Genomic DNA, 55,989 nt, shown 5'->3' with positions numbered 1-55,989 from the left:
CCGTGTCCGATGCCGGTGGCCTGGGCTTCCTCGCCGCCGGGTACAAGACCGCCGACGGCATGTACCAGGAGATCAAGCAGCTTCGCGGGCTCACCGGCAGCCCCTTCGGCGTGAACCTGTTCCTGCCGCAGCCGGAGTACCCCGGGGTGAGCAACGGCTCCACCGGAGAGGCTGTCGTCACGCCGCCTTCCGCCGCGGTCGAGATCTACGCCGACCAGCTCGCCGGTGAGGCCGCCTGGTACAAGACCGAGCTGGGCGACCCCGACAGCGGCCGCGACGACGGCTACGACGCCAAGCTCGCCGTCCTCCTCGACAACCCGGTGCCCGTGGTCTCCTTCCACTTCGGGACCCCCACCCCGGACGTCCTGGACTCGCTGCGCCGCGCGGGCACCCTCACCCTGGTCACCGCGACCACCGCGGAGGAGGCCCTCGCCGTGCAACACGCGGGCGCCGACGCCGTGATCGTGCAGGGCGTCGAGGCCGGCGGCCACCAGGGCACCCACCGCGACAACGCCGAGAACGACGGCTGCGGCATCGGGCTGCTCGCACTGATCGCCCAGGTCCGCGAAACCGTGCGGATCCCGATCGTGGCGGCCGGCGGCATCATGCGCGGCAGCCAGATCGCCGCGGTGCTCGCGGCGGGCGCGAGTGCGGCCCAGCTCGGCACCGCGTTCCTCGCCACGCCCGAGTCCGGCGCCCCCGCACTGCACAAGCAGGCGCTGACCGACCCCCGGTTCGTCCGCACGGAGCTGACGCGCGCCTTCTCCGGGCGCCCGGCGCGCGGTCTGGTCAACCGCTTCATGCGTGAGCACGGCCGGTACGCGCCCGCCGCGTACCCCGAGGTCCACCACCTCACCTCGCCACTGCGCAAGGCGGCCGCCAAGGTGGGCGACGCACAGGGCATGGCGCTGTGGGCGGGGCAGGGTCACCGGATGGCCCGCGAACTGCCCGCCGGGGAACTGGTCGCGGTGCTGGCGGTGGAACTGGAAGCGGCCGAGGCGGCGCTGACGCCGGGAGGTACGGACCGATGACCGCTCCCGTGTTCGTCGTGGACCGACTCGACGTGGTCGGGCCGGAATTGGTGCTCGACGGCCCCGAGGGACGGCACGCCGTCTCGGTGAAGCGGCTGCGACCCGGTGAGGACGTGGTCCTCACCGACGGGCGCGGGCGGTGGGCCGAGGGTGTGGTGAAGGCCGCCGAGGGCAAGGACCGCCTGGTGGTCACGGACCTGGAGTCCGTTCATGAGGAGCCGCCGGAGTCCCCGCGCATCACCGTCGTCCAGGCCCTGCCCAAGGGCGACCGGGGTGAGCTGGCCGTTGAGACCATGACCGAGGTCGGCGTCGACGCGATCGTCCCCTGGGCGGCCTCCCGGTGCATCACCCAGTGGAAGGGCGAGCGGGGGCTGAAGGCGCTCGGTAAGTGGCGGGCCACCGCCCGGGAGGCGGGCAAGCAGTCCCGCCGGATCCGCTTCCCGGAGGTCGCGGACGCAGCAACCACACGGCAGGTTGCCGCACTTCTGGCCGATGCCGACTTCGCGGCGATCCTGCACGAGAGCGGCGAGGAACCCCTGGCGACCGTGGAACTCCCCACCGAGGGCGAGATCGTGCTGGTCGTCGGACCTGAAGGCGGCGTGTCACCGGAGGAGTTGGCGCTGTTCGGGGAGGCGGGCGCGAGGGCCTTCCGACTGGGGCGTACCGTCCTGCGTACATCGACCGCCGGGACCGCGGCGGCCGCGCTGCTGCTCGGCCGCACGGGTCGCTGGTCCTGACCCCTCGGGGGGTACGCCATGGAACTCGCCCAAGTACGGATCCTCGTCTCGGACTTCGCCGCCTGCTACCGGTTCTACGCCGATGTCCTCGGCCTCAAGCCGCAGTCGGGGGCGGTGGACGGACCGTACGAGAAGTTCAGTCCCGTGACCGGATCGGCGGGCATAGCGCTGCAGGACCGGACGATGATGGCCCAGGTCCTGGGCGAGCTGGGCGATGAGGCGACGGGCCACCGCTCGCTCGTGGTACTGCGGGTGGACGACCTGGAGGCGTACTGCGAGGGGATAACCACCCGTGGCGCGACGCTCCTGCACGGCCCGGCCCCCATGACGGACCGGATGCGCGTCGCCCACCTCAAGGACCCCGAGGGCAATCTGGTGGAACTCCAGCAGTGGCTGCTGCTGCGTAGCTAGTACCCCGGCAGGCAACGTTCGCCCTGTCGCGACGCCCGGCACGCACTCTCGCCGCACCGGCCGAAAACCCAAGTACATCCAGTACGAGGGCTTCCGGCCGGCACGCCGAGAGCACGCACCGGACGCCGCTCCTTTACGGGCAAACGTTGCCTGCCGAGGCACTAGTACCACGGCAGGCAACGTTCGCCTGCCACAGCACTGGACGACACGCCGGGGGCGCACGCGGGGCGCCCGGTTGGCCGTATGCGCTCTACCGTCGCGGGGCGGGAGAGTGGGAGGCTGCTTCCATGCGGGCGTTGAGACGGATGCGACGGTGGCCGGACGGACGGCGGCTCGCGGGAGTCACCGGGCTTGTGGTGGTCGCCGTGGGCGGAGCCGTGGCGTGCCAACCCGCTGACCTGAGCTCCTCTTCGGTGGCGTACACGACCAGCCAGACCGCGACCAAGGAGCTGGAGCGGCAGCATGTGAAGGTGCGCTGGCTCAGCTGCAGCGGTAACTACGGCAACAGCACCAGGTCCGCCACGGCCGGCAGGCCGCCCTCGCCGACCGCGACCCCCCTCGTCACCGTCGACTGTCGGGGACAGACGAACGACAGCAAGGACATCACCGTCAAGGGCAGGGTCACCCGCGCCGTCGACGGCAGGTGTGTTCGCGGCGACCTCAGGGCCACCGTCGGCGGCAAGCAGTGGTTCCACGTCAGAGGTCTCGGCAACTGCAAAGCCCCCAGCACGCCGACATACACCCCGCCCACCTGGTACCACCCGGTCACCCCGGGGCAGCCCCGGCCCACCGTCACCGTGACGAGGACCATCTGGTGCCAGGGCGACCCCACGTGCTGGCCGGCCCAGGGCAAGTAGGTAAACCGCTGTCAGGAAACGCGATCGCTGCTTAGGGTGAACTGGTGACTCAGTCCGCATCGCGCGCGTATCTCCGGTTCCCGCACCTGCACGGCGAGTTGGTGGCCTTCACCGCCGAGGACGACGTCTGGGTCGCTCCGCTCGACGGCGGCCGTGCCTGGCGGGTCAGTGCCGACAACATCCCGGTCAACCACCCCCGCATATCCCCGGACGGTACGACCGTCGCCTGGACCTCCACCCGCGACGGCGCCCCCGAGGTGTACGTCGCCCCGATCGACGGTGGCCCCGCCAAGCGCCTGACCCACTGGGGTAGTTCGAAGACCCAGGTGCGCGGCTGGACCCCCGACGGGAACGTGCTCGCCCTCAGCACCGTGAACCAGGCCTCGCTGCGCCGCACCTGGGCACACGCCGTGCCGCTCGACGGCGGCCCCGCGACCACCCTGCCCTACGGGCCCGTGGGCGAAGTCGCGTACGGACCCGCCACGGTGCTGCTGTCCGCGACCATGGGCCGCGAGGCCGCCTGGTGGAAGCGCTACCGGGGTGGCACGGCCGGCAAGTTGTGGATCGACCGCACCGGCGAGGGGGAGTTCGTACGGCTCCACGAGGACATCGACGGCAACATCGAGTACCCGGCGTGGGTAGGGGATCGCCTTGCCTTCCTCTCGGACCACGAGGGCGTCGGCGCCCTGTACTCGTCGTCGGCCGACGGGACGGACCTGCGCCGCCACACCGGCCTGGGCGGAAGCTTCTACGCCCGGCACGCCTCCACCAACGGCACCCGGGTCGTGTACGCGTCCGCCGGTGAACTGTGGCTCCTCGACGACCTGGACGGCGCCGAGCCCCGGAGGCTGGACATCCGGCTCGGCGGACAGCGCGTCGACCTGCAGCCGTATCCCGTCAGCGCCTCCCGCTGGCTCGGGGCCGCCGCACCCGACCACACCGGGCGCGGCAGCGCGATCTCCGTGCGCGGCGCCGTCCACTGGATCGCCCATCGCTCGGGTCCCGCCCGCGCGCTCGCCGCCCAGCACGGGGTACGGACCCGGCTGCCGCGCACCTTCCGCGTGGACGGCGAGGAGTGGGTGGTGTGGGTGACGGACGCGGAGGGCGACGACGCGCTGGAGTTCGCGCCCGCCACCGGACTTACGCCCGGGGCCGGCCCGCGGCGGCTTGCGGCCGGGCAGCTCGGGCGGGTGCGTGCTCTCGCGGTGGCGCCCGACGGCAGCCGAGTCGCGGTCGCCGCGCACGACGGACGGGTGCTGCTCGTCGAGCGGGACAGCGGCGAGGTGCGCGAGGTCGACCGCAGCGAGGCCGGCGAGGCCAGCGGGCTGGTCTTCGCGCCGGACTCGGCGTGGTTGGCCTGGTCGCACCGGGGCCCGGGCGAGCTGCGCCAACTCAAGCTCGCGCGCACGGCCGACCTGTCGGTGACGGAGGCGACACCGCTCCGTTTCCGGGACTACGCGCCCGCGTTCACGATGGACGGCAAGCACCTGGCGTTCCTCTCGGCGCGCTCCTTCGACCCCGTCTACGACGAGCACGTCTTCGACCTGGCGTTCGTGGGCGGCTCGCGCCCGCACCTGATCACGCTCGCCGCGACCACCCCGTCCCCCTTCGGACCGCAGCGGCACGGCCGGCCCTTCGAGGCGCCCGAGAAGGACGAGACGCCCGACAGCGAGGGCGTGCCCACGACGCGGATCGACCTGGAGGGACTCGCCGACCGGATCGTGCCGTTCCCGGTCGAGGCCGCGCGCTACTCCGGGCTGCGGGCAGCCAAGGACGGCGTGCTGTGGCTGCGGCATCCGGTGCGGGGCGTGCTGGGCACCTCGCGTGCCACCCCCGACGATCCCGACCCCAGGTCGGAGCTGCAGCGCTACGACCTCGTCCAGCAGCGCGTCGAGCACCTGGCCGCGGACGCCGACGACTTCGCGGTCAGCGGCGACGGCAAGCGGGTGCTGCTGTGGACCGACGGCCGGCTCAAGGTGGTACCGAGCGACCGGTGTGCCCCGAACGACGACAACAGCGACGCGAACATCACCGTCGATCTCTCGCGCGTACGGCAGACCGTCGACCCGGCGGCCGAGTGGCGGCAGATGTACGACGAGGCCGGCCGCTTCATGCGGGACAACTTCTGGCGGCCCGACCTGGGCGGGGTCGACTGGGAGGGCGTACTGGACCGGTACCGGCCGGTCCTCGAGCGCATCGCCACCCACGACGACCTCGTCGACCTCCTGTGGGAGGTGCAGGGCGAAATGGGCACCTCCCACGCGTACGTCATGCCGGGCGGCTACGGGCCGGGCGCCGACCGGCGCCAGGGCCTGCTCGGGGCCGACATCTCCCGGCACCCGGACGGGAGCTGGCGCATCGACCGGGTGCTGCCCTCGGAGACCTCCGACCCCGACGCGCACGCGCCGCTGGCCGCGCCCGGTGTCGCCGTACGGGCCGGGGACGCGATCGTCGCGGTCGGCGGGCACCCGGTGGATCCGGTGACCGGTCCCGGGCCGCTGCTGGTCGGCACGGCCGGGAAGCCGGTCGAACTGACGATCTCGCCGGTCGGTGGCGGCGATCCGCGCTACGCGGTCGTGATCCCGATCGCCGACGAGGAGCCGCTCAGATACCACGCGTGGGTGGCGGACCGGCGGGCGTACGTGCACGAGAAGTCCGGCGGCAGGCTCGGGTATCTGCACGTGCCGGACATGGTGGGCGCCGGATGGGCGCAGCTCCACCGCGACCTGCGGGTCGAGGTCGCCCGGGAGGGGCTGGTCGTGGACGTCCGGGAGAACCGGGGCGGGCACACCTCCCAGTTGGTCGTGGAGAAGCTGGCGCGGCGGATCGTGGGGTGGGGCCTGCCGCGCGGACAGCGCCCCTACAGCTATCCCGAGGACGCGCCGCGCGGTCCCGTCGTGGCCGTCGCCAACGAGTTCTCCGGGTCGGACGGGGACATCGTGAACGCGGCCGTCAAGGCGCTCGGGATCGGGCCGGTGGTGGGCACGCGGACCTGGGGCGGCGTCGTCGGGATCGACAACAAGTACTGGCTGGTCGACGGAACGCTGGTGACCCAGCCGAAGTACGCGTTCTGGATGGAGGGTTACGGGTGGGGCGTGGAGAACCACGGCGTCGACCCCGATGTGGAGGTCGTCCAGGCGCCGCAGGACCACGCGGCCGGGCGTGACACACAACTGGACGAGGCGGTCCGCATGGCGCTGGCCGCACTGGAGGAGCGTCCGGCGAGGCGGCCCCCTGAGCTGCCGTCGCTGTGACGCCGGGGCGGGGTCGGAGACGGGCTTGCTCCCCGTCCTCCGTCCGGCCGATACGATGCCGTCGTAGTGATCATTCTGTGTGAGGAGGCACCCACATGGCGGGAGAGCCGCAGGACGACTGCCTGTTCTGCAAGGTTGTCGCGGGGCAGATCCCGGCGACGGTCGTCCGGGAGACCGAGACCACCGTCGCCTTCCGGGACATCAACCCCCAGGCACCGACGCACGTGCTGATCATCCCCAGGGCCCACTACCGGGACATCGCCTCCCTCGCCGCCGCCGAACCGGCCATCACCGCCGACCTGCTCCACGAGACAGGTGAGGTCGCCGCGCAGGAGAAGCTGGACAGCTATCGCGTCGTCTTCAACACCGGCAGCGGCGCCGGGCAGACCGTCTGGCACGCGCACGCGCACGTCCTCGGTGGCCGCGGCCTCCAGTGGCCCCCCGGATAACCGGACAAGACGTCGTGTCCGTACGTGAAGTGGTGATCCTCGGCACCGCCAGCCAGGTACCCACCCGACACCGCAACCACAACGGCTACCTGCTGCGCTGGGACGGCGAGGGCATCCTCTTCGACCCCGGCGAGGGCACCCAGCGGCAGATGCTGCGCGTCGGCGTCGCCGCCCACGACCTGCACCGGATCTGCGTCACGCACTTCCACGGGGACCACTGCCTCGGACTGGCCGGAGTCATCCAGCGCATCAACCTCGACCAGGTGCCCCACAAGATCACCGCGCACTATCCGAAGTCGGGGCAGCGGTTCTTCGAGCGGCTGCGGTACGCGACGGCGTACCGCGAGACCGTCCCGCTGACCGAGGCGCCGGTCGACGCCGACGGGCCCCTCGCCGTCACCCCCGCCTACACCCTTCAGGCCCGCAGACTCTCCCACCCCGTCGAGTCCTACGGCTACCGGCTCGTAGAGCCCGACGGCCGCCGGATGCTGCCCGAACGGCTCGCCGCGCACGGCATCAAGGGGCCCGACATCGGGCGGATACAGCGGGAGGGTTCCCTGGGCGGCGTCTCGCTCGACGAGGTCAGCGAGGTGCGGCGCGGGCAGCGGTTCGCCTTCGTCATGGACACACGGCTGTGCGACGGCGTGCACGCGCTCGCCGACGGATGCGACCTGCTCGTCATCGAGTCCACCTTCCTGGACGAGGACGCACAACTCGCCGCCGACCACGGCCACTTGACCGCCGGGCAGGCAGGGCGCGTGGCCGCGGACGCTGGCGTCCGCCATCTCGTCCTCACCCACTTCAGCCAGCGCTACTCCGACCCCGACGCGTTCGAGCGGCAGGCGCGGGACGCCGGGTTCGAAGGGGAGCTGACCGTGGCGCACGATCTCATGCGGGTGGCCGTGCCGAAGCGGCGGTGACGGTCGGCACATGGCTGAAAGCGTGGCCGTAAACAGCCGTACGATATTTCGATGCCTCTCCCCAAAGCCGAACTGCACCTTCACATCGAAGGCACCCTCGAACCCGAGCTGGCCTTCGCCCTCGCTGCGCGGGGCGGCGTCGAGCTGCCCTACGCCGACACCGACCAGCTACGCAGGGCGTACGCCTTCGAGGACCTCCAGTCCTTCTTGGACCTGTACTACGAGCTCATGGCCGTGCTGCGAACCGAGCAGGACTTCGAGGACCTCGCGAACGCCTATCTGGAGCGGGCCGCCGCGCAGGGCGTGCGGCACGCCGAGATCTTCTTCGATCCGCAGGCGCACATCACCCGGGGCGTCCCGATGGAGACGGTGGTCGAGGGCCTGTGGCGCGCGCTCGGCCGCAGCGAGGAGAACCACGGCATCTCCACCCAGCTGATCATGTGCTTCCTGCGCGACGAGTCCGCCGAATCGGCGCTGGAGACGCTCAGCGCGGCGGAGCCGTACCTGGACCGGATCGTCGGCGTCGGTCTCGACTCCGCCGAGGTCGGGCATCCGCCGGTGAAGTTCCGCGAGGTGTACGAGGCCGCCGCCGCCCTCGGACTGCGCCGGGTCGCGCACGCCGGAGAGGAGGGGCCGCCGGAGTACATCACCGAGGCCCTCGACGTGCTCGGCGTCGAGCGGATCGACCACGGGCTGCGCTGCATGGAGGACCCGGCACTGGTCGAGCGGCTGGTCCGCGAGCGCGTGCCGCTGACGCTCTGCCCGCTGTCCAACGTCCGGCTCCGCGCCGTCGACGTCCTGAAGGAGCACCCGCTGCCCGCGATGCTCGACGCGGGGCTGCTGTGCACCGTCAACTCCGACGATCCCGCGTACTTCGGCGGATACGTCGGGGACAACTACCACGCCGTGCGGGACGCGCTCGGCCTGAGCAAGGAGCAGATGCGCGAGTTGGCCCGCAACTCCTTCGTCGCCTCCTTCCTGGAACACGACGAGGAGCGTCGGGCCCGCTACCTCGCCGAGGTGGACGCGTACGAGTTCGGATAGGACGCACCTTCCGGCGGGACGAGTGGTGCAAACTGGCTGGATCCGTATCGTGTCAGGAGCCCACCGTGACCGCGTACTTCGGAGAGGGGCCGCACCACCAGGCCCATGTCGACCCGCTGGCGGCGCTGCGCACGCCCGGGGACCCGTCGTGGGACGTGTACCTCACGGGGTCGGTCTTCCTCGACATCATCTTCACCGGGCTCGACTCCGCCCCGGTGCGCGGGACCGAGTCCTGGGCGCGCGGGATGGGGTCGAGCCCCGGCGGTGTCGCCAACATGGCCACCGCCCTGGCCCGTCTCGGCCTGAAGACCTCGCTGGCGGCGTCCTTCGGTGACGACCACTACGGCGAGTACTGCTGGGACGCCCTGGAGCAGGGTGAGGGCATCGATCTCTCCCCCTCCCGGACCGTGCCCGGCTGGCACTCCCCGGTCACCGTCTCCATGGCGTACGAGGGTGAGCGGACCATGGTCTCGCACGGCCACGAGCCGCCGCCGGAGGAGCCCGCCCCCGACTGCCCGCCCCGCACCCGGGCCGCCGTCGCCTCGCTGACCCCGGGCCGGTCCGCTCCCTGGATCGCCAAGGCCGCCAAGAGGGGCACCCGCGTCTTCGCCGACGTCGGCTGGGACGACACCGGCGCCTGGGACCTGGCGGGCCTCGCCGATCTCGAACACTGCGAGGCGTTCCTGCCGAACGCAGAGGAGGCCATGCGCTACACGGGCACCACCTGCCCGCGCGCCGCCGCGCACGCGCTGACCGAACACGTTCCGCTGGCCGTCGTCACCCTCGGCGCGGAGGGCGCGTACGCCGTGGACCGGCGGACGGGCGAGACCGCCGGCGAGCCCGCGATCGCCGTGGAGGCGCTGGACCCCACGGGCGCCGGGGACGTGTTCGTGGCGGGATTCGTGACCGGCACGCTGGCCGAGTGGCCGCTGGCCGACCGGCTGGCCTTCGCGGGTCTGACGGCCGCGCTCTCCGTGCAGGAGTTCGGCGGGTCGCTGTCGGCGCCCGGATGGTCCGAGATCGCGGCGTGGTGGCGCAGGGTCCAGTCGTACGAGGGCCAGGAGCCCGCGGCGCTCAGCCGGTACGCGTTCCTGGAGGGGCTGGTACCGGAGGCGAGCGTCGAACCGTGGCCGCGGCGCAGGGCGGTGCCGACGATCGGCTTCGGCAGGTCGGTGTGAACGGCGCGGGGCCAAACCCCGCGCCCGCAGCCTAGTGCTGTGACCGGAAAGGTTCACCGGCTCGCGGCAAACCTTTCCGGTCACGGCACTAGAAGCCCAGCCGCCGCAGCTGCTTCGGGTCCCGCTGCCAGTCCTTGGCCACCTTCACATGGAGGTCGAGGAACACCGGGGTCCCGAGCAGCGCCTCGATGTGCTTGCGGGACTTGATGCCGACCTCCTTCAGGCGCTTGCCCTTGGGGCCGATGATGATCCCCTTCTGGCTCGGCCGCTCGATGAACACGTTCGCGTGGATGTCCAGGAGCGGCTTGTCCGCCGGGCGGTCCTCGCGCGGCAGCATCTCCTCCACGACCACCGCGATCGAGTGGGGCAACTCGTCGCGCACGCCCTCCAGCGCGGCCTCCCGGATCAGCTCCGCCACCATGACCTGCTCCGGCTCGTCCGTCAGGTCGCCCTCGGGGTAGAGCGCGGGCCCCTCGGGCAGCAGCGGGATCAGCAGATCCGCGAGCAGCTCCACCTGCTTGTCCCCGACCGCCGACACGGGGACGATCTCCGCCCACTCGATGCCCAGTTCCTTGCCCAGCTGGTCGATCGCGATCAGCTGCTCGGCCAGGGCCTTGGAGTCCACGAGGTCCGTCTTGGTGACGATCGCGACCTTCGGAGTCTTCTTGATCCCCGCCAGCTCCTTCGCGATGAAGCGGTCACCGGGGCCGAGCTTCTGGTCGGCGGGCAGGCAGAAGCCGATCACGTCGACCTCGGCCCAGGTCGTACGGACCACGTCGTTCAGCCGCTCGCCCAGCAGCGTGCGCGGCTTGTGCAGGCCCGGGGTGTCCACCAGGATCAGCTGGGCCTCAGGCCGGTGCACGATGCCCCGTACCGTGTGCCGCGTCGTCTGTGGCCGGTTCGAGGTGATCGCCACCTTCTGCCCGACCAGAGCGTTCGTGAGGGTGGACTTGCCCGCGTTGGGACGGCCCACGAAACAGGCGAAGCCTGCCCGATGGACGGCCTCGGTGGGCTCGGATGACTGGGTACGAACGCTCATGGCGCCTATTGTCCCTGATCGCAGGAGCCCCACCGCACGGCCGGTCGTCCGCCGGACGGAACGATCTTCCCGAAACCGCCCGGCACCACGGAAAGTCAGCCCGCCGCCACCGTCGCGCGAACCGTCCCGTCAGGGCCGGCCACCAGCACCGGCGTCCCGGTCCCGCCGAGGTCCCGTACGGCCGCCAGGTCCTCGGCGGACGCGGACTCCGCCTCCGTCACCACGGCCGCGGCCTCCAGCGACTTCGCGCCCGACGCCACGGCCATGGCCACCGCGGTGCGCAGCGCACTCAGCTTCAGGGAGTCCAGGGACACGGCCCCGGCCACATACGTACGGCCCGTCTCGTCCCGTACGGCCGCACCTTCCGGCACGCCGTTGCGGGCCCGTACGGAACGGGCCAGGGTGACGATCTTGCGGTCCTCGGGGTCGAGCGCATCGCTGTCGGTCATGCCCTGAGCATACGAAGCGCGGCCGGGGTCATCCCGCGACGGGGTACATCGCCCCGCGCCTGCCCTCGGGTGAGGCCAGCCACTCCAGCTTCGCGTCGGTGTTGGCCTCCTTCAGCGGAGTGTGCAGGACGATCGTCAGGTCGGGCCGTGCCGGGACCTTCAGCGCCGTCGACTCGAGGCACAGCTCACCGACCAGTGGGTGGTCCAGTTCCTTACGGATCACACCGGCGTCCTGGATGTCCCGCCGCTCCCACAACTCGGTGAACTCCTGGCTCGACGCCTTCAGTTGATCCACCACCGCCCGGAACCCCTCGTCGTCGGGGCTGGCCGAGCACGCCGCCCGGAACTGTGCGACCACCAGCCCCGCGTTGTCCTCCCAGTTCCTGGCACGGGAGCGGTACATCGAGTCGGTGAAGAAGTCGACGAGGCAATTCTGGGTGTGCCCGGGCCGCATCCCGAGCACCCAGCCCGCGGCCTCGTTGTACGTCACGCAGTTGTAGTACCGGTCCATGATGTGGGCCGGAAACGGCATCCAGGCGTCGATCAGCCGCCGCAGGCCCTCGCAGTCGTGGTCTGCCGCCGGCTCGGGCGCGGGCGGGTTCAGCCCGGCGAGGACGTACAGGTGACGCCGCTCGGCGTTGCTCAGCCGCAGCACGCGCGCCACGGAGTCGAGGACCTGCGGGGAGACGGAGATGTCACGCCCCTGCTCCAGCCACTGGTACCAGGAGGCGCCCACCCCCGCGAGCACGGCGACCTCCTCGCGGCGCAGACCGGGGGTACGGCGGCGTGCCCCGCCGTCGGGCAGCCCGGCCTGAGCCGGGGTGACCCGGGCCCGCCTGCTCATCAGGAACTCGCGCAACTCCCGCAGCCGATGACTCTTTGACGCGTCGTCAGGCACGTACCTGTCCCCCTCGTGCTGTCTGGTGGTACCGCCACCACCATAAGTTGCGACTCCCCACTGGTATTCCGCTCGCCCGAAGCTCTTGCCCATGGCGATCGACACCACCACACCGACCACTGCAGTACGAGAACCGCTCGACGACCCCCGGCTGTCGACGCGCGACAAACTCGTCCTCTTCGTCCTGTGCGCCGCCCAGTTCATGGTCGCGCTCGACTTCTCCGTCCTGAACGTGGCGCTGCCGGTCCTGGGCCAGGACCTGGGCATGAGCCGGTCCGCGCTGCAGTGGGCGGTCACCGCGTTCGCGCTGCCCTCCGGCGGCTTCCTGCTCCTGTTCGGCCGTATCGGCGACCTCTACGGCCGCCGCAGGCTGTTCCTCACCGGCCTGGCCCTGTTCGGCGCGGCCTCGCTGCTCGCGACGTTCTCCTGGGACCCGACGTCGTTCCTGGCGGGTCGGGCGCTCCAGGGCCTGGGGGCGGCCGCCATCGTCCCCACTGGGATGTCACTGCTGACCACCACCTTCCCCGAGGGACCGGCCCGTGACCGCGCCCTCGGTGTCTCCGGCACGCTGCTCTCGCTCGGCTTCACCGTCGGCATGGTCTCGGGCGGCGTCCTCACCGACACCCTCGGCTGGCGCTCCACCATGGGCCTGCTCTCCCTGTTCGCGGTGATCGTGCTGCCGCTCGCCCCCGGTCTGCTCCCCGAGTCCGTCCCCCATGGCCTCAAGGGCACGGGAGGCACCCCCATCCCCGAGCGTCCGCGCCTGGACGTGCCCGGCGCGATCACGGTCACCGGTGGTCTGCTCTCCCTGATCTACGCCCTGTCGACAGCGGCGCACCACGGCTTCGGCCGCACGGACGTCATTGCCACACTGGTGGCGGGCGTGCTGCTGCTGACGGCGTTCGTGACCGTCGAGTCCCGCACCGACGAGCCCCTGGTCTCGTTGCCCATGCTGCGCCGTCGCACGGTCGCGTTCGGCAACCTCGGTGGTCTGGTCACCTTCTCGATGATGTCGACGGTGGTCTTCGTACTGACCCTCTACCTCCAGGAGATCCTGCACCTGTCCGCCTTCGAGACCGGTCTGGTCTTCGGCGTCCAGGGCACCCTGTCCGTGGTGGCGGGCGCGTACGCCTCGAAGGTCATCGGCCGCTTCGGCGCACGCCGCACACTGATCGGCTCGCTGACCGGTCAGGGCGTGCTGGTCACCGCACTGCTGGGCCTGGACGTCCACGGCTGGTCGGTGGGGCTGGCCACGGCCGCCGTCTCCCTGGCCAGCATGTTCCACCTGGGCGCGATCATCTCGTACGGTCTCACCGTCACCTCCGGCGTCCCCGACGAGCAGCAGGGGCTTGCCACGGGGCTGGTCACCTCGACCCAGCAGGTGGGCATCACGGTCGGCATCCCGTTGCTGGGTGTCCTTGCCACCACGTCCACCGACCTGCTGTCCGGCGTCCACACGGTCATGGCCCTCGACGCAGCGATCGTGCTGGCGGCGGCGGTGCTGGTGGCGCTGGGGCTGCGTACCAGGCGGTCCGTCTCAGGCGCGGTCGAGGCGGAGGCGGTCGGCTCGCGGTAGGCCGGCGACGACCAGGTCGTAGGAATCCTCGACGAGCTCCCGGACCAGACGGTCCGGGAGCTCGCCGTCGGCCGTGACCGTGTTCCAGTGCCGCCCGGGGGGTCTGGGGGCCTCCCCCCAGAGAACACAGTCCTGGGGCGTCACTCCAGCCCCTTCCCCTCGCCGTCCGGGGGATCGACCGGAGCCACCGGCTCCACCAGCACCGTCACGATCTTGTTCCGGCGGCCGGCCGCGGCCTCCGCGGTGAGTTGCAGCTCACGGCCGTCCGGGAGTTCCACCATGGACGTCGCACCGGCGATCGGAACCCGGCCCAGGGCTTTCGCGAGGAGGCCGCCGACCGTCTCCACGTCCTCGTCGTCGTACGACTCCAGCCCGTACAGCTCGCCGAGGTCGCCGATGTCGAGGCGGGCCGTGACCCGGTAGCGGTCGTCGCCCAGCTCCTCGACCGGCGGCAGTTCGCGGTCGTACTCGTCGGTGATCTCGCCGACGATCTCCTCGAGGATGTCCTCGATGGTGACGATGCCGGCCGTGCCGCCGTACTCGTCGATGACGACAGCGACGTGAGTGCGCTCCTTCTGCATCTCACGCAGCAGGTCGCCCGCGTTCTTGGTGTCGGGCACGAAGGTCGCGGGTCGCATCGCCGTGGACACCAGCTCCGACTCGGCATCCCGGTTGATGTGCGTCTTACGGGCGAGGTCCTTCAGATACACGATCCCGACGATGTCGTCCTCGCTCTCCCCGGTGACGGGGATGCGCGAGAAACCGGACCTGAGTGCCAGGCTCAGTGCCTGGCGGATGGTCTTGTAGCGCTCGATGACCACCAGGTCCGTCCGCGGGACCATCACCTCCCGCACGAGGGTGTCGCCCAGTTCGAACACCGAGTGCACCATGCGGCGCTCCTCGGCCTCGATGAGGGACTCCTTCTCCGCGAGGTCGACGAGGGCGCGCAGCTCCGCCTCCGAGGCGAAGGGGCCGTACCGGAAGCCCTTGCCGGGGGTGAGGGCGTTGCCGATGAGGATGAGCAAGGACGGGATCGGCCCCATCACACGGGCCAGCGGCACGAGGACGTACGCGGCGGCCGTCGCCGTGGTCAGCGGGTGCTGGCGGCCGATGGTGCGCGGGGAGACGCCGACCGCGACGTACGACACGAGGACCATGACCGCGATCGCGACCAGGAGGGCCTCGGCGGTCTGGTGGAACTCGCGCAGGCAGGCGAACGTGACGAGCGCGGCGGCGGCCATCTCGCAGGCGACACGGACCAGCAGCGCCACGTTGAGGTAGCGGGTCGGGTCCGCGGCGACCTGGGCGAGTTTTCCGCTGCCGCGCCGGCCGACGCGCACGGCCTCCTCGGCTCGGAAGCTGGAGACGCGCGCCAGGCCCGCCTCCGCGCAGGCGGCGAGCCAGGCGACGACGATCAGAGCGACGGCGCCGATGACGAGCTGTGGGCTCATGACACGGTCGGGGCCGGGGAGGGGCCCGTCAGACCCTTCTCCGCGCGCCAGCCGTCCACGATGGCGGCCTGGAGGCCGAACATCTCGGCCTTCTCGTCGGGTTCCTCGTGGTCGTAGCCGAGCAGGTGCAGCACACCGTGCACGGTGAGCAGTTGCAGCTCCTCGTCCATGGAGTGCCGCGTCGGTGCCTCGGCGCCCTGCTTCGTGGCGACCTCCGGGCACAGCACGATGTCACCGAGCAGCCCCTGCGGCGGCTCGTCGTCGTCCTTGGACGGGGGCCGCAGCTCGTCCATGGGAAAGGACATGACATCCGTCGGTCCAGGCAGGTCCATCCACTGGACGTGGAGCTGCGCCATGGCGTCGGCGTCCACGACGATCACCGAGAGCTCGGAGAGCGGGTGGATGCGCATCCGCGCGAGCGCGTAGCGGGCGATGTCGAGGATCGCCTGCTCATCGACCTCGGTGCCGGACTCGTTGTTGACGTCGATCGACATGGTGGTGCTGGTCTACTTCCCCTTGTGCCCGTGCGCGGACTTGCCGCGGGGCTTGTGCGTGCCGTTCTCGGTGCCGTACTTGCTGTCGTACTGCTCGTACGCGTCGACGATACGGCCGACGAGCTTGTGCCGTACGACGTCGTGGGACGACAGCCGGGAGAAGTGGACGTCCTCGACGCCTTCCAGGATCTCCTGGACCTGCCGCAGACCGCTCTTGGTCCCGTTCGGGAGGTCCACCTGGGTCACATCACCCGTGATCACTATCTTCGAGTCGAAGCCGAGGCGGGTGAGGAACATCTTCATCTGCTCGGGGCTCGTGTTCTGGGCCTCGTCGAGAATGATGAAGGCGTCGTTGAGAGTGCGGCCGCGCATGTAGGCGAGCGGGGCGACTTCGATCGTGCCCGCTGCCATGAGCCGCGGGATCGAGTCCGGGTCGAGCATGTCGTGCAGCGCGTCGTAGAGCGGGCGCAGATACGGGTCGATCTTCTCGTACAGCGTGCCGGGCAGGAAGCCGAGGCGCTCACCCGCCTCGACCGCGGGGCGGGTCAGGATGATGCGGTTGACCTGCTTGGACTGCAGGGCCTGCACCGCCTTGGCCATGGCGAGGTAGGTCTTGCCGGTGCCGGCGGGGCCGATGCCGAAGACGATCGTGTGCTTGTCGATCGCGTCCACGTACCGCTTCTGGTTGAGCGTCTTGGGGCGGATCGTGCGGCCGCGCGAGGACAGGATGTTCTGCGTGAGCACCTGGGCCGGGGTCTCCTCGGGGCCCTCCCCGTTCTCGCTCGCCCGGAGCATCGCGATCGAGCGTTCCACTGCGTCCTCCGTCATCGGTTGTCCGGTGCGGAGCACCAGCATCATCTCGTCGAACAGGCGCTGGATCAGGGCGACCTCACCAGCGTCGCCGACCGCGCTGATCTCATTGCCCCGGACATGGATGTCGGCCGCCGGGAAGGCCTTCTCGATCACGCGCAGGAGAGAGTCGCCGGACCCCAGCACGGTGACCATGGGGTGCTGGGCGGGGACCGTGAAGTGGGCTCGGGCCTGTCCCTCCGCGGGGCTGTGCGCTGTGGGTGTCTGAGTCATGGGCCGGCTCTGTAGGCCTGCGATTCCTCCTCCGTAGGGCCGCGCGACTGCGGGCGGCCTGGCGGTTCCAGGGTACGACGCAGGACTGACGGAGCCGTAGGGCTTTTCCTCGGGCACGTGTACGACGTCGGCGGCCATGCCGGCCGCCGCGGTCGCCACCGCGGTCAGGGCCCGGTCGACGGCGCCGGGAGCATCGCCTCGGTCAGAGTGGCCAGGCGGGCCGACAGGATCCTGGCCCACGCCCGGTAGCCCGCCGGTGACGGATGGAAGCGGTCCGCCGCCAGCCACTCGCCGGGGAACTCGGGCGGTCCGCCGGACGGCAGGTGGAAGACGGTGACTCCCCTCGCGGCCACCGTCCTCACCTGTCGGTCCAGGAGCCGGACGTACAGAGCGAGCGGTCCCCGGACGGGGCGCGGGAGCGTGTCGAAGCCGTCCAGCGAGGGAAGGCCGGCGAAGATCACCGGCACGTCCTCGCCGAGACGCAGCCGCACGTCCCTGACCAGCCCCTCCACATCGCGGCGGAACGCCCGGGGCCTGCGCAGCCGCATCGCGTCGTTGGTGCCGGCCACCACCAGCACCACGTCCGGCCGCCAGCGGGTGGTCGGATCCGTGAGCCCGGACAGCAGCCCCCGCCGTATGGTCGCCAGCGTCGCCCCCGCCCGTGCGGCCACCCGCCAGGACACGGCACGCCCGGTCATCGCCGACAGCGCCTGAGCCAGTTGTCCGGTCATCGCCTCCCGGTGGTCGGCGGCCCCCACGCCCGCCGCCACCGAGTCCCCGATCACGGCGAGCCTCAGCTCGGGCGTCTTTCCCTCCGTGCTGCCCGAGTCGGCCCCGGCCGCCGCCGGAAGCCGCACCAGCCGCCTCCGCATCCCCTTGGCGAACATCCCTGGCCCCCGTCGCTCGTCGCATAACGCCGTTATTGCCAATAACAACGTTATGCTGCTGCCTGTGTCAACCGATCGCCCGGAATCCGTCCCAGGGGAGCGACGGGAATCAGCCACCCCACGCGACCCTGCCGTCCCCAACATCCGCCGCCGCCTCCTCGACGAAGCCGCTCGCACGCTCGTCGAGGAAGGGCCCTCCGCGCTCAGCGCCCGGCGGCTCGTCAAGGCCGTCGGCGCCTCGACCATGGCCGTCTACACCCACTTCGGCTCGATGCCAGGGCTGGTACGGGAGGTCATGCGGGAAGGGTTCGACCGGTTCCAGGCGCGGGTCGAGCGGGTTGAGCCCGCCGTCGGTCCGGACGCCGACCCCGTCCTCGAAATCGCCGCGCTCTGCCGCGTGTACCAGGAGTTCGCCCGCGCCGAGCCCGAGGTCTATGCGGTGCTGTTCGGCGGCTCCACCCTCGCCGGGTTCGAACTCACCGACGAGGACCGGCAGATGGGCGCACGTGTGATCCGGTTCCCGCGCGACGCGATCCTCCGGTGCGTCGCCGCCGGGCGGTTCCGCGCCGACGCCGACGCCGGTCTCCTCGTACGGCAGCTCTTCGCGCAGATGCACGGGCTCGCCCAGCTCGCCCGCTCCGGGTACGTCCTGGGCGCGTACGGGCCCGACGACCTGCTCGCCGGAATGCTGCGGGACTTCGCGGTCGCCGCCGGGGACACCCCGGACCGGGCGGCACGATCCGTACGGTCCGGGCTCGCTGACGGTGCCCGCCCCGCCGGATGACATCTCCCGCGGGGCTGCTCGCAGGCACCGGTGGGACGCCGCCCTCAGCGCCCCGACCGCAGCACTAGGCCCCCTCCTTGAGCACTCGCGAGATCAGCTCCCGCTGCTCCTCGGTCAGCCGGGGATCCGCGCAGTACACGGTCCTGCCGTCCACGGTGATCTCATAGCTGAAGCCGTCCGGCACACCGGCCGGCGGTGTGCCCTGGCCCGCGGCCAGCGCCCGCTCGGCCAGGGCGTGCCACCCCTGGGCATCGGCCCGTTGCGAGGTCTCCACCTCGCCCCGTCGCTCGATGCCCGCGAACCCGCCCGTGCGCCTCACCCGAATATGCATGAGACCTGTCTAGTACGAGTCGATCGCCCCGGCTACGAGGTCGGCACCCCGACCTGCTCCCAGGCCTTGAGGACGGCCTCCTGCTCCTCGCCCTCGTGGTAGCGGGCCCTGGCCGCCGCCACCGTCAGCTTCGCGAAGTCCGCGAAGGCGGCCTGCGGCTTCAACTGCCCGCCGGTCAGCACGTCGTACCAGATCTGCCCGGCCCGCTCCCAGGCGTGCCCGCCCAGTGCGATGGCGACCAGGTAGAACGCGTGGTTGGGGATCCCTGAGTTGATGTGCACACCGCCGTTGTCCCGGCTGGTCTTCACATAGCCGGCCATCGTGGCGGGCTGCGGGTCCTTGCCGAGTGCCGCGTCGTCGTACGCCGTGCCCGGCGCCTTCATCGAGCGCAGTGCCGTGCCGGAGACGCGCGGGGCGAGCAGCCCGGCGCCGATCAGCCAGTCGGCCTCGGTGGCGGGCTGGCCGAGCGTGTACTGCTTGATCAGTGAGCCGAAGACATCCGAGACCGACTCGTTGAGGGCTCCCGACTGGCCGAAGTACGCCAGGTTCGCGGTGTACTGGGTGACTCCGTGGGTGAGCTCGTGGCCGATGACGTCGACCGGGAGGGTGAAGTCGAGGAACATCTCCCCGTCCCCGTCACCGAACACCATCTGCTCGCCGTTCCAGAAGGCGTTGTCGTAGTTCTCGCCGAAATGCACGGTCGCGTCCAGCGGCAGCCCGTTGCCGTCGATGGAGTCGCGGCCGTACGCCTTCAGATACAACTCGAAGGTGGCGCCGAGACCCGCGTAGGCCCGGTTGACCGTGGCGTCCTTGCCGGGCTTGTCGCGCTCGCCGCGAACCTTCGTGCCGGGCAGGGTCTGCTGGTGCCCGGCGTCGTAGACGGTGCGGTGCGGCCGGCCGGCGGCCGTGTCCAGGGGCGGGGCCACGGTGGGCGCGCCGATGACCGTGGTGAGCCGGCGGCGGGTGCGCTCCAGGGCGTCGCGCTCCAGGGTGCGGCGTGCCGGAGTGGCGAGCGCAGCGTCCTCGTGCTGGGCGAGCCTGTCGAGGACATGCGGTGGTACGACGGTGCAGAAGACGGGCTCGTGGCCCCTGGTGGTGGTCATACGCTGCACCATTGCACTGTGTAGTCACTCTGTCACTACTTGCAGCCATGATTGTGGAGAGTCGGGCCAGGGGTCCGGCGGTCCGTAGGGATGTGTGGGGCCGAAACATCCGGGATGGCTGTGATGTGCCGCACTGTTTGTCTGAAATGTCACCCCGGTCCCGCATACTGATACGAACCTTCGCATCCGGTGCGGCTCGGCTAACATGCGGAGCATCATGCGTTTCGGGCTGCTCCTCCTTAGCTGCCGCGGCGAGGGCCTGTAGTCGAGGTCGACCCCCTCCCCGCGGAGCTTGGCGTTGCGTCGTCGGCCGTCCTTCCGGACACCCTGAGGAGCCCACGCATCATGGCGAACCGTCAGCAGCCCACCTCCATGCCGATCCACAAGTACCGCCCCTACGAGCAGGTCGAGATCCCCGACCGCACCTGGCCGGACAAGCGGATCACCCAGGCGCCCCGCTGGCTCTCCACGGACCTGCGTGACGGCAACCAGTCCCTGATCGACCCCATGTCGCCGGCGCGCAAGCGGGCGATGTTCGATCTGCTGGTGAAGATGGGCTACAAGGAGATCGAGATCGGCTTCCCGGCCTCCGGCCAGACCGACTTCGAATTCGTGCGCTCGATCATCGAGGAAGAGGGCGCGATCCCGGACGACGTGACGATCTCCGTGCTGACCCAGGCCCGCGAGGACCTGATCGAGCGGACCGTCGGGTCGCTGAAGGGCGCGAAGCGCGCGACCGTCCACCTGTACAACGCCACTGCCCCCGTCTTCCGCCGGGTCGTCTTCCGTGGCTCCACGGAAGAGATCAAGCAGATCGCGGTCGACGGTACGCGGCTGGTGACGAGGTACGCGGAGAAGCTGCTGGGCCCCGAAACCGAGTTCGGCTACCAGTACAGCCCCGAGATCTTCACCGACACCGAGCTGGACTTCGCGCTGGAGGTCTGCGAGGCGGTCATGGACGTATGGCAGCCCGGCCCGGACCGCGAGATCATCCTCAACCTGCCCGCCACGGTGGAGCGTTCGGCCCCGTCCACGCACGCGGACCGCTTCGAGTGGATGCACCGCAACCTCTCCCGCCGCGAGTTCGTCTGCCTGTCGGCCCACCCGCACAACGACCGCGGCACGGCCGTCGCCGCCGCCGAACTGGCCGTGATGGCCGGCGCCGACCGTGTCGAGGGCTGCCTGTTCGGCCAGGGCGAGCGCACCGGCAACGTCGACCTGGTCACCCTGGGAATGAACCTCTTCTCCCAGGGAGTCGACCCGCAGATCGACTTCTCCCACATCGACGAGATCCGCCGCACGTGGGAGTACTGCAACCAGATGGAGGTCCACCCGCGCCACCCCTACATCGGGGACCTCGTCTACACGTCCTTCTCCGGCTCCCACCAGGACGCCATCAAGAAGGGCTTCGACGCCATGGAGGCCGACGCCAGGGCCCAGGGCCGGACGGTCGACGAGATCGAGTGGGCGGTGCCCTACCTGCCGATCGACCCGAAGGACGTCGGACGCTCCTACGAGGCGGTCATCCGCGTCAACTCGCAGTCCGGCAAGGGCGGTGTCGCGTACGTCCTGAAGAACGACCACAAGCTGGACCTGCCGCGCCGGATGCAGATCGAGTTCTCGAAGATCATCCAGGCGAAGACGGACACCGAGGGCGGTGAGGTCACGCCGACGGCGATCTGGGCGGTCTTCCAGGACGAGTACCTGCCGAACCCGGACAACCCCTGGGGCCGCATCCAGGTCAAGGCCGGCCAGAGCACCACGGACAAGGACGGCGTCGACACCCTCACGGTCGAGGCCACGGTCGACGGCGCCGACACGGCCCTGACCGGCTCCGGCAACGGCCCCATCTCGGCGTTCTTCGACGCCCTGCAGTCCATCGGAATCGACGTCCGTCTGCTGGACTACCAGGAGCACACGATGAGCGAGGGCGCATCCGCGCAGGCCGCCTCGTACATCGAATGCGCGATTGACGGGAAGGTGCTGTGGGGCATCGGCATCGACGCGAATACGACACGTGCCTCACTGAAGGCGGTCGTCTCCGCGGTCAACCGCGCCGCCCGCTGACCCTCTGACCGGCACGTTCGTGGCCCCGTCCGCCCCACAGGGCGGGCGGGGCCACGTCGTGGACCAGCCAATTCCGTCCGATGTCACGGAGAGGTCTCGTCCGGGGTACTGACTCGGCGTCGCCAATGTGGCTAACATCACGCAAACAGCGGCGATGTTGCCGCTGCGCTACGGGAGGTGCGACGTGCTGCCAGGACGGGGACGCAACGGCCGTGGAGCCCGCACGGGCCGCGTTTCGCAGGTCCTGGGCATGCGTACCGTGTGGACCACCACCGGGGACGGCGAGTTCTTCTGCCCCGGCTGCGGGGGTGATCGCAACTACCAGCGGCTGACCGGACGCCGCCGTTTCACCTTGGCCGGTGTCCCCCTCCTCGCGCGCGGCGAAACGGGTCCCGTGGTGGAATGCACGGCTTGTGGCCACCACTACGGCACGGACGTCCTCGACCACCCCACCACCACCCGCTTCTCGGCGATGCTCCGCGACGCGGTGCACACGGTGGCCCTCGCGGTCCTCGCCGCGGGCGGTACCTGCTCCCGGACATCACTGGAGACGGCCGCGACCGCGGTCCGCTCCGCGGGCTTCGACGACTGTACGGAGGAGCAGTTGAACGCCCTGGTCGAGGCGCTGGCCGCGGACACGGGCCGCGTCCTGTGCGAACCCGGTGGTGCCGGCCTCGCCATAGAGCTCCACGAGGCCCTGGACCCCCTGGCTCCCCACCTCGCCCCCGCGGGCCGGGAGTCGATCCTGCTCCAGGGCGCCCGCATCGCCGTCGCGGACGGCCCCTACAGCCCGGCGGAACGCGATGTCCTCACGACGGTGGGCGCGGCCCTGACGATCCGTTCGGACGACGTCACACGCCTGCTGGCGGCGGCGCGCACCCCTTCGTGACGGGAGCCCCCGGTCCGCGCCCTCACAGGCCGAGCGTCATGACGAGCCGGTCCTCGTCGGCGCCGAAGTAGTCCTTGCGTACGCCCTCGTCGGAGGAGAAGCCCAACGACCGGTACAGCGTGATCGCGGCGTCGTTCGTCGGCTCCACCGTCAGGCGGGCCTCGCGGACCCCCTCGGCGCGCAGCCTGCGCAGCACCTCCAGCATCAGCCGCCGTCCCAGTCCCCGCCCCCGCTGGTCGCGGGTGACGCCCAGGCTGACGATCCAACTCCGGTAGCCGTCCGACGTGGTGACGAACAGGACGTACCCGTGCAGGCGTTCCCCGTCGTCGAGGACGAGCAGGCGGTCCCCGTGCAGGTCGAACAGTTGACGGAGCACGAAGTAGGGGTACGGCTCCTCCGGGAAGGCCTCCCTGTCGACGCGGACGAGTTCGGGCAGATCCGCCTCGGTGACCCCCCTCATCGTCAGCGGCCGGTCGACGAACGCCTGGTCACGGAACAGCGCCGGGCCGCTCAGGCCGCCGCGCGACGGGAAACGCTCCTCTGGAAACGCAGTCATGCCGCCCCCCTGCGGGTGAAGTCAAGGGCACATTGACGCCCGTACGGGTGATACGGACGGGACGCGTGCTGTCTGCCGTTCGGGTGTGTTCGACAGAGTCCCGTCCATCTTGAACGGGGCGATCTGGGCCGTTCAAGGCCGGAACAGGCCCAAAAATCCATTCGCCACGATGCGCCCCCTGGTGCGCCCCTGCGACGTAATTGTTCCGCCCGGTCGAGGCGAAGGGGGATACGCTGGGTCCCCGGCGTTGGTACCGTGAGTCAATGACCTTCAGATCGCCGGGGGATACCCAGCTGAATGCGGATGTCTCCTGGGGTGCATTCGACCCGATCGCCTACGTCGATCACAATTACCGCGACTTGCAGGCGGAGGACGCGGAGATCCTTCACATCCTCCGCGATCATTTCGGCGATCATTTCCAACGGCGTGGCGCCGGGCCGGTTTCGGGTATCGACGTGGGGGCCGGCGCGAACCTCTATCCCGCACTGGCCATGCTGCCCTGGTGTGACGAGATCACGCTCTTCGAGCGCTCGCCCGCGAACGTGCGCTACCTCGAGAGTCAGGTCGCTTCCTACGACACGAACTGGGACCAGTTCTGGCGCGTCCTGTGCAGGAACGAGGTGTACGCCGCCCTTGACACGGACCCCCGCGCAAAGTTCCGGAAGGCCGTCCGGGTCGAGGCGGGCGACCTCTTCGATCTGGGGCGACATGAGGGGAAGTGGTCCATGGGGACCATGTTCTTCGTCGCGGAGTCAATGACCACCTCCCGCGAGGAGTTCGCCCGGGGGGTCGAGTGCTTCATGCGCGCGCTGGCGCCGGGCGCACCCTTCGCCGCCGCGTTCATGGAACATTCGAAGGGTTATCACGCGGGCGAGCATTTCTTCCCGGCGTGCGACGTGGGAGAATCGGAGGTGTACGAGAGCCTCACGCCTTTCGCCGGCGACTTCACGACCATGCGTCTCAAGGCCTCCGCCGCCGTACGCGAGGGGTATTCGGGAATGATCGTCGCTCGCGGCCGCCGGAATTCGGATCCTGACATTCCGGTCGGTTGAGGGCTTCATATTCCGGGTAGGAAAAGGCTCTTCCTCAAGTGATGGCAGTGCGGCCTGTGTGAGGGGCATGGATGCAGATCAAGCCACGCCAGCATCTGCTGGACATCTGGCAGGCGATCGCCCGCCATTCGTTCGACGGTGGAGAGTGGGTATGGGGTAAATGGGGCGAGGAAAGCAGTGTCGCCGACGCCGAACGCCTGCTGTGCCTTCTGTACCCGGCCACCGAGATCCCGGCGTTCCGGCTGGACGACCCGGACACCACGCAGGACGACGTCCAGAAGGTGTTGAAGAAGGCCGGCGGACGGCTGGAGCTTCCCGCGAACCTCGTCACGGCCGCCGCCCAGTTCATGCGCACGCACACCGGCGACGACAAGAGGCCCACGTTCGCCGGCGGCCACTACTTCGTCTCGGCGGACAAGGACCGCGACCTCACCAGGGAACAGCGTGAACTGGGGGTGGTCGACTCGTACTCGATGTCGATCACCCTCTGTCTGGCCACGCTCGGCTTCCTCAAGGTGTACGAGTCCAAGACCCGCCGAAGCGACATCCTGGAAACGGTGCAGGAACTGCGCACCGCCACCAGCAACCGGCTCACCGCGGCCATGGTGAGCCTGCTGCGCTCGTTCACGGTCGAGGTCTTCGACACCGACTCCTCCCAGGGCCGCACACTCTGTGAACTCCTCGGCCAGGGACGGCTGTCGCAACGGCATGTGCTGCAGAACTTCCAGCGCCGCTTCCGGGCGTTGCGAGCCGCGATCATCGAGAGCCTCACCCTCGGTCTCGACGTCGAAGAGGGCCTCAAGGACGAGAACCAGCTCTTCGAGTGCGGCTGGGCCTGGAGCCTGGTGAAGGACGCGCCCGAGGTGGAGACCGACGAACCGATCGGGCCGCAGCCCGACGGGGTCGCCAACCCGGTGCCGTACCTCTACTTCACCGTCGTCGCCCTCGACGGTATCCAGGACCTGTTCTCCGACCGCACCCTCACCCTGGGCCTGCTCAACCCCGAACAGCAGCGGCTCGCCGAGGCGTTACGACTGCGCTGGGAGATCACCCAGCAGTACTGGTCGGGCATCGCACGCTTCGACCCCGACCGCTGGCCCCTGGAGGACATCCCCTGGCGCACCACGGGCCAGAAGCTGGAATCGGAGTACTTCTCCCTCTCCGTGGCCGCCATCCTCGTCCACGACCTGATGCGGCGCCGCGCCACCGACGACGACCTGACTCGCACCGTCAGCGTCATGGAACGCCTCGCCGAACGCGGCCGGATCACCAGCCGCCTGACACGCAACGACCCCATGGTCCGGCTGCACAACCCCGGCGTCACCCTGCCGTTGCAGGGCAGCGAACGCGTCGGGCCGCCCATGCAGTGGACCATGACGGACTTCTCCGCGCAGCTGCTCAAGCGGACCATCCAACTGGGCACACTCTCCCGCAACCTCACGTCGCACGACCGGCTGCTCAGGCTCGCCGAGGACATCTTCGGCCACCTGTGGCGGCGCCGTATCCGCGACGGGGAGGGCATCGGCCTGTGGGACAACGTCCACGCCGCCTACCCCGACTCGCCCACCCGTGAGGGCCCGGTCTCCTGGAGCATCACGGAGCGCGTCACCGAGGTGATGGTCCAGGTCCACCAGATGTATCGGCAGCCGCCGATCCGCAGCTCCGAACTCATGGTGCTGGCACGGGCGTTGCTCAGTGAGTCCACCCACATCCTCGGCAACGAACAGATGGAGCCCGCACCGGCCTCCGGGGGCAACCGCGGGATGGAACTCCGCAGCATCGAGGTCAAGTTGCGCCGTGCGCGCAGACTTGTGGACGAACAGCCTGGTACCGCCTGTGCGTTGACGCTCGACGTGCTGGGGCAGCTCGACGCCCTCGCTCGTGCCCGCGAAGCCGCGGTCCAGGGGGTGTGAGCCGTGCTCGTCTTCGCGGCCTCCGACAAGGGAGGCACGGGCCGGTCCGTCACCAGCGCCAACCTCGCGTACCACCGGGCGCTTGCCGGGGACGACGTCTGCTATCTGGACTTCGACTTCGGCTCACCCACCGCCGCGGCCGTCTTCGACGTGCCCGACGCGCGCCAGGCCGCCGAGGACCGCGGCCTGCACTCGTATCTGATCGGTGAGGTCGCCGAGCCGGCCCGCATCGACGTCTGGGCGGAAACCGAGCACCGGGTGCTGCGCAGCCGACCGCCGGGGTCCGGCCGTCTGGTGCTGATGCCGGGCGACGTCAGCGGCGGAGAGTTCGCCACCACCGAGGACAACCTGCGCCGCTGTGTGGACCTACTGCTCCGGCTCAACGGCGAGTTCGACCTGATCGTCGTCGATCTCAGCGCCGGCCGCAGCTATGCCGTCGACATGGTCCTGGAGGCCACCTCGCAGCGCGAGATGAGTGGTGTCGAGGCCCGCTGGCTCGTCTACCACCGCTGGACCCGCCAGCATGTGGCGGCCGCGGCGAGCCTGGTCTTCGGCAAGCGCGGCATCGTCGCCGGCGGAGTGGCCCGCGGTCACGACGAGGAGGCGCTGCGCAGCGTCATCCGCTTCGTACGGGCCGCCGTACCCGACCCCGAGTCGCCGCTGTGGTCACAGGTGTCGCCCACCCAGTCGGCCTGGATGCGCGAGTGCGACCGCGACCTCAAACTGCTCGCCTCCAACTACGGCATCGGCTACAGCCTGGTCCTCGGTTCCGTGCCGCTGGAACCTGTCCTGCAGTGGCGTGAGCAGCTCATCACCGACGAGGACGTGCTCGACAGCCAGATCGCCAACCGGGAGACCTGGGAGGCGCTGAGCGAGCTGGCCGGACGGCTCACCGACGACAAGTTCTGGGAGCAGCCGTGACGGAATCCGTGTTCCGGGAGACGACTGCGGAGCCCCGCACTCAGTCCGTGCCGCTGGCCCATCTCTCCCTGGAGCTGGGCCACCTCTACATGGAGGACTTCGAAGCCGGCCCCGAGCGGCTGCGCGAGCACTTCGCCGAGGTACGCATCTGGGTGGAGGCCGCCCGCGCCTCCGCCGCCCGCCGCACCGGCGGCAAACGGCCCCGCATCAGCACCTGCTTCCTCATCGACGACTACTTCACGCGCTTCTCCACCCCCGCCGAACTCGTCCCCGTGGTCCTCAAGGAGGCCGAGCGGGCCGGCCTGGTCATCGACTACCTGGCCCGCGAGTCGGGCTGCGCCGTCGCCGACAAGATCGAGCTGGCCGAGGCCGTGATGCACCGCCTCGTGGAGTCGCCGCCGCCGAACAGCTCCGGCTCCCGCCCGCCCGTCAGCCAGACCGGCTGGCTCGCCAACGGGCAGCGCGCCCCCGGCCAGCGCACCGCCATGGGCGAGGTCACCGGCTGGCAGCCGCCCCAGGAGACCGCCGCCCGCAACCACTCCGTGTTCATGGACGTCGAACTGTGGTCGGAGAAGGACGGACAGCGCCTGTGGTCCTGCCCGTTCCTCGCCGCCGTCTGGCAACTGGCCCGCCTCGGTCTGCTGCGCCACCTCGGCGAACCCGTACTGACCCCGCGTCCCTGGAACGGCGGCGACTTCCCCCACGACTGGGACCAACTGCCGCCACTGCTCCAGCTCAACGCCGCCGCGTCACCCTTCAGCGCGTACCGCACCTGCAGCCTGATGGCCAACCGCTTCCTGCCCGTCGAGGACGCCGTCCGGCTCATCCTCGACCAGATAGACGTCGACGCCGGCGCACTGCGGCAGGTCGCCGAGCGGTCCGCCCGCGAAGGAGCACCGGTGCCGCCCGCGGTCGCACAGCGCGCCACCTACGTGTACTACGAGGAGCCATCGGGCGTCTCCTCCCACGGGGAGAGCTGAGATGCCGGCCTCCGCACCACCGGCGTCTCCGGTCCTGGCCTGCGGCGAGGTGCGCACCTGTCTGCTGCCGTCCTTCCAGGCGCTGGACGGCCGGGCCGCCGCCCAACTGCTCAGGCTGCGCGCCGACGAGAGGGTCCGCGTCTCCGAACGGCCCAACCTGTACGCGCTCTCCCCGGACGTCCTCACCGGCGTGGACTGCCGACTTCCCACCTCGAACGGTGCCAGGGTGCGTGCCGTCGGCACGGTGGCCGCCCGCGCCGCGCTCACCGAGGGCCGCCTCCTGCAGGCCACGGCCTACTTCAGTGCCCCGGCCGGCGGTCCCGACCTGCGCCGGCCCTGGGGCCACTACCTCGTCCGGCCCGGTCTCGTCGAACCCCTCGGAAAGCTCCCCGAACAGGCCACCGCCGAAGGTGTGCTGCGCGGAGGTGGGCGCGGCGAACTGGACCTGGGAATGATCGCCGAGGGCCTGCTCGCCCAGTTGCTGCGCCATCCGCTGCTCGACCACAAGGCACCCTTCAAGTCCCGGCGCACCCACCTGCGCTGGGCCGCGCGGCGCGCCCCGGCCGGCGAGGGCCCGTCCCTGGAACGATTCACCCTCGCCGAGGACGGGCTGCGGACCGTGTCCCTCAGGCTGCCGGAGAACATCCCGGCCGCCACGGCCGCGGGACTGTGCGAGGACCTCGCCCTGCACGACTGGCTGCTGACGACCGTCGTGCACATGCTGGACAACAGCCGACTCGGAGCGACGAACGGCCCTGCCGCCGTCCTCGCGCTGCGCCCGGCCGTCGACCACCTGTTGCATCTGTGGATGCCGCGCGCGCACGTGGACCACACACTGGGCCATCTGTGGGACGTGCTGGAACGGGAGCCGGGGTTCACTCGCCAGTGGCAGACCCTGGTCCAGCGCATCCGTGACCAACTGGCCGTCCAGACCGTGCCGTTGCTGCACGAGGCGCTGAGCACTCGCTAAGGGGGGCGGCACCGATGACACACCCGACGGGGGAGGACGACATGAGCGGAGCATCGTCAGGGGAAGTGCGGGCCGCGCCGAGAAACCGGGACGAGCCGCAGACGGCGAAGCTGCTCAAGAGAACGTTGATCACCATCCTGGTGGCGACCGGCACCTATGTGCTGACCAACGTCCTGGACCAGGACAAGAACCAGGTGTGGCAGTTGACCGTGTCCGTCGTCCTGGGCGGCGCGGCACTGATCATCCAGTACCTCGTGGAGTTCGAGGAACGGCTGGAGGCGATGGAGGAGGGCCAGAAGAAACGCATCCGTGAGATGAAGGACCGTCTGGGCGGCCACCACGCGGAGATGCTCGCGGTGGTCGACGACCGCTTCGCCAAGATCAACGACGCGACGGAGCTGTTCAGTCAGGTGGACCGTTCGGTGCTGCGTTCCGACGGGGTGACCCGGCTGGCCCGCAAGTACACACAGGTCGGCGAGCAGGGCTCGGAGATCGTGAAGACCTTCGCCCAGGAGGAGATCGCCCGCCTCGCCTCGCTGATGGAGAGCCTCAGCAACGGCAGCGCGGACTGTCCGGGCGAGAACCACGAGTGGCTGATCGACCTCACCAGGTGCGCGAAGAGCACGCTCTACGCGACCAGCACCGACGTGGACCGGGACTTCTGGTCCAGCGAGCCCGCGAAGCGCTATCTGGCCGCGCAGGGAGACGCGATCAAGAAGCGCGGGGTGGAGATACGGCGGTTGTTCCTCGTGGAGGGGCCGGACGACGTCACCGAGAGCCTGGAGAGGATCTGCGCGACGCAGCGCCGGTTCGGCATCGACGCGCGGATCGCGGTCCAGTCGCTGCTGGAACCCAGCGCCCAGGTGACCCCGTTGAACGACTTCATCATCTTCGACAGTGAACTGTGCTACGAGACGGAGCCGGATGTGCGGGTCGTGCCCGCCAAGACCACGCTGAAGATGAAGCGGGAGCATGTCGAGGAGCGGGTCAACCGGTTCAACGTGCTCTGGGAGGCCAGCGGGCCCGCCGATCCGGACCCCCAGCCCGAGCCCACCGCCACGTCCGGCTGACCCCGCCGCGCGCCTCACACATCGCGGCGGTCCACGGTGACCACCGCGACGACGGCCGCCACCAACGCCCACGCGCCGAACACGATCCAGCCACCCTTCACCGTCGTCGGGTACAGGGGGACCAGGGTGTACGGCCGATGGCCGTACTCGATGTCGACGAGGCGGGCCCAGGCGTTGAGCGGGAGCGCGTTCCTGACGCAGGCCGTTCAGTGGTAACGCTCGGTGATGAAGGAAGGCAGGAACAGCAGGACGAACACGGAGAGGACCATGGTCGTCGCGCTGTGCCGGGCTTCGATCACGGGGACCACGGTCGCGTGGGCGGGGGATGCGGGACATCGCTCCGTCGCTGACAGTGCCGGGGGCGGGTTGTCGACCGTGGTCGTACATCCTCGGCACGATGACCACCGGCCGGGTCGGACCTACGATCACGGCATGCACGCCACTTCGCCGTTGCCTCTGCTCAAGCGTGTGCCGCCCGGCGCATGGATCGTGCTCGTCTGGTGTACGAGCATGCTGCTCACGCTCCTGGCGCGGGTCAGGCTGCCTGGTGAGTGGGCACCGGACACATGGCCGGCGGTCCAGCTGTACCGCTGGGACGGCCTGCTGTTCCATGCGCTGTCCACCGCCATGGTGCTCTTGGGTGCCCGGCTGCTCGAGCGGCGACCGCTCGCGGCACTGACCTGGCTGATCCTGGCCCCGGTCGTCGAGACCACAACCCTGGGGGCGGGCGGGTTGCCGATGGCGCAGTACCTGACGCCGATCGTGGCGCTGTACTTCATCGCGTCGGCCCGGCCGCGCCGCACCGCCGGCGTGGCCCTGGCCTTGGGAGTGGGCACCCTGGTCGTGTACATCGCCACGAGGCTGCTGTGCGGGTGGGACGCCAATATCTCGGCGGAGCTGGCCGTGGCGCTGGTCACCGTGATCGCCTGGCTGCTCGGCACCTCCGCGCACCAGGTCCGTGAGCACGTGGAACGGATGAGCGCCCAGACGGCGGCGCAGGCGGTGACCGCCGAACGGCTGCGCATAGCCCGTGAGATGCACGACACGGTGGCGCACAGCATCGGCATCATCGCCCTTCAGGCGGGAGCCGCGACCCGGGTGGCGTCGACCCAGCCGGAGGCGGCACGCGAGGCGATGCGGGCGGTGGAGACGACGGGCCGGGAGACGCTGGCAGGGCTGCGGCGGATGCTGGTCGCGCTGCGGACCGCCGACGCGGGGCACGAGGACGGCACGGCTGCCGCGGTGCAGCCCGCTGGACTGGACGACGTGGACCGGCTGGCCGCGGCGACGACCGCGGCAGGAGTGCGCGTCGAGGTACGGCGACGGGGCGAGCCACGGCGACTCCCGCCGGACATCGACCTGTCGGCGTTCCGGATCATCCAGGAGTCGGTCACCAACGTCGTACGGCACTCGGGCACGCACGCGTGCCAGGTGACCGTGGACTACGGCGAGGAGGAACTCGCGCTGGAGGTCACGGACGACGGCCGGGGCCGCGGCAAGTCCACGGACACGGGCTTCGGTCTGGCGGGCATGCGTGAGCGGGTGACGCTGCTGCACGGCCAGTTCAGCGCGGCACCGCGCCCCGAGGGCGGCTTCCGGGTGGCGGCGCGGCTTCCGTTGCCGGCAGGTGCGCGATGACGGTCCGGGTGGTACTCGCCGACGACCAGCAGCTGATCCGTACGGCGCTGAGCATGGTCATGGCCGACATCGAGGACGTGGAGGTGGTGGGGGAGGCGGCCACGGGAGCGGAGGCGGTGTCCCTGACCGAGGAACTCGCCCCCGACGTGGTCGTGATGGACATCCGCATGCCGGAGATGGACGGCATTGAGGCGACGCGCCGCATCACGGAGGGCTCGGCGGACACGAGGGTCGTGGTCCTGACGACCTTCGACGACGACGAGTACGTGTACGGGGCGCTGCGCTCGGGCGCGTCCGGGTTCCTGGTGAAGGACATGGCGCTGGACGACATCATCGGGGCGGTACGGGTGGTCGCGTCCGGTGACGCACTGATCGCGCCGAGCGTGACCCGCCGCCTGATCCAGGACTTCGCGGCCCGCCCGGAACCGGCCCGCAACCGCCGCGACCTGACGGCCGTCACGGACCGGGAGCGGGAGGTCCTGACCCTGGTGGGCAGCGGCCTGTCGAACGCGGAGATAGCCGCCGAGCTGTACATCAGCGTGGCCACGGCGAAGACGTACCTGACGCGGCTGCTGACCAAGCTGGACGCCAGGGACCGCGTGCAACTGGTGATCATCGCGTATGAGGCGGGGCTGGTGTCGGTCGGATAGGCACCGGGGGGTCGGGGCGGCGGCTTCCGGAGATCATTTGCGCCCAGAGGTCCGACGGTGCAAGCAGGTGGGGCGGTACAGCTGGTCAGGAATGTAGGTGGTCCACTGCGCGCGGGTGAGGGAGCCGAAGCGTGCGCACAGGTCGGTGGCGAGGCGCTCGGGGGAGAGCAGGTAGGCGCGCAGAGGGGTGTGCGCTCCTTGTGCGTAGAGGGTCTGGCCGCCCGGGGAGAAGGCGAGGCCTCGCACGCTGTCGCCGCCTGTGGGCAGGGGGGCGCCGAGCGGGGTGCGGGAGGGGAGGTCCCACAGCCGGACGCGGCCGACGGGGTTTCCGACGGCCAGCGTCTGCCCGTCCGGGGAGAACGCGATGGCGGTGATGGGCAGAAGGTTGCCGTCGGGGCCGTCCGAGAGGCCGTCGCTCAGCACTCCCTGCGGGGCATTCGTCGTGCCGTCGTGGAGGAGAACGCGACCGGCTCCGTCGGCTGTGGCGAGCAGGTCGCCGCTGGGGCTGTAGGCCATGGCCTGGCTGAAGTTGCGTTCGGTTCGGTGGCGAAGCACTCGGCCCCGCGGCAGTTGCAGGACAGTTCCGTCGTTGAGCGCCAGCAAGGGCAGGTGAGGGTGCGCGGCGATCCAGCTCGCACCCGTTCCTTCCGAGAAGCGTGTGAGTTGTCTGCCGTGCGTCAGGTCCCATACCGATCCGGAGAGCAGGGCGTGGACCACCGGTGCTCCTGTGGTGTTCACCATCGCGAGGGAGTCGGGTGGGTCCTGACCTCCTGGGAGCGGCAGGTCCGCCACTGGCCGTCGGGCTTTGACGTCCCAGACCCGGATGTGTGACGCGTCGGCGGGATCCGGGGCCTCGAGCGTCATACGGACACCTGCGAAGGCGAAGAACCGGCCGTCGGGGCTGAAGGAGGCCACCGCCCGGATGACGCCGCCCGGGCGGAAGCTCACCTTGCCAGTCGTGCCCAGAAGCCTGCTGTGGCCGCTCTCGCGCAGTTCGAAGGACAGATCCCGGTCGGTGATCCTGGGAACTGCCATGGTGTTTCCGCTGGGGCTGAAACGTACGGCTTCCCCGCTCGTGTCGTCCCAGACCGCCGTGAGAGCACTGCGTGCGTTCACCGTCCGCACGGTGCGTCCCGCCGAGCCCAGATAGCGGATGGCGCCGGCGGCGACGTCAACTCGTACCGCGTAGGGTCTGTCCCTGGGCAGGAACATCTTCAGCACAGGGAGGCCGACCTCGTCGCCGGATGCGGCAACCGGGTCATGCGGGGCGCGGGTGTTGCGCCACAGCAGCAGCTCGTCGTTCGTGACACCGGCGATGAATCGGGAGTCCGGGCTGAAGGACACCTCTGTCAGCCCGGCTTGTGTGAGTTGGTCCAAGGTCCGTCCGGTGACCGTGTCGATCCGTTCGATGCCTGTGTCCCTCAGTACGGACAGGGTCCGGCCGTCGGGGCTGAACTGAAGGGTGCCCGGCCGGCAGGAGGGCCTGGGTATCTCCTGCACGGTGAGGGGCTTGAGGGGAAGGATTCTCCCGTCGGGTATGTGCCGGAGTTCGACGCGGTCTCCCTTTCCGCATCGTGCCAGCAGACGGCCGTCGCGGCTCACGGCGATGGCGCCGTCCCCTGTCCGGCCGTCGGGCAGGGTCAGAAGCAGCCGCTTGCTCGGCAGGTCCCAGAGTTCCGTGCGTTCGTACATCGCCAGGGCGATGCGACGGCCTCCGTTCGCCATGGCGATCTGCCAGAGCGTGTCCGTCCTGCGGCTCGGGAGTGTGTGGCGTGCTCCCGTGCGTACGTCCCATACGGCAATGCCTTCGCTGCCGGGGGCCAGGGCGGCGGCCTGTCGACCGTCCGGGCTCCATACAGCCCAGCCCGGCGACAGTGACGTGCTCTCGTCCAAGCCGGGGTCCGCGCTGCTGTAGGTCGTGGAGGCGCCGCGGAGAGCGTACGTGCTCGTCCTCCTGCGGGTCGCCACGTCCCATTCCTGCACCTGTTCTCCCTGCTGGACCCGCAGTGTGGTGCCGTCGGGACTCAGTGAGGCGTGTGAGGTCTCAAGGTTCTGGGACAGTGGAGTGAAGTCCGGCTCGACCGCCTGTCCGAGAGCCGCGAGGAGGGCGGCGTGGCTTTCGCGGGTCTGGGCGAGCCGCCATGCCGCGATGCTGAGCCGTCCGGCCAGCGTGGGGGCGCTGGTTCGTAGGCTGTCGGCGACGGTGACGGTGCGGCGGGCCGCGTTCTGGGTCCGTTGCTCGTTCTTGGCGCGGTTTTGTTGCAGGGCGAGCGTCGTCCCCAGCACCGAGAAGACCACGAGGACGACCAGTGCGGCCGCCGTTACGCGCCTCAGCCGTGTCCGCCTGCGCGAAGCCGTCATGCTCCGCGCCAGGAAGTCGCTTTCGACGCCGTTGAGGGTGCTCTTGTGTTCGGGCGCTGCAAAGGCCTGGGCGGCGGTCGTCAGCGGAGTGCCGCGCAGGAGCGCTCCCGCATCACGGCCCGACGTGTCCCACCGATCGGCGGCCTCGGTGAGGCGGCGGTGGAGGCGGAGGCGTTCGCGGTCTTCCTCGATCCATCGCGCGAGCCGTGGCCAGCCGCCGATCAGTGCCTCGTGGGCGAGGCCGACGCCTTCGTGACCGAGCGTGAGGAGGCGGCTGTGGCCGAGGTGCTCGAGGACCTGCCCGGCCTCGGGGCCGGTGTCCTCGAGTTCGGCACGCGTCGTCGGGCGCCGGGTGTCCGGGGCGCCTTCACCCGGTGTGACCAGGCGCAGCAGGATTCCGCGGGCCGTGCGCTGCCGGTCGGCGTCGAGCCGGGCATAGGCGGCTTCCGCGGTCTGCGCTACGGATCCTTGGAGCCCGCCGGCTTGCTCGTACGCTTCGAGGGTGAGGGTGCGACCGCGGCGTCGGCGCCAGGTCTCCAGCAGCACATGGGAAAGCAGCGGCAGCGCACTGCGCTCGGCGGCGATCTCCTTGAGCAGGCGGGCGGTCAGGGCGCGTTCGACGACCAGGCCGTGCAGGGCCGCCGGTTTGTTGATCACCTGACGCAGTTCCGCCTCGGTCATCGGTCCGACCGGCAGAGCGGCCCTGCGGATCACGTCCGCCAGCTCCGGGTGTTCGAGACAACGAGCGTAGAAGTCGGCCCGGATGCCGAGTACCACGCGCAGCCGGCTGTCGTCCTGCCGTGCCGTCAGCAAGGTCTCGATGAAGGCCAGGCGCTGGGCGGGGTCGGCGTACAGGGTGAAGATCTCCTCGAACTGGTCCACGATCACCCAGGTCTCCCCCTCGCCGTCCGCGGGGATGAACGCAGGTCGGTGACCGTTCAGGGGCCGCCCTCCAGGGGTGAGAATGCGCACCGCCGCCGGGGGCGGCCCGGGGGGTTCGGTCTGCGGGGGCTGACGGAGACGGGGAACCAGTCCGGCGCGCAGCAGGGAGGACTTGCCGCTGCCGGAGGGGCCGAGCACGGCGATCACGCGGTGCTCGTGCGCCAGGGCGGCGAGTTCGGCGCTCAGTTCGTCGCGGCCGAAGAACAGTTCCTGATCACCGGGCTCGAACCGGACCAGCCCACGGTAGGGGGACGGGGCGTCGTCCGCCTCGTTCTGCGACGCGACCAGCTCTTCGGACACGGCGTGCCGGCGCTTCTCCCACTCCGCGGGGTCCGCGCCGCAGGCTGTCGCGTAGGCCCGTACGACCGGCAGCGAGGGCAGCTGTTCACCCGCGGCCGCCCGTGACAGCGTCGCCACCGAGTAGCCGGACCTGCGGGCCATCGCCGCGTAGGTCGGCCCGCCGGCCTGGCGGCGCAGTCGGCGCAGTTCGTGAGCGAATCGTGCCACCGGCCCCGCGTCCGGATCCAGCGGCTTCTCCTGGCGTCCCATCCCTCACCCCTGCCCAGGCGGCGGCGCCGCCCCTTCCCCCGTGCTTGCCGAATACGCACTCAACCGGGACCGGCGCGGCGCCGACAAGACCGTTTCACGTCGCGCGACGGCAGCAGGTGGTTTTTTTCATCTCTGAGCAGGGCTTACGCAACAAACTTCCCGCTGTGAAAACTCGGTTCCGAGGGCCGAGCACATGCGAACCCTCACGTGCGAACCCACTGCCCCACCCAGACAGACGGGAGAACGTCATGCCCCTGAGCGACGACGAAGTGCGGATCCTCGAAGAGGCCCGCCAGCGCGCGGAGCGCGAGCACGCGGAGTTCCGGGCCAGGCAGGAGGCCGAGTACCAGGCGCGTCTCGCCGAGGCGGAGGCCCGCAGGCAGGCGGAGCAGCCGCGCTCCGGCCCTACCTGGTAGGGACCTCATCGACAGGGCGGCCTCGGTCGCGTGTGGGCCGGCGACGGCCCGCGCCGACGAGCCTCCAGCCGCGAGGAGGGGTGGACGGGTGCCCGCACCGGTCCACCCCGTGGCCCCTCCCCCCGCCGGTCGGGAGCGGGGTGCCGAGGGTTATAGGGGCAGCGCAACAATTGCGTCCTCTCGCGCACTGCTGCCGGTAGGCCACAGACTCACACATCGCAGAGAGGGCAGTAATGGGCATGCGTGCCATATGGGGACGTCAAGCGGCCGCCGTCGCGGCGTTGTTGACGCTGACGGTCGCCTGCGGGGGCAAGGAGGACGACGCCAAGGAATCAGTTCCGCAAGGGATCGAACGGACCAGACCGAGCGACAAGGCGACCGCCAGCCCGACACCGGCTGCCCTCACGGCCCACGACCCGCCGACGAGGTTCGTGTCGACGGGCTCGCTGCCCTTGGGGAAGGCCGGCGTCGACGCGGTCGCCCTGGACGGGCGCAGGGCATACACGTACGCCTCCGACTCAGGCGCGGTCGTCGCCCTTGACCTGGCGACGGGGCATCAGGTGGGCGAGGGCGCCCGGCCGCAGGGGGATCTGCCCGACCGGTACGGCGAACCAGGTGCGGAGGGGGAAGGCCCGTTGTGCGAGCGGCGGGCGCCCGCCTTGGGCACCGCGGGCGGGAAACGGATCGCACTGGGGGTCTTCCCCACTGTGACCAAGGGGGCCGGCACCACGGCTGACACCTCGACCTACGAACTCGTCGCGCTGGACACCAGGACGGGCACAGCCGCCTGGCAGGCCCCGCTCGGAATCACGGTGGGGGGCGACTTCTGCCATGTGGCGGGAATCAGCGGCAATGTAGCCGTGGTCGTGCTCGGCGGGTCCCTGGCACCCCCGAACACATACGGCATCGATCTGAAGTCCCGGAAGAAGCTGTGGACCCAGCAGGACTTCGAGGCCCAGCTCGTCCAGGGCTCACACGTGCTCGGTGTGGATTCCTCGGGCGACGGCACCAGGGCCGTCGCGTCCCTGGACTCCGGATCGGGCAACAAGCAGTGGCGGGCCCTGGAGGCAGCTCGTTCGGCCGAGTTCGCGGCAACGCCGTTCTCGACGCAGAGTGTGTTCGTGCTGGACAGGAGCTACCACGGGTCGGCAGCGGTACTGCGGCTCTCGGACGGAAAGGAGCTCGACGCGCCGGGCATCGGTGAGGACCTGCACGAGGTGCAGCGCTGTGTCTACGACCAGCGGTCCCTCACCTTCTGCTTCTTCCACACCACGGTCGGCGGCGAACTGGCCGCCTACGAGGCAGCGGGCAGGAAACGGCTGTGGCAGCTCGGCGGCGCCGACGGAGCCCCGGGCCGGGTGGCCCCAGAGCTGGTCACAGCCTTCCATGGCGCCGTGTACGCATCGCTCAGCCGGGACGGCGGGGCGTCCGAGCCTGTCGTCCTGGACGGCACGACCGGTGCGGACCGGGAACTCGCCCCGGGGGCAACGCCGAAGCTGGTGAACGCGTACGCGGGGCTCGGCGGCGAAAACCAGGACACCCTGTATCGCACGGCAAAGTGAGACCACTGGGCTTCGCGCCGCAGGAGAGACCAGGTGTCTTCAGTCAGGGTGAGCAGAGGAGACGTTCTCTGCTGCGGTTGCGGCGGAGTGCTGCTCTCGGTGTCCGAGCCGAGAGCAGCGAGTAGGTTCAGGCTGACGCGGCCCTAAGGGCGGGCGGTCCCCACCGTACGGATGAACCCCGTCCACGCCGTCGAGCCGAAGAGCAGCACGGCACCACCTGGCACCTTGCTGTCGCGGACCGGTACGACACCGGGGACTCCGTCGGCGACTTCTACGCAGCTGCCGCCGTTGCCGTCGCTGTAGGTGATCTTGCGCCAGCGGGCGGCGCCGGGGAAGTCGTGGGCGACTTCTACGCAGTCGCCGCCGTTGTCGTCGCTGTAGGTGCTCTTGCGCCAGCGGGCGTTGCTCAGGTCGTACCCGCGCATCGTCTGAAGTCCTCCGCCGCCGACTCGACCAGGGCGAGGGACACCTCCGGCGGCAGCGCGGCGGCCCTCAGCAGATCGTAGGTCCCCTGCACACGCTTCACCAGGGCCGGATCGTCGAGAAGGCTCCCCGAATACACCGCCTCTGTATAGGCAGTCGGCGGCGCGTCCTCGAACTCGAAGAGCCTGACCATGCGTCCCATGAGCGGGTACGCGCCGACGCTGGTCGGCAGCACCTGCACAAGGACCATCCGCCGCCGCGCCAGCTCCGCGATGTGGTCCAACTGGGCGGCCATCTCCGCCACGGCCGCGAAGTAATCGGCGTACCGCTTGTCATCAATGAGCTTTCGCCATGTGCGCTCGAAAAAACCCTCGGTTTGCAGGACCGTGTCGATCCGCTGGGCCACGTCCAGCTGTGGTTTCCGAATAGCCTGTTCGAATTGGCCGATATAGCCGCCCGAGACGAAGACCCGTTCTCCCAGCTCGACTTGGGTGAATCCCGCGTCCTCTCGCTGTCGTTTCAGCTCCGCACCGAAGAACTCCCATGCTGCCTGACGCGAACCATTGGCCATGGCGACCGTCCCTCCGCTGCCTTGCGCTTGTAGGGCACAGACACCCCCGAGTTTAGGTGCGGAGCGTCACTATGGAGGTGCGAAGTGTAAAGCTCGAAAGGAAAGGGGAGCAGGGTGGCTGCAGCACATGTATCACCCGGTGGACGACATTCGGCGCGCTGCGTCGATGACGCGGAGGAAACAGTGAAAGATTTGCGGGCGGCGCTCGCGAACGCCGGAATTGCTTTGCCGTCACTCCGGCTCGACCTGGCAAGTATTGCGCGCGAGGCTCCCTGCCCGCTCGTGGAATTGGGCGGCTGTTCCGTCGAGGTCGCCGCCCGGCTCGTGGCGGCCCTTCGTCCGCAGCGGGCCGCGGAGGCGGGATGAAGCCGCCGATCGGGTCGTACGCCGTCGACGTCCGTACCGGGAGGGTGGGCGTGGTGATGGGGCACGAGAGTCCCTACGTACAGCTCAGGCCGTTCGGCGGGGGCAGGGAGTGGGATGTCGAGCCGGACTGTGTGCGCCCCGCCACACAGATGGAGCGCCTCCGCGCGGCGACCGCGTACGCCAACGCCCGCAGCCGCGGTGAGGTGCCCTGAAGCGCGCACCCCGACGAGCGGGGGCCCGGGGCGCGCCCCGCGTAGGCGAGAATGGCTCCCATGAGTCTGTTCCGCGACGACGGCATCGTGCTGCGCACCCAGAAGCTGGGTGAGGCGGACCGGATCATCACGCTGCTCACGCGCGGGCACGGACGCGTACGTGCCGTGGCGCGCGGGGTACGGCGGACCAAGTCGAAGTTCGGGGCCCGGCTGGAGCCCTTCTCACACGTGGACGTGCAGTTCTTCGCGCGGGGGAGCGAGCTGGTCGGGCGCGGGCTGCCGCTGTGCACGCAGAGCGAGACCATAGCCCCCTACGGTGGCGGGATCGTGACCGACTACGCCCGCTACACCGCCGGCACCGCCATGCTGGAGACCGCCGAGCGCTTCACCGATCACGAGGGGGAGCCGGCGGTCCAGCAGTATCTGCTGCTCGTCGGCGGGCTGCGTACCCTCGCCCGTGGTGAGCACGCGCCGCACCTCGTCCTCGACGCCTTCCTGCTGCGCTCCCTCGCCGTCAACGGTTACGCGCCCAGCTTCGGCGACTGCGCGAAGTGCGGTATGCCCGGACCCAACCGGTTCTTCTCCGTGGCGTCCGGCGGGTCCGTGTGCGTCGACTGCCGGGTGCCCGGCAGCGTCGTACCCTCGCCCCAGGCCCTCGAACTGCTCGGCGCGCTGCTGACGGGCGACTGGGGGACCGCGGACGCGTGCGAGCCGCGGTACGTCCGGGAGGGGAGCGGCCTGGTGTCCGCGTATCTGCACTGGCACCTGGAGCGCGGGCTTCGCTCGCTACGGTACGTAGAGAAGTAGGCACGTAAGAGGAGACGAGAGCACATGGCCGTACGCGGGATCCTGGGGCGCCAGCGCCGTGAGTACAGCACGCCGGAGCCGCACCCGTCCGGGGCTCGCCCGCCCAAGCTCCCCGGCGAGCTGGTCCCGAACCATGTGGCGATCGTCATGGACGGGAACGGCCGGTGGGCCAAGGAGCGCGGGCTGCCGCGCACCGAGGGACACAAGGTCGGCGCCGAGCGCGTCGTGGACGTGCTTCAGGGCGCGATCGAGATGGGCGTCGGGAACATCTCGCTGTACGCCTTCTCCACCGAGAACTGGCGGCGCTCCCCGGACGAGGTGCGCTTCCTGATGAACTTCAACCGTGACTTCATCCGCAAGTCCCGCGACCAGCTCGACGAGCTCGGCATCCGGGTGCGCTGGGTGGGCCGGATGCCCAAGTTGTGGAAGTCGGTCGCCAAGGAACTCCAGGTCGCCCAGGAGCAGACCAAGGACAACGACAAGCTCACGCTCTACTTCTGCATGAACTACGGCGGCCGTGCCGAGATCGCGGACGCGGCGCAGGCCCTGGCGGAGGACGTGAAGGCGGGCCGGCTCGACCCGTCGAAGGTCACGGAGAAGACCCTCGCAAAGTACCTGTACTACCCGGACATGCCGGACGTGGACATGTTCCTGCGGCCGAGCGGCGAGCAGCGCACCTCCAACTACCTGATCTGGCAGAGCGCTTACGCCGAGATGGTCTTCCAGGACGTGCTGTGGCCCGACTTCGACCGGCGTGACCTGTGGCGGGCGTGCCTGGAGTTCGCCTCCCGCGACCGCCGCTTCGGCGGGGCGATCCCGAACGAGGAACTGCTGGCCATGGAGGGCCGGCAAGAGGACTGAGTCCCTTCGTCAGCACCCCGGCAGGCAACGTTCGCCCCGTCGCGACGCCCGGCACGCACTCTCGCCGCACCGGCCGAAAACCCAAGTACATCCAGTACGAGGGCTTCCGGCCGGCACGCCGAGAGCACGCACCGGACGCCGCTCCTTCACGGGCAAACGTTGCCTGCCGAGGCACTAGGATCCCGCCTCATGGTCATGGACATGGGGCGGGACGAACGGCAGGACATCGTCGAGTTGGTCTACCGGCCGACGCGCGCTGACGTGCTCGCCGGCGTCATGGTGCGTGAGCGCAGACGGCGGCTGCATCTGGCCCGGTGGGGTTTCGCGGTGCTGTTCCTGGTGTTCGCCGTGCAGGCCGTGACCTCGGAGAAGACGTCGGTGCTCTCGGCGGTGGTCGCGCTCTTCTGCTCCGCCGTGTTCTGGTCGATCCCGCATCTCCAGGCCCACCACGCCCTGCGCACCGTCGCGTGGCAGGGCGAGTACCGCACCGCCGTGACCGACACCGGGGTCACGGCCGAGACCGCGTACGTCACGCTCGTACAGCGCTGGTCGGTCTTCCGTGGCTACCGCGAGACCCGCGACCATGTGGTGCTGCTCAGCCGCGACCCGAACATCCTGCTGGTGGAGGTGCTGCCCAAGCGTGGGCTGCGTGCCCCGCAGGACGTGGACAGGCTGCGCGCCCTCCTGGACCGCCACCTGCCCCGCGTCTGATCCCGTTCAGCTCTCGGCCGCGGCCCGCGCGCACTCCGCGCACGTCCCGAAGATCTCCACCGTGTGCGCCACGTTGACGTAGCCGTGCTCCGCGGCGATCGCCTCGGCCCACTTCTCCACCGCGGGACCCTCGACCTCGACCGCCTTGCCGCACACGCGGCAGACCAGGTGGTGGTGGTGTTCGCCGGTCGAGCAGCGGCGGTAGACCGACTCACCGTCGGAGGTGCGCAGGACGTCGACCTCGCCCGCGTCGGCAAGGGACTGCAAGGTGCGGTAGACCGTGGTGAGTCCGACCGAGTCGCCCTTGTGCTTGAGCATGTCGTGGAGCTCCTGCGCGCTGCGGAACTCGTCGACCTCGTCGAGCGCCGCAGCCACGGCGGCACGCTGGCGGGTGGATCGTCCCCGTACGGGCGGGCCGGCGGTCGTCACCGTTGCCTCCTTGCATCTGCGCCTGCCGGGCCATTGTGCCAGCCCGGACTGTGCGCAGTCAGACTCTTGCCTCGTCACTCGCCCCCTGGGGAGCCGGAATCGCGCACTCCGCCGGGTCCCCGGTGGCCTGCGCCGCGGCGACCGCTCGGGCGCGGCGGCGGGCCAGCGGCGTGGCGAGGGCCGTCAGCGCGATGAACGCGGCGATCGTCATCAGCACGATCGTCGCGCCGGGCGGCACGTACTGGTAGTACGACGTGATCGTGCCGCCGAGGGTGACGGTCACGCCGATGGCGACCGCGATCGCGAAGGTCGCCGCGAAGCTGCGGCTCAACTGCTGCGCCGCCGCCACCGGGACCACCATCAGGGCGGAGACCAGCAGCAGACCGACGACCCGCATCGCGACCGTCACCGTCACCGCCGCCATGACCGCCGTCAGCAGGTTCAGCGCCCGCACCGGCAGACCGGTCACCCGCGCGAACTCCTCGTCCTGGCTGACCGCGAAGAGCTGTCGGCGCAGACCGAGGGTGACCAGGACCACGAAGGCCGCCAGCAGGCAGATCGCGACGACGTCCGACTGCGACACCGTCGACAGCGAGCCGAACAGGTACGACGTCAGGTTCGCGTTCGAGCCGCCCGGCGCGAGGTTGATGAACATCACGCCACCGGCCATACCGCCGTAGAACAGCATCGCGAGGGCGATGTCGCCGCGCGTCCTGCCGTACCAGCGGATCAGTTCCATCAGCACGGCACCGAGGATCGAGACGGCCGTCGCCATCCACACCGGCGAGGTGGACAGCAGGAAGCCGAGGCCGACGCCGGTCATCGCCACATGGCCGATTCCGTCGCCCATCAGGGCCTGGCGGCGCTGCACGAGGTAGATACCGACGGCGGGGGCCATGATGCCGACCAGGACGGCGGCCAGGAGCGCCCGCTGCATGAAGGCGTAGTTCAGGAAGTCCATCAGCTCAGCAGTCCCGTGCGGATCGGTTCGGTGCCCGCGGCGTCGTGCGGGTGTACATGGTCGTGGCCGGGCAGGGCGTGTTGGCCCACGGCCTTCGGGGGCGGGCCGTCGTGCAGGACGCAGCCGTCGCGCAGGACGACCGCGCGGTCGATCAAGGGCTCCAGGGGGCCCAGCTCGTGCAGCACCAGCAGTACGGTCACTCCGGCGGCCACCTGGCCCTTCAGCGTCTCGGCGAGGACCTCCTGGCTCGCCAGGTCGACGCCCGCCATCGGCTCGTCCATGATCAGCAGTTCGGGCTCGGAGGCGAGCGCGCGGGCGATCAGGACGCGCTGGTGCTGGCCGCCGGACAGGGCACCCACCGAGTCCTTCGCCCGGTCCGCCATGCCGACCTGCTCCAGGGCCCGTCGTACGGCCTCGTGGTCGGCCTTGCGCAGGACGCCGAAGCGGGCGCGCGACAGTCGACCGGAGGAGACGACCTCGGTCACCGTGGCGGGCACCCCGCCCGCGGCGGTCGTGCGCTGCGGCACGTACCCGACGCGCCGCCACTCGCGGAAGCGACGCCGCGGGGTACCGAACAGTTCGATCTCGCCGGCGCTCAGCGGCACCTGGCCGATGATGCTGCGCACGGCGGTCGACTTGCCCGAGCCGTTCGCGCCGAGCAGCGCGACGACCTCACCGCGGTGCACGGTGAGATCGATGCCGCGCAGCACGGGGCGCGCGCCCAGGTCGGCGCGTGCGCCGCGCAAGCGTATGACGGCCTCTTCCATGACGTCCTCCATGACGATCACTTGGTTCCCAGGGCGGTCTGCAGTGCCTTGAGGTTGGCCTCCATGACCTGGAAGTAGTCGCTGCCGCGGGACCGGTCGGTGATGCCCTCGATCGGGTCGAGGACATCCGTCCTCAGGTTCGCGTCCTCGGCGATGGTCTTCGCGGTCTTGTCGCTGACGAGCGTCTCGTAGAAGACGGTGGAGACGCCGTCGGCCTTCGCCATCTTCTGAAGGTCCCTGACACGGGCGGCGCTGGGCTCGGACTCCGGGTCCAGGCCGCTCACGGCCTCCTCGGTGAGCCCGTAGCGCTCGGCGAGGTAGCCGAAGGCGGCGTGCGTGGTGATGAAGACCTTGCTCCTGGTGTTCTTCAGGCCTTGCTCGAACTGGCCGTTGAGGTCGTCGAGCTTCCTGACGAGCGCGTCGGTGTTCTTCCGGTACGCGTCCGAGTGCTGGGGGTCGGCCTTCTCGAAGGCCTTGCCGACGCCCTTGGCGACCTCGGCGTAGCGGACCGGGTCGAGCCAGATGTGGGGGTCCTTGCCGCCGGGCTCCTCGCCCTCGTGGGTGTCATGGTCCGCCGCGTGGCCGCCCACCTCGGTGCCGTGCTGCTCCAGGGAGGTCAGGGAGGCGGCGTCGATCTTCGTCCTGACTCCGGACTGGGCCACCGCTTCGTCGACGGCGGGCTGCAGCCCCTTGAGGTACAGCACGGCGTCGGACTTCTCGAGCTGCACGGTCTGCCTGAAGCTGATCTCCAGGTCGTGCGGCTCCTGGCCGGGCTGGGTGAGACTGGTGACGTGGACGTACTTCCCGCCGATCTGCTCGGCGAGGAAGGCCATCGGGTAGAAGGACGCGACGACGTCGAACCTGCCGTCGCTGTCCGTGGCCGCGCTGGAGGAGCAGCCGGTGAGAGCACCGAGGCCCAGCGCGGTGGCCACCGCGAGAGCGGTCCCGGCTATGAGGCGGCGTCGTACGTTCATGACACTCATTTTCAACAAAAATGGAAACCGTTGTCAACAAGCCCTCAGGTGTGACCCCGGGGCGCCCCCGAGGTCCCGCGGGTGCCCAACCGATTTGATTGAAGGGGAGGCCCCGCCGGTAACCTGAAGCATTCAGCTCTGAAGCACAGCTCTGAAGCAACGCTCCGTAGCAGTCGCTTCGTCGCCCGTCGTCGTAATGAAGAGAGCACCGTGGCCGCCGACAAGATCGACACCATCGTCAGCCTGAGCAAGCGCCGTGGCTTCGTATTCCCCTGCAGCGAGATCTACGGCGGCCAGCGCGCCGCCTGGGACTACGGACCGCTGGGTGTCGAGCTCAAGGAGAACCTCAAGCGCCAGTGGTGGCGCTACATGGTGACGTCTCGCGAGGACGTCGTCGGTATCGACTCCTCGGTGATCCTGGCGACCGAGGTCTGGGTGGCCTCCGGTCACGTCGCCACCTTCACCGACCCGCTCACCGAGTGCACCGCCTGTCACAAGCGTTTCCGCGCCGACCACCTGGAAGAGGCGTACGAGGCCAAGCACAAGCGCCTCCCGGAGAACGGCCTCGCGGACATCAACTGCCCCAACTGCGGCAACAAGGGCCAGTTCACCGAGCCCAAGCAGTTCTCGGGCCTGCTCTCCACGCACCTCGGCCCGACGCAGGACAGCGGCTCGATCGCGTACCTGCGCCCCGAGACCGCGCAGGGCATCTTCACCAACTTCGCCCAGGTCCAGCAGACCTCGCGCCGCAAGCCGCCGTTCGGCATCGCGCAGATGGGCAAGTCGTTCCGCAACGAGATCACGCCGGGCAACTTCATCTTCCGCACCCGCGAGTTCGAGCAGATGGAGATGGAGTTCTTCGTCAAGCCGGGCGAGGACGAGAAGTGGCACGAGTACTGGATGCAGGAGCGCTGGAACTGGTACACGGGTCTCGGCCTGCGCGAGGAGAACATGCGCTGGTACGACCACCCGAAGGAGAAGCTCTCCCACTACTCCAAGCGCACCGCCGACATCGAGTACCGCTTCCAGTTCGGCGGCTCGGAGTGGGGTGAGCTGGAGGGTGTCGCCAACCGCACGGACTACGACCTCTCCGCGCACGCCAAGGGCTCCGGCCAGGACCTCTCCTACTTCGACCAGGAAGCCGGCGAGCGCTGGACCCCGTACGTCATCGAGCCGGCGGCCGGTGTCGGCCGCACGATGCTGGCGTTCCTCCTGGACGCCTACGTCGAGGACGAGGCCCCGAACGCCAAGGGCAAGATGGAGAAGCGCACGGTGCTGCGCCTGGACCACCGCCTGGCGCCGGTGAAGGTGGCCGTGCTGCCGCTGTCCCGGAACCCGGAGCTGTCCCCGAAGGCCAAGGGCCTGGCCCAGGCTCTGCGCAAGCACTGGAACATCGAGTTCGACGACGCGGGCGCCATCGGCCGCCGCTACCGCCGCCAGGACGAGATCGGCACGCCGTACTGCGTGACGGTCGACTTCGACACGCTGGACGACAACGCGGTGACGGTGCGTGAGCGCGACACGATGAAGCAGGAGCGCGTCTCCCTCGACCAGATCGAGGGCTACCTGGCCAGCCGCCTCCTGGGCTGCTGAGCAGGAACCTGACCGCAACGCCGGGCGGGCTGGAGCCGATCCAGCCCGCCCGGCGTTGCGTTGTGCGTCGGGGCTCGTCCGCCTATGCCACGCAGAACTCGTTGCCCTCCGGGTCGCGCATGAGCCACCAGTGGCCCGCCGGGCCCTTGTCCACCTCCTCGACGCGCATCGCGCCCAGGGTCTCCAGGCGTGCCACCGTGGCGTCGCGGGCGTCCGGGCCTGCGTGGACGTCGATGTGCAGTCGGTTCTTCGCGGGTTTCGGCTCGGGCACGTCCTGGAAGAGTATGCGGCGACCCCGGCCGATGCCCGTGGCCTCGTCGTACGGGTCGTCGGGGTGCCGGATCGCCGCGAAGCCCCGGAAGACGCGGCTGCCGTTGTGTTCCGCCACCGCCGCCTCGGGAAGTTGCCCCGCCGTCAACAGGCGGGTGATCAGGGCGCTGTTGTCCTCCACCTCGTACGCCAGCGCCGCCGCCCAGAAGTCCGCCAGGACGGGGGCGTTGCGCGTGTCGACTACCAGCTTCCAGTCCAGTGCTGTCATGCAGCCCTTTATATGCGCCCGTTCTCGGCTGTGTGCTGGGAATCAGCGGATCGTGCGCGGTAGCCGCAGGCTCAGGGCGACCGTCAGGGCCACGGTGGCCAGCTGGGTCAGGAGCGTGATCACCAGTGCGTCCCGCATGCCCATCCCGGGCACCAGGGCCAGGAAGAGCGAGCCGAGCGTCGCCACGCCCAGGGCCAGTGCCGACTGCTGGGTCGTGGCCATCACGCCGCTGCCGACGCCCGCCCGCGCCGAGGGCACCTCGGACAGCACGATCCGCAGCAGGACGGGGAGTTGGAGGGCCTGGCCCGCGCCGGCCACCGCCGCACCCGGCAGCAGCTCCGTCACGCCCAGATGGGGCCACGAGCGCCAGGCGGCGAGCGCGATCAGCACCAGACCGGCCGCCTGGATCAGCCCGCCCGCGGTCACCACCCGTGTACCGAAGCGGGCGACCAGCCGGGGCCCGCACAGCGAGACCGCGAAGAACGACAGCGCCAACGGGGCGAGCGCGAAACCGGCGGGAACCGGACCCAGCCCGGCGCCCCGCTGCAGTGCCACCGCGATCACGAACATGAACCCGCTGAAGCCGATCGAGAACGGCACGATCATCGCCAGTCCACGGCGCAGCGACACCAGCGCGAACAGGCTCGGCGGCACCAGCGGAGTACGGCCGAGCCGGTCCTCCCGGCGCTCCACGGCGTAGAACGCCCAAGCCGCGAACGGGAAGGCAGCCAGCGCCAGCCAGGTCCACAGCGGCCAGCCCGCCGCGCGGCCCTCGGTGAGCGGTACGAGCAGGGTCAGCAGCGACACCGCGAGCAGAACGGTACCGGGGCCGTCCACGGGCTCCGGGCGCGGCGAGCGGGTCTCCGGGACGGCCCGCGCGGCCAGGACCAGGCCGACGACCACCACCGGGATGTTGACGAGGAACACCGAACGCCAGCCGGTGCCTGCGATGTCCGCGGCCACCAGCACACCGCCGAGGATCTGCCCGGCCACCATGGACAGTCCGGCGGTCGCGCCGTACAGACTCATCGCCTTGGCGCGGCGCTGCCCGCTGGTCGCCGCCTGGATGGTGGCGAGCACCTGCGGCAGCATCGCCGCGGAGGCCGCGCCCTGCGCGACGCGTGCCACGACCAGCGTCCAGGCGTTCGGGGCCAGGCCGCAGGCCAGCGAGGTCAGCCCGAAGGCCGCCATCCCGCCGAGGAAGAACTGACGGCGGCCGAAGAGGTCGCCCAACCGGCCGCCGAGGACGAGCAGGACGGCGTAGGAGACCCCGTACCCGGCGACGACGAGTTCGAGGACGGCCTCGCCCGCGTGCAGGTCCTTGCCGATCGTCGGCAGGGCGACGTTGACGATGAAGAAGTCGATGAGGGGAAGTGCCGCGCCCAGCAGCACCGTGAACAGGCCCAGCCCGCTCAGGCGGGGTGTCGCCACGGGCGAGCGGACTGCAGGGGGAGTGAGGATGTCGGTCACGCCAAGAGCCTGCGCCGACTCTCAGCGTGGTACCAGAGTGTCTTTATCCTGGTACAAGCACTACCTGGCAACAGGGTCGGGCGGGCGAGAGGCTGGGGGCATGGCGACCATGGTGCACGAGACGGCAGCGGTCCGGGAGGTACGGGCAGCGGAGGGACAGACGAAACACGCGGTCGAGATCCGGCGGCACGAACTGGCCGCGTTCCTGCGACACCGCCGCGAGCACATCACCCCCGAGCAGGTCGGACTGCCCCGTGGTCGGCGCCGCCGCACCCCCGGGCTGCGCCGCGAGGAGGTCGCGCAGCTCTCCGCGGTCGGCGTCACCTGGTACACCTGGCTGGAGCAGGCCCGGGACATCCAGGTCTCCGTCCAGGTCCTCGACGCGCTGGCCCGCACGTTGCTGCTCGACGCCAGTGAGCGGGCGCACCTCTTCCAGCTGGCCGGCGCCACCGACCCGACCCCCGGCGCGTCCTGTCCGTCGGTCACCGACGCCCAGCGTGCCCTGCTGGAGCAACTCGAGCCGATCCCGGCCTGTATCCAGAACAGCCGGTACGACGTCCTCGCCTACAACCGCACGTACGGGCTGCTGCTGTGCGACCTGGACGCCGTCGCGCCCGCGGACCGCAACGTCATGGTGCTGTGTTTCACGAACCCGGACTGGCGGGCGTCGGTCATCGAACTCGAGGAGGTCATGCGGGTGATGGCGGCCAAGTTCCGTGCCTCGATGGCCGGCCACCTCGGCGAGCCCGCCTGGAAGATGCTGCTCAAGCGGCTGACGGCCGAGTCAGCCGAGTTCCGTGAGGCCTGGGAGCGGCACGAGGTGGTGGATGCCCGCAGCAGGCGGAAGCAGTTCCGCAACGCCCACGTGGGTCTGCTGTCGGTGGACCACACGGACCTGTGGCTGGGGCCGCACCAGGGGCCACGCATGGTCACGTACGCGCCCGTCGACGAGGAGTCCCGCAAGAGGCTGGAGAAGCTCCAGGCCATAGCGCTGGAGCGGGGCATGCCGTAACGACCTGGGGGGCAATAGGGAGCGGCGTCGCGACGCCCCGCACGGCCTCCCCCAAGCTCTTCGAGCAGGGGGGACCCCCAGCGGCGTTGCCGAAATGTCCTAGTAGCTCCGCTACGAGGACCTTCCGGCGCCTTGCGATCGACCGCACCGGACGCCGCTCCTTCACCCACTCCCTATGGCCCCCCCAGGTCGTAAGGCCTGGTGCCTACGCGGAGATGCCGGCGGCTTCCCGTACCTCCGCCGACTTCAGCCGCTCGGCGGTCCGCTCGGCCGTGCGCCGTCCCCACCCGCCGGTGGTGAGTGCGCCCAGGGCCAGCACCGCGACACCGCAGCCCGTGATGATCCACCAGCCGGGGCGGGCGGCGGCGACGAAGGCGTCCCGGTACGGCGAGGAGCCCACGCCCGAGGCGAGCACCGCGCCGATCACCGCGACGCCGAGAGTCTGTCCGAGCTGACGGCTGGTGGAGGCGACGGCGGCGGCGACTCCGGCCTGGGCGCGGGGCATCCCGGAGACCGCTGTATTGGTGATGGGGGCGTTGACGAAGCCGAACCCGATGCCGAACAGCACATACCCGGCGCAGAGCGTGATGTTCGACGTCTCCGCCTGGAAGGCGGCGAACAGTGCGGCGCCCGCGGTCATCGCGCAGCCCGCGATCAGGAGCGGCAGGCGCGGGCCGCGACTGCCGATCAGCCGGCCGGACAGTGGTGCGCACAGGAAGGTCGGCGCCGCCATCGGCAGCATCCACAGGCCCGCGTGCAGGGCGTTCAGACCGCGCACGTTCTGCAGGTAGAGCGTGGACAGGAACAGGAAGCCGCCCAGCGCGGCGAACGCGCTGATCGCGATCATCGTGGCCCCGCTGAACGGCGCGGAGCGGAAGAAGCGAAGGTCGATGAGGGGTTCGGCGCGGCGCGGCTCGTACCGGAGCAGACCCAGCAGTGCCACGAACGCGACCACGGCGAACGGCAGGATCGTGGCGAGGCCGGAGCTCGGGGCTTCGATGATCGTGTACGTCAGGCAGCCGAACAGGGCCATCACCAGCAGTTGGCCGACCGGGTCGGGGCGGCGGGGCTTCGGGGCCCGGGACTCGGGAATGAAGCGAAGGGTCAGGAGGATCGCCGCCAGGCCGACGGGCAGGTTGACCCAGAAGATCGACCGCCAGCCGACGGACTCCACCAGCAGCCCGCCGACCAGCGGGCCCGCGGCCATGGATATGCCGACCACGGCACCCCACACACCGATGGCGCGGGCTCGTTCGCGCGCGTCGGTGAACGTGTTGGTGATGATCGACATGGCCACCGGGTTGAGCATCGAACCGCCCACCGCCTGCACCATGCGGAAGGCGACGAGCGACTCCAGGTTCGGGGCCAGCGAGCACAGCAGCGAGCCGAGGCTGAAGACGACGAGACCCGCCATGAAGACGCGTTTGCGGCCGATCCGGTCGGCGGTGGAGCCCGCGAGCATCAGCAGTGAGGCCAGGACGAGCGTGTACGCGTCGATCGTCCACTGCAGTCCGGCCACGCTCGCGTGCAGTTCCTTCTGCATCGAGGGCAGTGCGACATTCAGGATGGTGTTGTCGAGGCTCACGATCAGCAGGCTCATACAGCAGATCGCGAGAATCAGCAGGCTTCGTCGGTGACTGCGCTCCGGCATGGGAACCACCGTACGCTCACATCAATAGTGTGTCTAACTAATGGCTGCTACATGATCACCTGCGCACCCGCGTCGAGTACCCCTCGGCGTGCGTGACAATGGGGGAATGCCCACGCCCATGAACCCGACCTTGCAGATCGGCCCGCACTCCGTCCAGCCGCCCGTCGTCCTCGCGCCCATGGCCGGGATCACGAACGCGCCGTTCCGCACGCTGTGCAGGTCCTTCGCCGGAGGCGACTCGACGGGTGCAGCCAGCGGGGGCAAGGGCCTCTTCGTGAGTGAGATGATCACTACCCGGGCGCTGGTCGAGCGCAACGACAAGACCATGCAGCTGATCAGGTTCGACGCGACCGAACAGCCGCGCTCGATCCAGCTCTACGGCGTGGACCCGGCGACCGTCGGCAAGGCCGTCCGCATGATCGCGGAGGAGGGCCTGGCCGACCACATCGACCTGAACTTCGGCTGCCCGGTACCGAAGGTGACCCGCAAGGGCGGCGGTTCCGCGCTGCCCTACAAGCGCAACCTGCTGCGGGCGATCCTGCGCGAGGCCGTGAGCGGCGCGGGTGACCTCCCGGTCACCATGAAGATGCGCAAGGGCATCGACGACGACCACCTCACCTTCCTCGACGCCGGGCGGATCGCCGTCGAGGAGGGCGTCACGGCCATCGCGCTGCACGGCCGCACCGCCGCGCAGCACTACGGCGGCACGGCGGACTGGGACGCGATCGCCCGACTGAAGGAGCACGTGCCTCAGATTCCGGTGCTCGGCAACGGCGACATCTGGTCGGCCGAGGACGCGCTGCGGATGGTGCGCGAGACCGGCTGCGACGGCGTGGTCGTGGGGCGCGGCTGCCTGGGTCGGCCGTGGCTGTTCGCCGATCTGGTGGCGGCCTTCGAGGGGCGCGACGACTTCGCCCGCCCGACGCTGCGTGAGGTCGCGGACGTCATGGTCCGGCACGCCACCCTGCTCGGCGAGTGGATCGGTGACGAGTCGCGCGGGGTCATCGACTTCCGCAAGCACGTGGCCTGGTACCTGAAGGGCTTCGCGGTCGGCTCGGAAATGCGCAAGCGGCTCGCGATCACGTCCTCGCTGGAGGAACTGCGCTCGGGGCTGGATGAGTTGGACCTCGACCAGCCCTGGCCGACGGGCGCCGACGGGCCCCGTGGCCGTACGTCCGGCAACAACCGGGTGGTGCTGCCGGACGGGTGGCTGAAGGACCCGTACGACTGCGCGGGGGTCGGCGAGGACGCGGAGTTGGACACGTCCGGGGGCTGAACCCGGCCCAGGCGGGCGTCAGCCCTTCGACGGGTGTGGCGTCGAGCCGTATGCCGTCAGGAAGCGGTCGCGGAACGAACTCATCTTCCACACCGGGGCGCCCGGCGCGGGCCGCAGACCGTCGGACCAGCCCCAGTCGGCGATCTTGTCGAGCACCTTCGGGTCCTTGGCGACGATCGCGCACGGCACGTCACGACTGGCGTGGTCGCCGCTGACGCGGGAGATCGGCTGGTGGTCGCCGAGGAAGACCAGCACCGTGTCGTCGTTCCCGTAGCGCTCCAGGAACTGGGTCAGGCTGGTGACCGAGTACTGGACGGACCTGCCGTACCCCTCCTTCGACCGGGTGGAGTCGGTGATGACGTCGGCGGGCCTGATGCCCGCCCTCTCGATGGCGTCGAAGAGCGAACCGTCGCCCAGCCGGTCCCAGCCGACCATCTTGGGGACCGGCGCCCAGGGCTGGTGGCTGGAGGTCAGGATGATCTCCGACATCAGCGGCTTGTCGCGCTTCCTGCCGTGCTCCAGGCGCTGGAAGGCCTCCAGGGCGTACTGGTCGGGCATGGTCGACCAGCTGAACTTCGGGCCGTTGTAGCCCAGCCGGAAGGCGTCGCGGACCGTGTCGAGGCCGTAGAAGCGGGCCTCCGGCCAGCTTTTCTGCACACCGGGCATGATGCCGACCGTGTCCCAGGCGCCGGTCTTCCGGAACGCCCCGGTGAGGGTGAGACGGTCGCCCGAGGTGACGGTGCGGTAGCGGCTCTGGTTGTCTATCCACAGGCCCGACAGGAACGTGGAGTGGCCCAGCCAGCTACTGCCGCCGTAGGTGGCCGAGGTCAGCCAGCCGCTCTTGGCTCGGAAGCCGGCCTTGGCCAGGGCCGTGGTGCTGTCGCTGAGGGTTCTGTCGACGCCGGGCGCGATGGCCGGGTCCTCGATCGCGCTGCGGCCGTAGCTCTCGATGAACGTGAAGATGACGTCCTTGCCGCGCAGGTCGGGAACCAACTGGGAGCCCGGGGTGGCGCCGAAGGCGTCCGCCTTGGCGGTCCTCGCGAACGCGCGCTCGTCGCGGATGGTCTCCTGGATGCCCTTCCTGCGGTCCTCGAGCAGGGTGACGGCGCGCTCGGAGGCCAGTGGAACACCGCCGACCTTCAGGCCGAGGGCCGTGCACGTCATCCACACCAGGCTGAGCACCAGGACGGTACGGGTGGTGATGTCCCGGTTCCGGGCCATGAGGTTGCCGAGCCGGACGACGGCCAGCGCCGTGAGGACGAGCAGGGCGAGGACGAGTGCGAGGGCCGCCAGGAGGGCACCGAGAGCGCCCGTACCGCCCAGCGTGTCCTTGAGGTAGGCGTAGGCGTCGCCGAACAGCGGCCAGTCGAGGAGGATGTCGAAGCCGCGGCCGAGGTACTGGTGGAAGCCGATGTCCAGCAGATCGAGCACGGTCAGCACACCGAGCACGAACCCGCCCGCCCAGGCGACGACCAGCCGGAGCCGCCGCGGCAGCACGGTCAGCACGGCGGCTCCGAGCAACGCCTCCACCGGAAGCCGCGTGAACTCCGCGATCCGCAGTGCCTCGGGCCGGTTGGGCATGAGGAGCGAGACGACGACGAGGACGCCGGCGAGAACGGTGACGGCTGCGCCGAGGGCATGGGCGGCCGCGGGGTGGCCGGCACGCCAGGTGCGCAGGCGCGGGCGGCCCGGGCGGGAGCGTACGGGAGGCTCCGGCGCGGTACCAGGTGCCGACTCGGCGTTCTCGGCGGTCGGCTCGGGCTCCGCCGACGATCCGGCCGTCCCAGCCTTGTCCGTCGTCGGTCGTTGGCGTGCGTTGGGAGACAACCCGGGGGTCCTTCCGTGCGAAGCCCGTGCTGGAGGGGCGGGCCGTGCCTGGAAGCCGGGTCCGCCGCCATCCCGTACGGGCGGCCCGGTGCGTGCGTTCAACCGCCCGCGCCGGCGCCCGGCAAACACCCGGCGGTCAGCGGACCGGCGGCGGCCGGTGGTCCGTCGCCGTGTCGGCAGGCACGTACGCGACCCTCGGTTTGCCGTCCGGGATGCGTCCGGGGTGCGTCCGGATGGTGAAATCCGACCGCCCCGGATAGCGTGATTCTCGCCACCCTTGATAAGGGCCCCGCTCAGATGAGCGAATCTTGACAGTCTGTACTTCTCCAAAGGGTGGCACTCAGTGCCACCCTTTGATCGTTCATCGATCGAAATCAGACGTGGCGAGAGGTGCTCATGTGAGCGAAAAGGAGCGTCTTTGAGTGGTGTTGCGTTCAAGAAGTGAAAACATTCGCCGCCAATCGCTTGCCAAGCCTTGACTTTCGATCCAGTGGCGGACGGGTGGTTGCATGCGCATGACGCGCAAGTGGACGTACCCAGATGCCTTCGATCTGGGTATGTTCCTCGCCGTCAGGGCAGCCACTGCGTCCTCGAGGAGTCGAGACCCGTGTCGGAAAACATTGATCACCACGTAACTGAAAAGGGTGTCGAGGGCGTGAAGTTCGTTTACGACTTCACCGAGGGCAACAAGGACCTCAAAGACATCCTTGGTGGCAAGGGCGCGAACCTCGCCGAGATGACCAACCTGGGCCTGCCCGTTCCTCCGGGCTTCACCATCACCACCGAGGCGTGCAAGGTCTACCTCGAAAGTGGTGAGGAGCCGGCGGCACTGCGTGACGAGGTGAGTGCACACCTCGCCGCGCTCGAGAAGCGGATGGGCAAGAAGCTCGGCCAGGCCGACAACCCGCTGCTGGTTTCGGTGCGTTCCGGTGCGAAATTCTCGATGCCGGGCATGATGGACACGGTCCTGAACATCGGTCTCTCCGACAAGTCCGTGCAGGGCCTGGCGAAGCAGGCCGGCGACGAGC

The 55,989-nt window shown here is 70.1% G+C and carries 52 protein-coding genes and 1 pseudogene (2 of these 53 only partly in view); 31 read left to right on the top strand and 22 right to left on the bottom strand.

Features of this window, described 5'->3' with window-relative positions:
• From ACWDEX_RS00795 to ACWDEX_RS00755, 9 genes are all read left to right on the top strand, one after another.
• Positions 1–1,031: the 3' portion of a nitronate monooxygenase gene (locus ACWDEX_RS00795; protein WP_450460942.1), read on the top strand. Its footprint begins 88 nt before the window's first position; 1,031 of the gene's 1,119 nt are visible here — the last part of the coding sequence; its start codon lies beyond the left edge, outside the window; its stop codon occupies positions 1,029–1,031.
• Entirely contained in the window at positions 1,028–1,768 is a 741-nt protein-coding gene (locus ACWDEX_RS00790) for a 16S rRNA (uracil(1498)-N(3))-methyltransferase (protein ID WP_450460941.1), read from the top strand. Before ACWDEX_RS00795 ends, ACWDEX_RS00790 begins: the two co-directional genes overlap by 4 nt.
• An 18-nt stretch (positions 1,769–1,786) precedes the next feature.
• Complete coding sequence (locus ACWDEX_RS00785) at positions 1,787–2,179, top strand: VOC family protein (protein WP_450460940.1); 393 nt, start codon at positions 1,787–1,789, stop codon at positions 2,177–2,179.
• Between the two features lie 287 nt (positions 2,180–2,466).
• The gene (locus ACWDEX_RS00780; RefSeq protein WP_450460939.1) at positions 2,467–3,036 is read left to right on the top strand and encodes a hypothetical protein; all 570 of its coding nucleotides are present in this window, start codon (positions 2,467–2,469) and stop codon (positions 3,034–3,036) included.
• A gap of 44 nt (positions 3,037–3,080) precedes the next feature.
• Positions 3,081–6,290: a S41 family peptidase gene (locus tag ACWDEX_RS00775; protein WP_450460938.1), complete on the top strand. Its 3,210-nt coding sequence runs from the start codon at positions 3,081–3,083 to the stop codon at positions 6,288–6,290.
• Positions 6,291–6,385: 95 nt separating this feature from the next.
• Positions 6,386–6,739 carry a histidine triad nucleotide-binding protein gene (locus ACWDEX_RS00770; RefSeq protein WP_450460937.1) on the top strand — a complete coding sequence of 118 codons (354 nt, stop codon included), beginning with the start codon at positions 6,386–6,388 and terminating at the stop codon, positions 6,737–6,739.
• A gap of 14 nt (positions 6,740–6,753) precedes the next feature.
• Positions 6,754–7,659, top strand: a complete 906-nt coding sequence (locus tag ACWDEX_RS00765; protein ID WP_450460936.1) for a ribonuclease Z — start codon at positions 6,754–6,756, stop codon at positions 7,657–7,659.
• Between the two features lie 51 nt (positions 7,660–7,710).
• On the top strand, positions 7,711–8,703 hold the full coding sequence (locus ACWDEX_RS00760) for an adenosine deaminase (RefSeq protein ID WP_450460935.1): 993 nt from the start codon (positions 7,711–7,713) through the stop codon (positions 8,701–8,703).
• Between the two features lie 65 nt (positions 8,704–8,768).
• Positions 8,769–9,881: a carbohydrate kinase family protein gene (locus ACWDEX_RS00755; RefSeq protein WP_450460934.1), complete on the top strand. Its 1,113-nt coding sequence runs from the start codon at positions 8,769–8,771 to the stop codon at positions 9,879–9,881.
• An 88-nt stretch (positions 9,882–9,969) separates the two neighbouring features.
• Here ACWDEX_RS00755 and era read toward each other — a convergent pair whose 3' ends face one another.
• From era to ACWDEX_RS00740, 3 genes are all read right to left on the bottom strand, one after another.
• A complete protein-coding gene (era, locus tag ACWDEX_RS00750) occupies positions 9,970–10,929 on the bottom strand; it encodes a GTPase Era (protein ID WP_450461107.1) in 960 nt (319 codons plus the stop codon).
• 86 nt (positions 10,930–11,015) lie between these two features.
• Positions 11,016–11,369 carry a cytidine deaminase gene (locus ACWDEX_RS00745; RefSeq protein WP_450460933.1) on the bottom strand — a complete coding sequence of 118 codons (354 nt, stop codon included), beginning with the start codon at positions 11,367–11,369 and terminating at the stop codon, positions 11,016–11,018.
• Positions 11,370–11,397: 28 nt separating this feature from the next.
• Positions 11,398–12,213 (bottom strand): helix-turn-helix transcriptional regulator, encoded by an 816-nt coding sequence (locus ACWDEX_RS00740; RefSeq protein ID WP_450461105.1) that lies wholly within the window; start codon positions 12,211–12,213, stop codon positions 11,398–11,400.
• Between the two features lie 145 nt (positions 12,214–12,358).
• On the opposite strand from ACWDEX_RS00740, the gene ACWDEX_RS00735 reads away from it, so the two are divergent.
• Positions 12,359–13,843 carry an MFS transporter gene (locus tag ACWDEX_RS00735; RefSeq protein ID WP_450460932.1) on the top strand — a complete coding sequence of 495 codons (1,485 nt, stop codon included), beginning with the start codon at positions 12,359–12,361 and terminating at the stop codon, positions 13,841–13,843.
• Here the strand turns inward: ACWDEX_RS00735 and ACWDEX_RS00730 are convergent.
• The 5 genes and pseudogenes from ACWDEX_RS00730 to ACWDEX_RS00710 all read right to left on the bottom strand — a co-directional run.
• A pseudogene (locus tag ACWDEX_RS00730) lies at positions 13,805–13,936 on the bottom strand (MmcQ/YjbR family DNA-binding protein); the annotation flags it as partial. The gene ACWDEX_RS00735 and the pseudogene ACWDEX_RS00730 sit on opposite strands and share 39 nt — an antisense overlap.
• Before the next feature lie 47 nt (positions 13,937–13,983).
• Positions 13,984–15,294: a hemolysin family protein gene (locus ACWDEX_RS00725; RefSeq protein ID WP_450460931.1), complete on the bottom strand. Its 1,311-nt coding sequence runs from the start codon at positions 15,292–15,294 to the stop codon at positions 13,984–13,986.
• Positions 15,291–15,788, bottom strand: coding sequence for an rRNA maturation RNase YbeY (ybeY, locus tag ACWDEX_RS00720; RefSeq protein WP_450460930.1), 498 nt, complete (start codon positions 15,786–15,788; stop codon positions 15,291–15,293). Before ybeY ends, ACWDEX_RS00725 begins: the two co-directional genes overlap by 4 nt.
• 12 nt (positions 15,789–15,800) lie before the next feature.
• A complete protein-coding gene (locus ACWDEX_RS00715) occupies positions 15,801–16,871 on the bottom strand; it encodes a PhoH family protein (RefSeq protein ID WP_450460929.1) in 1,071 nt (356 codons plus the stop codon).
• A 164-nt stretch (positions 16,872–17,035) separates the two neighbouring features.
• A complete protein-coding gene (locus ACWDEX_RS00710) occupies positions 17,036–17,758 on the bottom strand; it encodes an SGNH/GDSL hydrolase family protein (RefSeq protein WP_450460928.1) in 723 nt (240 codons plus the stop codon).
• A gap of 64 nt (positions 17,759–17,822) precedes the next feature.
• On the opposite strand from ACWDEX_RS00710, the gene ACWDEX_RS00705 reads away from it, so the two are divergent.
• Positions 17,823–18,542, top strand: coding sequence for a TetR/AcrR family transcriptional regulator (locus ACWDEX_RS00705; protein ID WP_450460926.1), 720 nt, complete (start codon positions 17,823–17,825; stop codon positions 18,540–18,542).
• 64 nt (positions 18,543–18,606) lie between these two features.
• On the opposite strand, the gene ACWDEX_RS00700 is transcribed toward ACWDEX_RS00705, so the two are convergent.
• The gene (locus ACWDEX_RS00700; protein WP_450460925.1) at positions 18,607–18,873 is read right to left on the bottom strand and encodes a protealysin inhibitor emfourin; all 267 of its coding nucleotides are present in this window, start codon (positions 18,871–18,873) and stop codon (positions 18,607–18,609) included.
• Between the two features lie 32 nt (positions 18,874–18,905).
• The gene (locus ACWDEX_RS00695; RefSeq protein WP_450460924.1) at positions 18,906–19,976 is read right to left on the bottom strand and encodes a M4 family metallopeptidase; all 1,071 of its coding nucleotides are present in this window, start codon (positions 19,974–19,976) and stop codon (positions 18,906–18,908) included.
• Between the two features lie 345 nt (positions 19,977–20,321).
• On the opposite strand from ACWDEX_RS00695, the gene leuA reads away from it, so the two are divergent.
• Both leuA and ACWDEX_RS00685 read left to right on the top strand, forming a co-directional pair.
• Positions 20,322–22,043, top strand: a complete 1,722-nt coding sequence (gene leuA / locus ACWDEX_RS00690; RefSeq protein ID WP_450460923.1) for a 2-isopropylmalate synthase — start codon at positions 20,322–20,324, stop codon at positions 22,041–22,043.
• Positions 22,044–22,227: 184 nt separating this feature from the next.
• On the top strand, positions 22,228–22,932 hold the full coding sequence (locus tag ACWDEX_RS00685) for a TerB family tellurite resistance protein (RefSeq protein WP_450460922.1): 705 nt from the start codon (positions 22,228–22,230) through the stop codon (positions 22,930–22,932).
• A gap of 22 nt (positions 22,933–22,954) precedes the next feature.
• Here the strand turns inward: ACWDEX_RS00685 and ACWDEX_RS00680 are convergent, their stop codons facing one another.
• Positions 22,955–23,488, bottom strand: a complete 534-nt coding sequence (locus tag ACWDEX_RS00680) for a GNAT family N-acetyltransferase (protein WP_450460921.1) — start codon at positions 23,486–23,488, stop codon at positions 22,955–22,957.
• Positions 23,489–23,751: 263 nt separating this feature from the next.
• Between ACWDEX_RS00680 and ACWDEX_RS00675 the strand changes: the two genes are divergently transcribed.
• From ACWDEX_RS00675 to ACWDEX_RS00640, 8 genes are all read left to right on the top strand, one after another.
• Positions 23,752–24,540, top strand: a complete 789-nt coding sequence (locus ACWDEX_RS00675) for an SCO2525 family SAM-dependent methyltransferase (RefSeq protein ID WP_450460920.1) — start codon at positions 23,752–23,754, stop codon at positions 24,538–24,540.
• A gap of 71 nt (positions 24,541–24,611) precedes the next feature.
• The gene (locus ACWDEX_RS00670; RefSeq protein WP_450460919.1) at positions 24,612–26,453 is read left to right on the top strand and encodes an SCO2524 family protein; all 1,842 of its coding nucleotides are present in this window, start codon (positions 24,612–24,614) and stop codon (positions 26,451–26,453) included.
• 3 nt (positions 26,454–26,456) lie between these two features.
• Complete coding sequence (locus tag ACWDEX_RS00665) at positions 26,457–27,374, top strand: SCO2523 family variant P-loop protein (protein WP_450460918.1); 918 nt, start codon at positions 26,457–26,459, stop codon at positions 27,372–27,374.
• The gene (locus ACWDEX_RS00660; protein ID WP_450460917.1) at positions 27,371–28,354 is read left to right on the top strand and encodes an SCO2522 family protein; all 984 of its coding nucleotides are present in this window, start codon (positions 27,371–27,373) and stop codon (positions 28,352–28,354) included. Before ACWDEX_RS00665 ends, ACWDEX_RS00660 begins: the two co-directional genes overlap by 4 nt.
• Position 28,355: 1 nt before the next feature.
• Positions 28,356–29,324 carry an SCO2521 family protein gene (locus ACWDEX_RS00655; protein ID WP_450460916.1) on the top strand — a complete coding sequence of 323 codons (969 nt, stop codon included), beginning with the start codon at positions 28,356–28,358 and terminating at the stop codon, positions 29,322–29,324.
• Positions 29,325–29,365: 41 nt separating this feature from the next.
• Positions 29,366–30,394, top strand: a complete 1,029-nt coding sequence (locus tag ACWDEX_RS00650) for a DUF6879 family protein (RefSeq protein WP_450460915.1) — start codon at positions 29,366–29,368, stop codon at positions 30,392–30,394.
• Between the two features lie 432 nt (positions 30,395–30,826).
• On the top strand, positions 30,827–32,032 hold the full coding sequence (locus tag ACWDEX_RS00645) for a sensor histidine kinase (protein ID WP_450460914.1): 1,206 nt from the start codon (positions 30,827–30,829) through the stop codon (positions 32,030–32,032).
• The gene (locus ACWDEX_RS00640) at positions 32,029–32,682 is read left to right on the top strand and encodes a response regulator (protein WP_450460913.1); all 654 of its coding nucleotides are present in this window, start codon (positions 32,029–32,031) and stop codon (positions 32,680–32,682) included. The genes ACWDEX_RS00645 and ACWDEX_RS00640 overlap by 4 nt, the downstream gene beginning before the upstream one ends.
• Positions 32,683–32,715: 33 nt before the next feature.
• Here the strand turns inward: ACWDEX_RS00640 and ACWDEX_RS00635 are convergent, their stop codons facing one another.
• A complete protein-coding gene (locus ACWDEX_RS00635) occupies positions 32,716–36,534 on the bottom strand; it encodes an nSTAND1 domain-containing NTPase (protein WP_450460912.1) in 3,819 nt (1,272 codons plus the stop codon).
• A gap of 248 nt (positions 36,535–36,782) precedes the next feature.
• On the opposite strand from ACWDEX_RS00635, the gene ACWDEX_RS00630 reads away from it, so the two are divergent.
• Positions 36,783–36,950 (top strand): hypothetical protein, encoded by a 168-nt coding sequence (locus ACWDEX_RS00630; protein WP_450460911.1) that lies wholly within the window; start codon positions 36,783–36,785, stop codon positions 36,948–36,950.
• A 239-nt stretch (positions 36,951–37,189) separates the two neighbouring features.
• A complete protein-coding gene (locus tag ACWDEX_RS00625) occupies positions 37,190–38,512 on the top strand; it encodes an outer membrane protein assembly factor BamB family protein (RefSeq protein WP_450460910.1) in 1,323 nt (440 codons plus the stop codon).
• 143 nt (positions 38,513–38,655) lie between these two features.
• Here the strand turns inward: ACWDEX_RS00625 and ACWDEX_RS00620 are convergent, their stop codons facing one another.
• Entirely contained in the window at positions 38,656–38,937 is a 282-nt protein-coding gene (locus tag ACWDEX_RS00620) for a DUF397 domain-containing protein (protein WP_450460909.1), read from the bottom strand.
• Positions 38,919–39,506, bottom strand: coding sequence for a Scr1 family TA system antitoxin-like transcriptional regulator (locus tag ACWDEX_RS00615; RefSeq protein ID WP_450460908.1), 588 nt, complete (start codon positions 39,504–39,506; stop codon positions 38,919–38,921). The genes ACWDEX_RS00620 and ACWDEX_RS00615 overlap by 19 nt, the downstream gene beginning before the upstream one ends.
• A gap of 362 nt (positions 39,507–39,868) precedes the next feature.
• Between ACWDEX_RS00615 and ACWDEX_RS00610 the strand changes: the two genes are divergently transcribed.
• From ACWDEX_RS00610 to ACWDEX_RS00595, 4 genes are all read left to right on the top strand, one after another.
• Positions 39,869–40,084, top strand: coding sequence for a hypothetical protein (locus tag ACWDEX_RS00610; RefSeq protein ID WP_450460907.1), 216 nt, complete (start codon positions 39,869–39,871; stop codon positions 40,082–40,084).
• Positions 40,085–40,144: 60 nt separating this feature from the next.
• A complete protein-coding gene (gene recO / locus ACWDEX_RS00605; protein ID WP_450460906.1) occupies positions 40,145–40,891 on the top strand; it encodes a DNA repair protein RecO in 747 nt (248 codons plus the stop codon).
• A 24-nt stretch (positions 40,892–40,915) separates the two neighbouring features.
• Positions 40,916–41,752: an isoprenyl transferase gene (locus tag ACWDEX_RS00600; RefSeq protein ID WP_450460905.1), complete on the top strand. Its 837-nt coding sequence runs from the start codon at positions 40,916–40,918 to the stop codon at positions 41,750–41,752.
• 189 nt (positions 41,753–41,941) lie between these two features.
• The gene (locus ACWDEX_RS00595; protein WP_450460904.1) at positions 41,942–42,463 is read left to right on the top strand and encodes a YcxB family protein; all 522 of its coding nucleotides are present in this window, start codon (positions 41,942–41,944) and stop codon (positions 42,461–42,463) included.
• Between the two features lie 6 nt (positions 42,464–42,469).
• Here ACWDEX_RS00595 and ACWDEX_RS00590 read toward each other — a convergent pair whose 3' ends face one another.
• Genes ACWDEX_RS00590 through ACWDEX_RS00575 form a run of 4 tightly spaced genes read right to left on the bottom strand, consistent with a single transcriptional unit; the run spans position 42,470 to position 45,594 of the window.
• Complete coding sequence (locus ACWDEX_RS00590) at positions 42,470–42,892, bottom strand: Fur family transcriptional regulator (RefSeq protein WP_450460903.1); 423 nt, start codon at positions 42,890–42,892, stop codon at positions 42,470–42,472.
• 58 nt (positions 42,893–42,950) lie between these two features.
• Positions 42,951–43,853, bottom strand: coding sequence for a metal ABC transporter permease (locus ACWDEX_RS00585; protein ID WP_450460902.1), 903 nt, complete (start codon positions 43,851–43,853; stop codon positions 42,951–42,953).
• Positions 43,853–44,620, bottom strand: coding sequence for a metal ABC transporter ATP-binding protein (locus tag ACWDEX_RS00580; RefSeq protein ID WP_450460901.1), 768 nt, complete (start codon positions 44,618–44,620; stop codon positions 43,853–43,855). Before ACWDEX_RS00580 ends, ACWDEX_RS00585 begins: the two co-directional genes overlap by 1 nt.
• A gap of 17 nt (positions 44,621–44,637) precedes the next feature.
• Positions 44,638–45,594 (bottom strand): metal ABC transporter substrate-binding protein, encoded by a 957-nt coding sequence (locus tag ACWDEX_RS00575; protein ID WP_450460900.1) that lies wholly within the window; start codon positions 45,592–45,594, stop codon positions 44,638–44,640.
• Between the two features lie 210 nt (positions 45,595–45,804).
• On the opposite strand from ACWDEX_RS00575, the gene ACWDEX_RS00570 reads away from it, so the two are divergent.
• Entirely contained in the window at positions 45,805–47,187 is a 1,383-nt protein-coding gene (locus ACWDEX_RS00570; protein WP_450460899.1) for a glycine--tRNA ligase, read from the top strand.
• Positions 47,188–47,269: 82 nt separating this feature from the next.
• Here the strand turns inward: ACWDEX_RS00570 and ACWDEX_RS00565 are convergent, their stop codons facing one another.
• Both ACWDEX_RS00565 and ACWDEX_RS00560 read right to left on the bottom strand, forming a co-directional pair.
• Positions 47,270–47,725: a VOC family protein gene (locus ACWDEX_RS00565; RefSeq protein ID WP_450460898.1), complete on the bottom strand. Its 456-nt coding sequence runs from the start codon at positions 47,723–47,725 to the stop codon at positions 47,270–47,272.
• 42 nt (positions 47,726–47,767) lie between these two features.
• On the bottom strand, positions 47,768–49,195 hold the full coding sequence (locus tag ACWDEX_RS00560) for an MFS transporter (protein ID WP_450460897.1): 1,428 nt from the start codon (positions 49,193–49,195) through the stop codon (positions 47,768–47,770).
• A 100-nt stretch (positions 49,196–49,295) separates the two neighbouring features.
• Between ACWDEX_RS00560 and ACWDEX_RS00555 the strand changes: the two genes are divergently transcribed.
• Complete coding sequence (locus ACWDEX_RS00555) at positions 49,296–50,207, top strand: helix-turn-helix transcriptional regulator (protein WP_450460896.1); 912 nt, start codon at positions 49,296–49,298, stop codon at positions 50,205–50,207.
• 205 nt (positions 50,208–50,412) lie between these two features.
• Here the strand turns inward: ACWDEX_RS00555 and ACWDEX_RS00550 are convergent, their stop codons facing one another.
• Positions 50,413–51,858: an MFS transporter gene (locus ACWDEX_RS00550; protein ID WP_450460895.1), complete on the bottom strand. Its 1,446-nt coding sequence runs from the start codon at positions 51,856–51,858 to the stop codon at positions 50,413–50,415.
• A 118-nt stretch (positions 51,859–51,976) separates the two neighbouring features.
• Between ACWDEX_RS00550 and dusB the strand changes: the two genes are divergently transcribed.
• Positions 51,977–53,134 carry a tRNA dihydrouridine synthase DusB gene (gene dusB / locus ACWDEX_RS00545; RefSeq protein ID WP_450461104.1) on the top strand — a complete coding sequence of 386 codons (1,158 nt, stop codon included), beginning with the start codon at positions 51,977–51,979 and terminating at the stop codon, positions 53,132–53,134.
• Between the two features lie 18 nt (positions 53,135–53,152).
• Here the strand turns inward: dusB and ACWDEX_RS00540 are convergent, their stop codons facing one another.
• Complete coding sequence (locus ACWDEX_RS00540) at positions 53,153–54,961, bottom strand: hypothetical protein (RefSeq protein ID WP_450460894.1); 1,809 nt, start codon at positions 54,959–54,961, stop codon at positions 53,153–53,155.
• A 607-nt stretch (positions 54,962–55,568) separates the two neighbouring features.
• On the opposite strand from ACWDEX_RS00540, the gene ppdK reads away from it, so the two are divergent.
• Positions 55,569–55,989, top strand: partial view of a pyruvate, phosphate dikinase gene (ppdK, locus tag ACWDEX_RS00535; RefSeq protein ID WP_450460893.1) — the 5' portion only. Its footprint extends 2,321 nt past the window's final position; only the first 421 of its 2,742 coding nucleotides appear in the window; its start codon is at positions 55,569–55,571; the stop codon falls past the right edge of the window.

The sequence above is a fragment of the Streptomyces sp. NPDC001020 genome, assembly GCF_053599115.1.
This window is presented reverse-complemented; position numbering and strand designations above follow the sequence as displayed.

What these genes read in the sequence shown, in the direction of transcription:
- ACWDEX_RS00575 (WP_450460900.1), bottom strand. Translation starts at nt 45,594, where the DNA reads ATGAACGTACGACGCCGCCTCATAGCCGGGACCGCTCTCGCGGTGGCC.
- ACWDEX_RS00610 (WP_450460907.1), top strand. Translation starts at nt 39,869, where the DNA reads ATGAAGCCGCCGATCGGGTCGTACGCCGTCGACGTCCGTACCGGGAGG.
- ACWDEX_RS00620 (WP_450460909.1), bottom strand. Translation starts at nt 38,937, where the DNA reads ATGCGCGGGTACGACCTGAGCAACGCCCGCTGGCGCAAGAGCACCTAC.
- ACWDEX_RS00565 (WP_450460898.1), bottom strand. Translation starts at nt 47,725, where the DNA reads ATGACAGCACTGGACTGGAAGCTGGTAGTCGACACGCGCAACGCCCCC.
- ACWDEX_RS00710 (WP_450460928.1), bottom strand. Translation starts at nt 17,758, where the DNA reads ATGTTCGCCAAGGGGATGCGGAGGCGGCTGGTGCGGCTTCCGGCGGCG.
- ACWDEX_RS00675 (WP_450460920.1), top strand. Translation starts at nt 23,752, where the DNA reads ATGACCTTCAGATCGCCGGGGGATACCCAGCTGAATGCGGATGTCTCC.
- ACWDEX_RS00630 (WP_450460911.1), top strand. Translation starts at nt 36,783, where the DNA reads ATGCCCCTGAGCGACGACGAAGTGCGGATCCTCGAAGAGGCCCGCCAG.
- ACWDEX_RS00635 (WP_450460912.1), bottom strand. Translation starts at nt 36,534, where the DNA reads ATGGGACGCCAGGAGAAGCCGCTGGATCCGGACGCGGGGCCGGTGGCA.
- ACWDEX_RS00740 (WP_450461105.1), bottom strand. Translation starts at nt 12,213, where the DNA reads ATGAGCAGGCGGGCCCGGGTCACCCCGGCTCAGGCCGGGCTGCCCGAC.
- ACWDEX_RS00735 (WP_450460932.1), top strand. Translation starts at nt 12,359, where the DNA reads ATGGCGATCGACACCACCACACCGACCACTGCAGTACGAGAACCGCTC.
- ACWDEX_RS00780 (WP_450460939.1), top strand. Translation starts at nt 2,467, where the DNA reads ATGCGGGCGTTGAGACGGATGCGACGGTGGCCGGACGGACGGCGGCTC.
- ACWDEX_RS00745 (WP_450460933.1), bottom strand. Translation starts at nt 11,369, where the DNA reads ATGACCGACAGCGATGCGCTCGACCCCGAGGACCGCAAGATCGTCACC.
- recO (WP_450460906.1), top strand. Translation starts at nt 40,145, where the DNA reads ATGAGTCTGTTCCGCGACGACGGCATCGTGCTGCGCACCCAGAAGCTG.
- ACWDEX_RS00595 (WP_450460904.1), top strand. Translation starts at nt 41,942, where the DNA reads ATGGTCATGGACATGGGGCGGGACGAACGGCAGGACATCGTCGAGTTG.
- ybeY (WP_450460930.1), bottom strand. Translation starts at nt 15,788, where the DNA reads ATGTCGATCGACGTCAACAACGAGTCCGGCACCGAGGTCGATGAGCAG.
- ACWDEX_RS00785 (WP_450460940.1), top strand. Translation starts at nt 1,787, where the DNA reads ATGGAACTCGCCCAAGTACGGATCCTCGTCTCGGACTTCGCCGCCTGC.
- ACWDEX_RS00645 (WP_450460914.1), top strand. Translation starts at nt 30,827, where the DNA reads ATGCACGCCACTTCGCCGTTGCCTCTGCTCAAGCGTGTGCCGCCCGGC.
- ACWDEX_RS00615 (WP_450460908.1), bottom strand. Translation starts at nt 39,506, where the DNA reads ATGGCCAATGGTTCGCGTCAGGCAGCATGGGAGTTCTTCGGTGCGGAG.
- ACWDEX_RS00770 (WP_450460937.1), top strand. Translation starts at nt 6,386, where the DNA reads ATGGCGGGAGAGCCGCAGGACGACTGCCTGTTCTGCAAGGTTGTCGCG.
- ACWDEX_RS00550 (WP_450460895.1), bottom strand. Translation starts at nt 51,858, where the DNA reads ATGCCGGAGCGCAGTCACCGACGAAGCCTGCTGATTCTCGCGATCTGC.
- ACWDEX_RS00640 (WP_450460913.1), top strand. Translation starts at nt 32,029, where the DNA reads ATGACGGTCCGGGTGGTACTCGCCGACGACCAGCAGCTGATCCGTACG.
- ACWDEX_RS00700 (WP_450460925.1), bottom strand. Translation starts at nt 18,873, where the DNA reads ATGCATATTCGGGTGAGGCGCACGGGCGGGTTCGCGGGCATCGAGCGA.
- ACWDEX_RS00725 (WP_450460931.1), bottom strand. Translation starts at nt 15,294, where the DNA reads ATGAGCCCACAGCTCGTCATCGGCGCCGTCGCTCTGATCGTCGTCGCC.
- dusB (WP_450461104.1), top strand. Translation starts at nt 51,977, where the DNA reads ATGAACCCGACCTTGCAGATCGGCCCGCACTCCGTCCAGCCGCCCGTC.
- ACWDEX_RS00760 (WP_450460935.1), top strand. Translation starts at nt 7,711, where the DNA reads ATGCCTCTCCCCAAAGCCGAACTGCACCTTCACATCGAAGGCACCCTC.
- ACWDEX_RS00650 (WP_450460915.1), top strand. Translation starts at nt 29,366, where the DNA reads ATGAGCGGAGCATCGTCAGGGGAAGTGCGGGCCGCGCCGAGAAACCGG.
- ACWDEX_RS00655 (WP_450460916.1), top strand. Translation starts at nt 28,356, where the DNA reads ATGCCGGCCTCCGCACCACCGGCGTCTCCGGTCCTGGCCTGCGGCGAG.
- ACWDEX_RS00625 (WP_450460910.1), top strand. Translation starts at nt 37,190, where the DNA reads ATGCGTGCCATATGGGGACGTCAAGCGGCCGCCGTCGCGGCGTTGTTG.
- ACWDEX_RS00680 (WP_450460921.1), bottom strand. Translation starts at nt 23,488, where the DNA reads ATGACTGCGTTTCCAGAGGAGCGTTTCCCGTCGCGCGGCGGCCTGAGC.
- ACWDEX_RS00580 (WP_450460901.1), bottom strand. Translation starts at nt 44,620, where the DNA reads ATGGAAGAGGCCGTCATACGCTTGCGCGGCGCACGCGCCGACCTGGGC.
- ACWDEX_RS00715 (WP_450460929.1), bottom strand. Translation starts at nt 16,871, where the DNA reads ATGACTCAGACACCCACAGCGCACAGCCCCGCGGAGGGACAGGCCCGA.
- ACWDEX_RS00790 (WP_450460941.1), top strand. Translation starts at nt 1,028, where the DNA reads ATGACCGCTCCCGTGTTCGTCGTGGACCGACTCGACGTGGTCGGGCCG.
- ACWDEX_RS00670 (WP_450460919.1), top strand. Translation starts at nt 24,612, where the DNA reads ATGCAGATCAAGCCACGCCAGCATCTGCTGGACATCTGGCAGGCGATC.
- ACWDEX_RS00600 (WP_450460905.1), top strand. Translation starts at nt 40,916, where the DNA reads ATGGCCGTACGCGGGATCCTGGGGCGCCAGCGCCGTGAGTACAGCACG.
- leuA (WP_450460923.1), top strand. Translation starts at nt 20,322, where the DNA reads ATGGCGAACCGTCAGCAGCCCACCTCCATGCCGATCCACAAGTACCGC.
- ACWDEX_RS00695 (WP_450460924.1), bottom strand. Translation starts at nt 19,976, where the DNA reads ATGACCACCACCAGGGGCCACGAGCCCGTCTTCTGCACCGTCGTACCA.
- ACWDEX_RS00555 (WP_450460896.1), top strand. Translation starts at nt 49,296, where the DNA reads ATGGCGACCATGGTGCACGAGACGGCAGCGGTCCGGGAGGTACGGGCA.
- ACWDEX_RS00585 (WP_450460902.1), bottom strand. Translation starts at nt 43,853, where the DNA reads ATGGACTTCCTGAACTACGCCTTCATGCAGCGGGCGCTCCTGGCCGCC.